Annotated in this window: 40 protein-coding genes and 1 pseudogene; 25 read left to right on the forward strand and 16 right to left on the reverse strand. The window is 40.6% G+C overall.

The window, feature by feature from the left end; all coding sequences use genetic code 11:
* From P20439_RS19000 to rpmH, 6 genes and pseudogenes are all read right to left on the reverse strand, one after another.
* Positions 1-120, reverse strand: a pseudogene (locus P20439_RS19000) (FMN-binding protein MioC); the annotation flags it as partial.
* Positions 121-1,063: 943 nt separating this feature from the next.
* A complete protein-coding gene (gene mnmE / locus P20439_RS11675) occupies positions 1,064-2,428 on the reverse strand; it encodes a tRNA uridine-5-carboxymethylaminomethyl(34) synthesis GTPase MnmE (RefSeq protein ID WP_008467041.1) in 1,365 nt (454 codons plus the stop codon).
* Positions 2,429-2,558: 130 nt separating this feature from the next.
* On the reverse strand, positions 2,559-4,196 hold the full coding sequence (gene yidC, locus P20439_RS11680; RefSeq protein ID WP_008467042.1) for a membrane protein insertase YidC: 1,638 nt from the start codon (positions 4,194-4,196) through the stop codon (positions 2,559-2,561).
* Positions 4,197-4,204: 8 nt separating this feature from the next.
* A complete protein-coding gene (gene yidD, locus P20439_RS11685; RefSeq protein ID WP_008467044.1) occupies positions 4,205-4,480 on the reverse strand; it encodes a membrane protein insertion efficiency factor YidD in 276 nt (91 codons plus the stop codon).
* Positions 4,481-4,606: 126 nt separating this feature from the next.
* Positions 4,607-5,032: a ribonuclease P protein component gene (rnpA, locus tag P20439_RS11690; RefSeq protein ID WP_008467046.1), complete on the reverse strand. Its 426-nt coding sequence runs from the start codon at positions 5,030-5,032 to the stop codon at positions 4,607-4,609.
* 7 nt (positions 5,033-5,039) lie between these two features.
* Complete coding sequence (gene rpmH, locus P20439_RS11695) at positions 5,040-5,174, reverse strand: 50S ribosomal protein L34 (RefSeq protein WP_008112968.1); 135 nt, start codon at positions 5,172-5,174, stop codon at positions 5,040-5,042.
* A 510-nt stretch (positions 5,175-5,684) separates the two neighbouring features.
* Here rpmH and dnaA point away from each other — a divergent pair.
* The 8 genes from dnaA (at position 5,685) to P20439_RS11735 (ending at position 17,066) form a co-directional block, all read left to right on the forward strand.
* Positions 5,685-7,073: a chromosomal replication initiator protein DnaA gene (gene dnaA, locus P20439_RS11700; RefSeq protein WP_008467048.1), complete on the forward strand. Its 1,389-nt coding sequence runs from the start codon at positions 5,685-5,687 to the stop codon at positions 7,071-7,073.
* Positions 7,074-7,086: 13 nt separating this feature from the next.
* Entirely contained in the window at positions 7,087-8,190 is a 1,104-nt protein-coding gene (dnaN, locus tag P20439_RS11705; protein WP_008112965.1) for a DNA polymerase III subunit beta, read from the forward strand.
* Positions 8,191-8,205: 15 nt separating this feature from the next.
* On the forward strand, positions 8,206-9,300 hold the full coding sequence (gene recF, locus P20439_RS11710) for a DNA replication/repair protein RecF (protein WP_008467050.1): 1,095 nt from the start codon (positions 8,206-8,208) through the stop codon (positions 9,298-9,300).
* A gap of 12 nt (positions 9,301-9,312) precedes the next feature.
* A complete protein-coding gene (gene gyrB / locus P20439_RS11715; protein WP_008467053.1) occupies positions 9,313-11,739 on the forward strand; it encodes a DNA topoisomerase (ATP-hydrolyzing) subunit B in 2,427 nt (808 codons plus the stop codon).
* A 140-nt stretch (positions 11,740-11,879) separates the two neighbouring features.
* Positions 11,880-12,782 (forward strand): glycine--tRNA ligase subunit alpha, encoded by a 903-nt coding sequence (gene glyQ / locus P20439_RS11720; RefSeq protein ID WP_008467055.1) that lies wholly within the window; start codon positions 11,880-11,882, stop codon positions 12,780-12,782.
* Between the two features lie 2 nt (positions 12,783-12,784).
* Positions 12,785-14,854 carry a glycine--tRNA ligase subunit beta gene (gene glyS / locus P20439_RS11725; RefSeq protein WP_008467058.1) on the forward strand — a complete coding sequence of 690 codons (2,070 nt, stop codon included), beginning with the start codon at positions 12,785-12,787 and terminating at the stop codon, positions 14,852-14,854.
* Between the two features lie 73 nt (positions 14,855-14,927).
* On the forward strand, positions 14,928-15,377 hold the full coding sequence (locus tag P20439_RS11730) for a hypothetical protein (RefSeq protein WP_008467060.1): 450 nt from the start codon (positions 14,928-14,930) through the stop codon (positions 15,375-15,377).
* 69 nt (positions 15,378-15,446) lie between these two features.
* The gene (locus P20439_RS11735; protein ID WP_008467062.1) at positions 15,447-17,066 is read left to right on the forward strand and encodes a P-loop NTPase fold protein; all 1,620 of its coding nucleotides are present in this window, start codon (positions 15,447-15,449) and stop codon (positions 17,064-17,066) included.
* Positions 17,067-17,150: 84 nt separating this feature from the next.
* Here the strand turns inward: P20439_RS11735 and tusA are convergent, their stop codons facing one another.
* From tusA to fadB, 3 genes are all read right to left on the reverse strand, one after another.
* A complete protein-coding gene (gene tusA, locus P20439_RS11740) occupies positions 17,151-17,390 on the reverse strand; it encodes a sulfurtransferase TusA (protein WP_008112953.1) in 240 nt (79 codons plus the stop codon).
* A gap of 249 nt (positions 17,391-17,639) precedes the next feature.
* Positions 17,640-18,809 (reverse strand): acetyl-CoA C-acyltransferase FadA, encoded by a 1,170-nt coding sequence (gene fadA / locus P20439_RS11745; protein WP_008112952.1) that lies wholly within the window; start codon positions 18,807-18,809, stop codon positions 17,640-17,642.
* 4 nt (positions 18,810-18,813) lie between these two features.
* Positions 18,814-20,973: a fatty acid oxidation complex subunit alpha FadB gene (gene fadB, locus P20439_RS11750; RefSeq protein ID WP_008467065.1), complete on the reverse strand. Its 2,160-nt coding sequence runs from the start codon at positions 20,971-20,973 to the stop codon at positions 18,814-18,816.
* Positions 20,974-21,277: 304 nt separating this feature from the next.
* On the opposite strand from fadB, the gene P20439_RS11755 reads away from it, so the two are divergent.
* From P20439_RS11755 to P20439_RS11795, 9 genes are all read left to right on the forward strand, one after another.
* A complete protein-coding gene (locus tag P20439_RS11755) occupies positions 21,278-23,164 on the forward strand; it encodes a lytic transglycosylase domain-containing protein (RefSeq protein WP_008467066.1) in 1,887 nt (628 codons plus the stop codon).
* Positions 23,165-23,281: 117 nt separating this feature from the next.
* The gene (pepQ, locus tag P20439_RS11760; RefSeq protein WP_008467068.1) at positions 23,282-24,604 is read left to right on the forward strand and encodes a Xaa-Pro dipeptidase; all 1,323 of its coding nucleotides are present in this window, start codon (positions 23,282-23,284) and stop codon (positions 24,602-24,604) included.
* Positions 24,605-24,684: 80 nt separating this feature from the next.
* Positions 24,685-25,299, forward strand: a complete 615-nt coding sequence (locus tag P20439_RS11765; RefSeq protein ID WP_008467070.1) for a YigZ family protein — start codon at positions 24,685-24,687, stop codon at positions 25,297-25,299.
* 94 nt (positions 25,300-25,393) lie between these two features.
* Positions 25,394-26,845, forward strand: a complete 1,452-nt coding sequence (locus P20439_RS11770; protein ID WP_008467072.1) for a TrkH family potassium uptake protein — start codon at positions 25,394-25,396, stop codon at positions 26,843-26,845.
* 24 nt (positions 26,846-26,869) lie between these two features.
* Positions 26,870-27,532, forward strand: coding sequence for a flagellar brake protein (locus P20439_RS11775; RefSeq protein WP_008467073.1), 663 nt, complete (start codon positions 26,870-26,872; stop codon positions 27,530-27,532).
* A 515-nt stretch (positions 27,533-28,047) separates the two neighbouring features.
* Positions 28,048-28,260 carry an EF-hand domain-containing protein gene (locus P20439_RS11780; RefSeq protein WP_008112941.1) on the forward strand — a complete coding sequence of 71 codons (213 nt, stop codon included), beginning with the start codon at positions 28,048-28,050 and terminating at the stop codon, positions 28,258-28,260.
* A gap of 69 nt (positions 28,261-28,329) precedes the next feature.
* Positions 28,330-28,542 (forward strand): EF-hand domain-containing protein, encoded by a 213-nt coding sequence (locus P20439_RS11785; RefSeq protein WP_008112939.1) that lies wholly within the window; start codon positions 28,330-28,332, stop codon positions 28,540-28,542.
* A 134-nt stretch (positions 28,543-28,676) separates the two neighbouring features.
* On the forward strand, positions 28,677-28,889 hold the full coding sequence (locus tag P20439_RS11790; protein WP_008112937.1) for an EF-hand domain-containing protein: 213 nt from the start codon (positions 28,677-28,679) through the stop codon (positions 28,887-28,889).
* Positions 28,890-28,953: 64 nt separating this feature from the next.
* Positions 28,954-29,169 (forward strand): EF-hand domain-containing protein, encoded by a 216-nt coding sequence (locus tag P20439_RS11795; RefSeq protein ID WP_008467075.1) that lies wholly within the window; start codon positions 28,954-28,956, stop codon positions 29,167-29,169.
* A gap of 87 nt (positions 29,170-29,256) precedes the next feature.
* Here the strand turns inward: P20439_RS11795 and trkA are convergent, their stop codons facing one another.
* The 4 genes from trkA to def all read right to left on the reverse strand — a co-directional run bounded on the left by trkA (position 29,257) and on the right by def (position 33,488).
* On the reverse strand, positions 29,257-30,633 hold the full coding sequence (gene trkA, locus P20439_RS11800) for a Trk system potassium transporter TrkA (RefSeq protein WP_008112933.1): 1,377 nt from the start codon (positions 30,631-30,633) through the stop codon (positions 29,257-29,259).
* 75 nt (positions 30,634-30,708) lie between these two features.
* Entirely contained in the window at positions 30,709-32,004 is a 1,296-nt protein-coding gene (rsmB, locus tag P20439_RS11805; protein ID WP_008467077.1) for a 16S rRNA (cytosine(967)-C(5))-methyltransferase RsmB, read from the reverse strand.
* Positions 31,997-32,950, reverse strand: coding sequence for a methionyl-tRNA formyltransferase (gene fmt, locus P20439_RS11810; protein WP_008467078.1), 954 nt, complete (start codon positions 32,948-32,950; stop codon positions 31,997-31,999). Before fmt ends, rsmB begins: the two co-directional genes overlap by 8 nt.
* Before the next feature lie 31 nt (positions 32,951-32,981).
* The gene (gene def / locus P20439_RS11815; RefSeq protein ID WP_008112927.1) at positions 32,982-33,488 is read right to left on the reverse strand and encodes a peptide deformylase; all 507 of its coding nucleotides are present in this window, start codon (positions 33,486-33,488) and stop codon (positions 32,982-32,984) included.
* A 119-nt stretch (positions 33,489-33,607) separates the two neighbouring features.
* Here def and P20439_RS11820 point away from each other — a divergent pair, with 119 nt between their 5' ends.
* From P20439_RS11820 to hemF, 6 genes are all read left to right on the forward strand, one after another.
* A complete protein-coding gene (locus P20439_RS11820; protein ID WP_008467081.1) occupies positions 33,608-34,729 on the forward strand; it encodes a LysM peptidoglycan-binding domain-containing protein in 1,122 nt (373 codons plus the stop codon).
* 28 nt (positions 34,730-34,757) lie between these two features.
* Complete coding sequence (gene dprA, locus P20439_RS11825; RefSeq protein WP_008467083.1) at positions 34,758-35,849, forward strand: DNA-processing protein DprA; 1,092 nt, start codon at positions 34,758-34,760, stop codon at positions 35,847-35,849.
* 1 nt (position 35,850) lies between these two features.
* Complete coding sequence (locus P20439_RS11830; RefSeq protein WP_008112921.1) at positions 35,851-36,324, forward strand: DUF494 family protein; 474 nt, start codon at positions 35,851-35,853, stop codon at positions 36,322-36,324.
* 126 nt (positions 36,325-36,450) lie between these two features.
* Positions 36,451-37,026, forward strand: coding sequence for a type I DNA topoisomerase (locus P20439_RS11835; RefSeq protein WP_008467085.1), 576 nt, complete (start codon positions 36,451-36,453; stop codon positions 37,024-37,026).
* A 23-nt stretch (positions 37,027-37,049) separates the two neighbouring features.
* Positions 37,050-37,613, forward strand: coding sequence for an L-threonylcarbamoyladenylate synthase (locus tag P20439_RS11840; RefSeq protein ID WP_008112915.1), 564 nt, complete (start codon positions 37,050-37,052; stop codon positions 37,611-37,613).
* Between the two features lie 2 nt (positions 37,614-37,615).
* Positions 37,616-38,533 (forward strand): oxygen-dependent coproporphyrinogen oxidase, encoded by a 918-nt coding sequence (gene hemF / locus P20439_RS11845; RefSeq protein ID WP_008112912.1) that lies wholly within the window; start codon positions 37,616-37,618, stop codon positions 38,531-38,533.
* Positions 38,534-38,579: 46 nt separating this feature from the next.
* On the opposite strand, the gene P20439_RS11850 is transcribed toward hemF, so the two are convergent.
* A complete protein-coding gene (locus P20439_RS11850; protein WP_008467087.1) occupies positions 38,580-40,184 on the reverse strand; it encodes a methyl-accepting chemotaxis protein in 1,605 nt (534 codons plus the stop codon).
* A gap of 102 nt (positions 40,185-40,286) precedes the next feature.
* On the reverse strand, positions 40,287-40,724 hold the full coding sequence (locus P20439_RS11855; protein WP_010392770.1) for a group II truncated hemoglobin: 438 nt from the start codon (positions 40,722-40,724) through the stop codon (positions 40,287-40,289).
* Positions 40,725-40,776: 52 nt separating this feature from the next.
* Here P20439_RS11855 and aroE point away from each other — a divergent pair, with 52 nt between their 5' ends.
* Together aroE and P20439_RS11865 are read left to right on the forward strand one after the other, a co-directional pair.
* The gene (gene aroE, locus P20439_RS11860) at positions 40,777-41,601 is read left to right on the forward strand and encodes a shikimate dehydrogenase (protein WP_008467091.1); all 825 of its coding nucleotides are present in this window, start codon (positions 40,777-40,779) and stop codon (positions 41,599-41,601) included.
* Positions 41,598-41,852, forward strand: a complete 255-nt coding sequence (locus P20439_RS11865) for a DUF1488 domain-containing protein (protein WP_008467093.1) — start codon at positions 41,598-41,600, stop codon at positions 41,850-41,852. The genes aroE and P20439_RS11865 overlap by 4 nt, the downstream gene beginning before the upstream one ends.
* Before the next feature lies 1 nt (position 41,853).
* On the opposite strand, the gene P20439_RS11870 is transcribed toward P20439_RS11865, so the two are convergent.
* Positions 41,854-42,393 carry a gamma carbonic anhydrase family protein gene (locus tag P20439_RS11870; RefSeq protein WP_008467096.1) on the reverse strand — a complete coding sequence of 180 codons (540 nt, stop codon included), beginning with the start codon at positions 42,391-42,393 and terminating at the stop codon, positions 41,854-41,856.
* Between the last annotated feature and the right edge of the window lie 178 nt (positions 42,394-42,571).

Below are 42,571 nucleotides of genomic sequence, written 5' to 3' on the forward strand. Positions count from 1 at the left end.
TTCAGGTTGATCATGTAGTTGGCTATTAATCCCTTGGTTGTTAAGCGCATCGCTTAGCTGCTCTGCAACGTACTCGGCGGATCCCATTTGACTACCAACGATAATATTTACTGAACTCATGAATATTGCTGATCACTATTAGTTTTAATTGCTGCCTATGATAGCCGAGTGAGTATAACAGTAAAGTTAAGAGTGTTATTTTGTATAACTATTTTTGTGGTAATTTAAGCCTCCGCGTGAATTATGGTTTTAAGTTGTTGATTATTAATGGTTTAACAAAACATCTTTAAATGTAATCTTCTGATCAAGTTGTTGATAAGGTTGGGGAAAGCTCTGCTTAACTAAGAAGTAATGTTACAAATAGTTTGCTAAGTTATTGATTTTATATTGAGTGTTAGCTAGCAGCTAGTACAAATTTATAAATAAACGTGTGTTGATCTTAGTGTGGATACAAAGCATGTTGATAACTTAAAATTGGGATCGAAAATAATTTTAAAAAATGATCTATTTTCTCAGATCGGCCTAAAAATCCATTTTTATTTTCTAAAAATCGCTATTTAGCCTATTAAACACAACGTATTATTTCTTTTTATCGCTTTTAACTCATTTTTAAGACAATAAAACCCGCAATTGTGGATAACTGATCTGCTAAAAAATAAATTACATCAATTTTAATTAAGAAATTAATTATATTTTGCTGGTGGAGTGGGCGATCAAATTTACTTTTTAGGTACGTTTTATTTTTATGGTTTGATAATTACCCATGTTCAAACATGGAAAACCAATGTTATAGGTGCTCTTTTAGAGGAAAGAAGCTTAATTTTTTACTATTAATCTAGGTAGTTTATCTGTTATTTGCTGTGATTATTGGCTTAGCCTACTATGGCTTAAATACATTTTTAAAGGCGAGTTGAGGCTAATATAGGTGCAGTTTAAGCTGTGTTTTTAGTCTGTTTGGTTTTTAAAATGGGTTATTAAAATACAGTTTGGCGAGTCGATATTAAAAATAGTAGGCCTTAAAAAGGGCACCTAGGTGCCCTTAATGATTAAATTATTAGTTCGACTATTTACCGATACAGAACGAGCTGAAAATTTTGCCAAGCAAATCATCAGAAGTAAATTCACCAGTTATTTCGTTGAGATACTGCTGTGTTAAACGCAGTTCTTCAGCGAGGATTTCACCGGCCACGTGCATTTCTAATTGTGTTTTACCCGTATCTAAGTGATAGGCTGCGTGTTCCAGTGCATCTAAGTGACGACGCCGCGCCATAAAGCCACCCTCTGTGGCACCATCAAAACCAATACAGGCTTTTAAGTGCTCACGCACAAGCTCTATGCCGTCAGCATTTTTAGCACTTAAACTGATGACCGGATATTGTTGCTCTTGATCCATACCAACCGTATCACCCGATAAATCGGCTTTATTTCTGATCACGGTCACGCCCATACCTTGGGGTAACTTAGCCATAAATTCAGGCCAAATAGCATGTGGATCAGTATCGGCTGTGTCGGTGCCATCAAGCATAAATAACACCCGATCGGCTTGGTTTATTTCATCCCAAGCACGTTCAATGCCTATTTGCTCTACCTTATCTGGGCTTTCTCGTAGGCCTGCGGTATCTATTATATGCAGTGGCATACCATCTATATGTATATGCTCACGTAATACGTCACGAGTGGTGCCGGCTATTTCAGTTACAATAGCCGCTTCTCGACCTGCTAATGCATTAAGTAAGCTTGATTTACCGGCATTAGGGCGACCAGCAATAACGACGCGCATACCTTCGCGCATTATGCTGCCTTGTTTGGCTTGATTGGTTACGGCATTAAGCTGCTCAATGATGGCATTTAAATCACCGCCCACTTTTCCGTCTGATAAAAAATCGATTTCTTCGTCAGGAAAATCAATAGCTGCTTCCACATACATACGTAAGTGAATGACTTTTTCAACTAAGGTTTCTATGTGCTTAGAGAATTGCCCTTGAAGTGACTGTAGAGCGCTTTTAGCGGCTTGCTCGCTAGTTGCATTAATTAAGTCGGCGATTGCTTCTGCTTGAGTTAAATCAAGCTTATCGTTCATAAACGCACGCTCAGAGAATTCCCCTGGTTTAGCTAAACGCACACCGTCTATTTTACTAATTTCTTTGAGTAGCATATCAAGAACAACAGGGCCGCCATGGCCTTGAAGTTCGAGTACATCTTCACCGGTAAATGAGTTTGGGCCAGCAAAGTAAATCGCAATACCTTGGTCAAGTTGCTGACCTGCAAGGGTGTTAAATGGCACATAGTCGGCATAACGAACTTTAGGGACTTTGCCTATTATTTTTTCAGCAACCTGTTTGGCTAGGGTTCCTGAAACGCGAATAATACCAACACCGCCTCGACCTGGGGCAGTGGCTTGTGCTGCAATTGTATCGTGATTGATCATGCGGTTTATTTGCCAACTTAAATAACGTAATGGCGGTATTGTAACCTATCAAATAGGCACTCGCGAATGCTGTTATAAAAAATAGGCAATAAAAAAGGCGACCTAAGTCGCCTTTATATAAGTAGGGAGTTTAATCGCCCCTTACTTTAATTCCTTTCTTTTCCATGCCACGGTAGATGATCAACATCTGGACAATAGAAATAAGGTTAGACACTAACCAGTAAAGTACTAAACCAGATGGGAACCATAAGAAGAACACAGAGAAGATAACCGGCATAAAGGTCATCATTTTTTGCTGCATTGGATCGGTAACCGTCATAGGTTGTAGTTTTTGCGTTATAAACATACTCGCACCAAATAAGATTGGTAATACGTAGTATGGGTCTTTCGCAGAAAGGTCAGTTAGCCAAAGTACAAATTCAGCGTGACGAAGTTCTGTAGACTCTAAGAATACATAGAACAAGGCTAAGAAGATTGGCATTTGCAGTAAAATAGGGAAACAGCCACCCATAGGGTTTACTTTTTCTTTACGGTACATTTCCATGGTCGCTTGGCCGAATTTTTGACGATCATCGCCATACTTTTCTTTTAGCGCTTTCATCTTAGGCTGTAATGCACGCATTTTAGCCATTGAGGTGTATTGTGCTTTAGTAAGTGGGTACATTAATGATTTAACGATAATAGTGATGGCTATAATTGCTACACCCCAGTTACCTAAAATGCTGTGTAACCATTTTAATAGTACAAATAACGGCTGAGAGATAAACCATAACCAACCGTAATCAACGGTTAAGTCTAGGTCAGTGTGAATCGCTTCAAGTTTATCTGACTCTTTAGGGCCCATGTAATAAGTTGCAGTAAGTACTTGCTCACTACCAGCTTGAACATTTACCGCTTCGTCTTTAACACCAATAATAGCTGCGTTACTTTTAGTGATTAAACTATAAAGTGTATTCGCTTGATCTTGCATTGGTACCCAAGCACTTACAAAGTAATGCTGAATAAATGCAACGTAACCACCTTGGGTATTAATGTTTAGGTTTTTATCGGCCATATCTGAAAAACTATACTTTTCGTATGGTTCCTCATCTGTACCGTATGCAGCCCCTAAATAGTTTTGATCAACCATGCTGCCTTTTTCTTGTACGGTACGCTTTATTTGTGTGTAAAGCTGTACTTGTACAGGCGCGCTGGTGGTGTTGTTAACTTTATATTCTAAGCCAACATCATACTGACCCTTTTTAAATACATAAGTCTTAGTAAAGCTTACACCGTTGCTGTCGGTAAATTGCAGTGGAACGCGAAGCTCATCACCTATTAAGGTGTAAGAGGTTTGCTCTGATTGGTAAGTAGGACGACCATTTGCAGATGCATCTGGGCCATTTAAACCTATTAAACCACTTTGTGAAAAGTATTGTTTACCATCAAACTCACCAAGTAGCATGTAAGGAACATCACTGCCTTTGGTTTCTTTATAATTAATTAAGTCTGTTTCAACAATGTCACCGCCTTTGGTGTCAATTTTAACTTTGAACACGTCAGTTGTAATATCAATGACTGAGCGTTTAGCTAAAGTAGTTGAAGCAGGTAAACCAGAGTCTGATGAAGCTGGAACATAATCATCTGATTCCGGTGAGTTTGCTTTTAGTGTTTGTGTAGTGGCACTAGGATCGGCTTTTGGCGTGTTGTAGTCATTATTCCATTCTTGAAATAATAAAAACGACACTAGCATTAGGCCGATGAATAAAAACGTGCGTTGCGATTCCATAACAGCTCTTATTTCTCGTGTTGGTGGTTAATACGGGTTAATTTTTCAGGAACGGGGTCGTCTCCACCTGAATGTAAAGGATGGCATTTTAATATGCGTTTAACTGCGAGCCAACTGCCTTTTACTGCACCATGCAAATTAATTGCTTGAATAGCGTAGCTAGAACAGGTTGGATTAAAACGACAATGCGGACCCAATAGCGGGCTAATCCACTTTTGATAACCGCGGATAAATAAAACTAAACAACGTGTTGGTAACGCAGCAAGTGGTTTAAGTAACCTCATGTTGTACATGCCCCTACGTTATGTTTAGTGAATAGATACCATGTATTTAAAGACTTACTTTAAGATTTTAAACGCATGATTAAAAGGTGAGCTAAAGATACCTTAATTAACCCTGTAATTCTATTGCTATTGAGTTTGTTTAGTCGATTTAGCTGATTTGTTTGGGCGTTTTTTAAATGGTGGCGGTTTAGGGGCACCGGGTTTGCAGCGTTCATTAATTTTACGCCACAACTTTGTTAGTTGTTTGGTTAATTCTTCATTGGACTGTTCATCAATGCCACTTTTTACCATCAACACAATATCTATATTATCGAGAGTATGTTGGTTTAAACGAAAACTTTCGCGAGCAAGACGTTTAATACGGTTTCGTTGACATGCCTTTTTTACACGTTTTTTAGCAACAGTAAGGCCTAACCTAGGTTTTGACTGGTCACTTGGTTTTGCTAATAAAGTAAAGAAAGGAGTTGCAGCCCGAGCGGGTTCATTAAATATGCGAGAGTAATGCGAGGGAGTTAACAGACGTAACTCCCTGCCAAAGCTAAAGTCTTCCACTTATAAATTAAGCAGAAAGAACTTTGCGGCCTTTAGCACGGCGACGAGCTAATACTTTACGGCCATTTACAGTTGCCATACGAGCACGGAAACCGTGTGTACGTTTGCGTTTTAAAACGCTAGGTTGAAAAGTTCTTTTCATAACAATCTCATCCGATCGGTTAAAGTTAAAACATCCTATGCAGGTCGCGATCCTGGCACAGGTGCCATTGCGAGCGCGAGATATTATAGATGAAGTGACGAAAAGTCAATCATAATAGAGCGCGTAAAGCATGTTTATTTGTGATCAACTTTCATGATCCGATAGGATCATCATAAATAAGAAGTTTTCCACAGCCCCTGTATAAAAAGTGAATAAAAGCATGGGAAAAGTAAATTAGATCATAAATTATAGTCGCGATCTGCTGCCAGTTTTGTTATGATCTCTAATCAGGCTTTAAAATAAAAAGCTATTTAAATCAGTCTGTTATTATATTTATACATCGATATCAACAATTTTATAAAAATCAATCTTTTACTTGTGGATAAAGTGCATTCATAATAGTCGGTCTTGGGCTGCTTATTGAGCCATTTAAACGCAATACAGGTGTGATTTTTGAATCATTATTGATGTGCGGGAATAAAAATAAATTATATCTCTGGGAGTTTTACTGTGTATCTGTCGGTTTGGCAAAGTTGTTTATATGTATTGCAAGATGAATTGCCTTCGCAGCAATTTAGTATGTGGGTCAGACCACTTCAAGCAGAAAGTACCGAAGATACCTTGACGATTTATGCGCCTAATCGTTTTGTACTTGATTGGGTAAGAGAAAAGTACCTAAATAGAATAAATGAGTTACTGGTTGAAATTTGTGGTGTAGAAGCCCCTGAATTACGCTTTGATGTAGGCAGCAAGCCGCTATTAAATGCACAAGCTGCGCCGGTAGTTGAAACACAATCAGCACCAAGTACGCAAGCAACGGCAAAACAACAACCACGAGAACAAAAGCCAGTTGTTGAGCCCGCTCCTAAATCGGGTTATAAATCAAACATTAAAGAAAACTATACCTTTGACAGTTTTGTTGAGGGTAAATCTAACCAATTAGCAAAAGCGGCTGCCACTCAGGTAGCAGATAATCCTGGCTCTGCATTTAACCCTGTTTTTATTTACGGTGGTACGGGCTTAGGTAAAACGCATTTATTACATGCGGTAGGCAACGGTATTATGGCCAATAAGCCAGATGCTAAAATTGTCTACATGCATTCAGAACGCTTTGTGCAAGACATGGTTAAAGCACTGCAAAATAATGCGATTGAAGAGTTTAAGCGTTATTACCGCAGTGTTGATGCACTCATGATTGATGACATTCAATTTTTTGCTAATAAAGAACGTTCACAAGAAGAATTCTTTCATACCTTTAATGCATTATTAGAAGGTAACCAGCAAATTATTTTAACCTCTGACCGTTATCCTAAAGAGATAGAAGGGGTTGAAGATCGCCTTAAATCTCGTTTTGGTTGGGGATTAACTATCGCGATTGAGCCGCCAGAGCTTGAAACACGCGTTGCCATTTTGATGAAAAAAGCTCAGCAAAGTAAAATTAATTTACCGCATGAAGTGGCATTTTTTATCGCTAAAAAATTACGTTCAAACGTACGTGAACTTGAAGGGGCTTTAAACCGTGTAATTGCTAATGCAAACTTTACCGGCCGCCCAATTTCTATCGACTTTGTAAAAGAAGCACTGCGTGATTTACTCGCACTGCAAGATAAACTAGTCACCATAGACAATATTCAACGTACGGTAGCAGAATACTATAGAATACGTGTGTCTGACTTACTGTCTAAGCGCCGCAGCCGCTCTATAGCAAGGCCGCGCCAAGTTGCCATGGCATTATCTAAAGAACTCACTAATCACAGCTTACCTGAGATTGGGGATGCTTTTGGTGGGCGTGACCATACAACAGTACTGCACGCGTGTCGCAAAGTTAAATCATTACGTGACGAAAGCCACGAGATTAAAGAAGATTACCAAAATTTAATAAGAACATTGTCATCTTAGGGCTGACTTTATTATGCAAATAACAATATCAAGAGAACAATTTTTAAAACCATTGGTGCAAGTATCGGGTGCCATAGAGCGTAAGCATACGTTACCTATTTTATCTAACGTATTACTCGTGGTAGAAAATGGCCAGCTTTCAATGACAGGGACCGACCTTGAAATTGAATTAGTGGCGAGTGTATTTGTGGGTGACGATGTTGCCGATACTAAACTCACATTACCGGCTAAAAAATTACTCGATATTTGTAAAAGTTTACCGGATGGGTCTGATCTTACTTTAAGCTTGCAAGACCATCAGCTACTTTTAACCAGTGGTAAAAGTCGTTTTTCACTGACCACTTTAGCTGCTGAAGACTTTCCTAATTTAGAGCAGTGGGATGGTGAGGTTGAGTTTCAACTAACGCGTTTAGAGTTGCGTAAATTACTTGAAAGCACACACTTTTCAATGGCAAACCAAGACGTGCGTTACTACTTAAACGGCATGTCGTTTGAAGTTGATAACAGCGACATAAAGACAGTTGCCACTGATGGGCACCGTTTAGCTATTGCTCAAAAACAACTAGGTCAGTCGTTAAATACACAGCGCCAATTAATTATACCGCGTAAAGGCGTGCAAGAAATTATGCGCCTAATGGTTGCTGATCAAGAGCTGGTCACTATTCAGTTTGGTGCTAACCACATTCGTATTATTGATATTGAATTTACCTTTACAAGTAAATTAGTTGATGGTCGATTCCCTGATTACCGTCGTGTTTTACCTCGCGGTGGCGACAAAGTTATTACAGCAAACAGAGAATGGTTACGTAATGCATTTCAACGCGTATCGATTTTATCGAACGAAAAGTTTCGTGGTGTGCGTTTAAATTTATCAAACGGTTTATTAAAAATTACAGCCAACAATCCAGAGCAAGAGCAAGCTGAAGAAGTGGTTGAAGTAATGTACGAGGGTGATGACCTAGAAATAGGCTTTAATGTGTCTTACGTATTAGATGTACTAAATACATTAAAAACCGAAGATGTATTATTTACGCTTGCCGATTCAAATAGCAGCGCACTTATAGAAGGTGCCGGCGATGAAGAAGCTATGTACGTTGTTATGCCAATGCGTTTATAAGATCATATATACATAATGAGCTTAAGTCATTTGAGCCTCAAATATTTTCGTAATATTGAGGCACTGACGCTAGAACCAGTTAACGGCGTTAATATAATTTATGGTGAAAACGGCAGCGGAAAAACCAGCCTTTTAGAGGCTATATATTACCTTTCTCACGGCAAATCTTTTCGAACTTCTAAACATAAAAGTATTATTGCACACCAGCAAGATCAGTTTGTTATTCATGGCCGCAAAGCGTTATACGATTTATCTATCCCAATAGGGATTAGTAAAACCCAAGCGGGTGAAACTAATTTAAAAATACAGGGTAAGGCGAGTCGAAAAGTATCTGAACTTGCTCAACTTATGCCAGTGCAAGTTATTACACCAGAAAGCTATTCGTTATTTTTTGGTGGCCCTAAAGAGCGCAGAAAATTTTTAGACTTAGGTTTGTTCCACGTGGAACATGAGTTTTTTTTCTTGTGGCAATCGTTTAATAAAGTGCTAAAACAGCGCAATGCCTTGTTGAAATCTAAGCCTAAGAATTATTTTGACCAAATCAAGTTTTGGGACAAAGAATTTGTTAGACTGGCTGAACAAATAAATAAATTAAGAATCGCGTATATAACTAGGTTTAAGCAGCAGTTTTTTGATAAAATGTGTGCAGAATTAACGCTAATACGCGATCTAGAAATTAGCTTTAATGCAGGCTGGAAAGAGAGCGAATCTCTTTCTGATGCGTTAGAGCAAAGCTTTGAGCGAGATGCTCGTCAAGGCTTTACTAGTAAAGGCCCTCATAAGGCTGATTTTAGTTTTAGTGTCGCTGGCAGCAGTGTTGAGAATGTATTCTCACGCGGGCAATTAAAGCTATTGTTGTATGCGTTAAAAGTAACGCAAAATAGTTTGATTGAGTCAGAGACAGATAAGCAATCTATATTGCTAATAGATGATTTACCTTCAGAGCTAAGCGAAGATACAAAAGAGAAAGTGGGTCAGTTATTGACTCATTGCAGTTCTCAAATATTTATTTCTTCAATTTTATCTGAAAGTATTTCTGCTGTGGTGGAACCCATGAAACGAGAACTAAAAATGTTCCACGTGAAACATGGCAACCTAATAACAAGATAAGTGGGATTAACCATGTCTGAGAATTATGATTCGTCGAGTATTAAAGTACTTAAAGGATTAGATGCAGTAAGAAAGCGTCCTGGTATGTATATAGGGGACACCGATGATGGTACGGGCTTACACCACATGGTGTTTGAGGTCGTTGATAACTCTATCGATGAGGCCTTAGCAGGTCACTGTGATGATATATTTGTCACTATTCACTTAGACGGTTCGGTATCTGTAAGAGATAACGGCCGTGGTATTCCTACTTCTATACATGAAGAAGAAGGTGTATCTGCAGCTGAAGTTATTATGACGGTATTACACGCCGGTGGTAAGTTTGATGATAACTCTTATAAAGTATCAGGTGGCTTACACGGTGTTGGTGTATCGGTAGTAAATGCATTATCAGAAAAGTTAAAACTAACCATTCGTCGTGAAGGTAAACTTCATGAGCAGTTTTACACTATGGGTGTGCCAGATGCACCACTAGCAACAATTGGTGACTCTGAAACAACCGGTACTGAATTACGTTTTTGGCCTAGCGGCGAAACGTTTACTAACCTTGATTTCCATTACGATATTTTAGCTAAGCGTTTACGCGAGTTATCGTTTTTGAACTCGGGCGTAAGTATCATTTTAAACGATGAGCGCGAAGAGAATAAAAGTGACCACTTTAAATACGAAGGTGGTATTAGAGCGTTCGTTGAATACTTAAACCGTAATAAAACACCTGTGCACAAAGGGGTGTTCCACTTTACTCATGAACGTGAAGAAGATGGTATTAGTGTAGAAGTATCAATGCAATGGAATGATGCATTCCAAGAAAACATTTACTGTTTCACTAATAACATTCCACAACGTGATGGTGGTACTCACTTAGCTGGTTTTAGATCTGCGCTAACACGTACGCTTAATAACTACATGGAAAAGGAAGGCTTTAACAAAAAAGCTAAAACAACCAGTAACGCAACGGGCGATGATGCACGTGAAGGCTTAACGGCTGTTGTTAGTGTTAAAGTGCCTGATCCTAAGTTCTCATCGCAAACAAAAGACAAGCTAGTATCTAGTGAAGTTAAGTCTGCGGTTGAGCAAGCCATGGCTGAAAAATTCACTGAGTTTTTATTAGAAAACCCAATGGATGCTAAAATTGTTGTTGGCAAAATTATTGATGCAGCACGCGCGCGTGAAGCAGCCCGTAAAGCACGTGAAATGACCCGTCGTAAAGGTGCTATGGATTTAGCTGGTTTACCGGGTAAATTAGCGGATTGCCAAGAAAAAGATCCAGCTCAATCTGAACTATACATAGTGGAGGGTGACTCAGCTGGCGGTTCAGCCAAGCAGGGTCGTAACCGTAAAAATCAAGCGATTCTTCCGCTTAAAGGTAAAATCTTAAACGTAGAAAAAGCACGTTTTGATAAAATGCTATCTTCGCAAGAAGTGGCAACGTTAATTACTGCACTAGGTTGTGGTATTGGCCGTGACGAATATAACCCTGAAAAACTACGTTACCACCGTATCATAATCATGACCGATGCCGACGTGGATGGTTCTCACATTCGTACCTTGCTACTAACATTCTTCTACCGTCAAATGCCGGAAATTGTTGAACGTGGTTACATTTATATTGCTCAGCCTCCACTTTATAAAGTGAAAAAAGGTAAGCAAGAGCGTTATATTAAAGATGATCCAGCATTAGTTGATTACCTTACATCGTTAGCGCTAAGCAATGCAGCATTGTATACCAGTGATAGCGCAGAGGCGGTTGATGGTGAAGCATTAGAATCGATTGTTCACGATTATCAAAACACGGTTAAAGTTATCGAGCGCTTAAAGCGTAAGTATCCGAATACAGTTATGAACCGTTTGATTTACCAAAGTGAACTGAAAAAAGAAGACCTTTCAGACGAAGCTAAGGTAATTGCTTGGACTAAAGAGCTGGTTGATGACTTAATTGAACGTGATGAAGATGCAACTATTTTCCATGCTGGAACTGAGCACGATACAGAGCGTAACCTGTATTATCCAGTTGTGAATATTCGTCAGCATGGTGTGGATAAAGCTCACGTACTTCATTATGACTTTATTACATCAAGAGACTACCAACGCATTGCTGTAACAGGTAAAAATATTGCTAATATCATCACAGAGGGTGCATATATCCAACGTGGTGAGAAAACAAAACCTGTTGATAACTTTGTGGATGCATTGGAATGGTTGATCGCAGAGTCTAAGCGTGGGATCTACATTCAACGCTATAAAGGACTGGGTGAAATGAACCCAAATCAGCTTTGGGAAACCACCATGGATCCAAGCGCACGCCGTATGTTGCAAGTAACAATTGAAGATGCTGTTGCAGCGGATCAATTATTTGCCACATTAATGGGCGATCAAGTTGAGCCGCGTCGTGAGTTTATTGAAACGAACGCACTGCGTGTGGTTAACTTAGACGTATAAAACATTATCGTAATCACAAAAAAGGAGCCTTAGGCTCCTTTTTTATTTTTTCAAACGCACAAACTGCTTAAAACCTGAGTGTGCACAAGGTATACTGAGGGTAATTTTCACGCTACTTCTCAGATAGTAAAAAGCCAAATATGCAAAAATATGACGTTAAAACCTTTCAAGGTTTGATCCTGGCTTTACAGGATTATTGGGCACAGCAAGGCTGTGTCATTATTCAACCACTTGACATGGAAGTGGGCGCAGGGACATTTCACCCACAAACATTTTTAAAATCAATTGGCCCAGAGCCAATGTCGAGCGCATACGTTCAACCGTGTCGTCGTCCTACCGATGGTCGTTACGGTGAAAACCCAAACCGCTTGCAACATTACTACCAATTCCAAGTTGTGTTAAAGCCATCACCAGACAATATTCAAGAGCTTTACCTAGGTTCTTTAGCTGCTGTAGGTATTGATACCCTAACTGACGAAGTTCGCTTTGTAGAAGATAACTGGGAATCACCTACATTAGGTGCGTGGGGACTAGGTTGGGAAATTTGGTTAAATGGCATGGAGGTAACGCAGTTTACCTACTTCCAGCAAGTTGGCGGTTTAGAATGCTCACCGGTAACGGGTGAAATTACTTACGGCCTAGAACGTTTAGCAATGTATATTCAAGGCGTAGATAGCATTTACGACCTAGTGTGGGCAGACGGCCCATTTGGGCGCGTAACTTACGGTGACGTGTTCCATCAAAATGAAGTTGAGCAATCAACCTATAGCTTTGAACATGCAAACGTAGCCGACTTATTTGAACAGTTTGATAAATGTGAAGCTGAGAGCCAAAAGCTAATTGAAGCAAGCCTACCATTACCAGCCTACGAGCAAGTAATGAAAGCATCGCACGCATTTAACTTATTAGACGCACGTCATGCTATTTCAGTAACTGAGCGTCAACGTTATATTTTACGCGTTCGTGCGTTATCAAAAGCGTGTGCACAAAGTTATTACGATGCACGTGAAGCACTTGGTTTCCCGCTGTGTAAGGATAAGTAAGCATGTCAGCAGAAAATTTATTAGTAGAAATTGGCACCGAAGAGTTGCCACCAAAAGCACTTCGTAAATTAGCCGAAGCCTTTGCTGCAAACTTAACAGCAGAATTAGAAAGCCTAGAACTAGGTCACCAAGGTGTGAGCTGGTATGCATCGCCTCGTCGTTTAGGTTTACAAGTAAAAGCACTTGACGCTAAACAACAAGACAAAGAAGTTGAAAAACGTGGCCCTGCAACTAAAGCCGCTTTTGATGCAGAGGGGAACCCAACTAAAGCAGCCATGGGTTGGGCTCGTGGTTGTGGGATTGAAGTAAAAGATGCGCAAACACTAGAAACAGATAAAGGCGCATGGTTATTGCACATTGCTAAAGTAGCAGGGCAAGAAACCAAAACGTTAATGACCGACGCTATAAGCAAAGCTCTCGCTAAGTTACCTATCCCTAAACCAATGCGTTGGGGTGCGAATAAAACACAATTTATTCGCCCAGTGCATACCGTGACTATTTTATTCGGTAGTGAACTGGTTGAAGGTGAAATTCTTGGTAAGCAAGTGAGTAATCAACTGCAAGGTCATCGTTTTCATCACCCAGAAAAAATTAGCATTAACCATGCTGATGATGTGTTTGATGTACTTAAATCAGCTTACGTTATTGCTGACTACGAACAGCGTAAAGCACAGATTCGCGCGCAAATAGAAGACGCAGCCAAAGCAGTTAATGCCGTTGTTGCAATGGATGAAGACTTACTTGAAGAAGTTACTTCATTGGTAGAATGGCCAGTAACGTTAACAGCCACATTTGAAGAAGCATTTTTAGATGTACCTGCTGAAGCGCTTATTTACACCATGAAAGACGATCAGAAATACTTCCCGTTATTAGATCAAGACGGCAAACTTTTAAATAAGTTTTTGTTTGTCTCTAACATCGAAAGTAAAGATCCTAGTGTAGTTATTTCTGGTAACGAAAAAGTAGTGCGCCCGCGTTTAGCCGATGCGCAGTTCTTCTTTGAAACCGATAAAAAGAAAACATTAGAAAGCCGACTTGAGTCGCTTGATAGCGTATTGTTTCAAAAGCAACTTGGTACGCTTAAAGACAAGTCACAGCGTATTAGTGAACTAGCTGGTTACATTGCAGAGCAACTTGGTGCCGACAAAGAGTTAGCAGCGCGTGCAGGCTTATTAAGTAAAACAGACTTAATGACCGAAATGGTAATGGAATTTACCGACGTACAAGGTGTAATGGGAATGCATTACGCGCGTCACGATGGTGAAGCAGAAGAAGTCGCAGTGGCACAGAACGAGCAATATATGCCACGTTTTGCAGGTGATAACTTACCAACTAATGTGATCAGTTGTGCAGTCGCCATTGCCGATAAGTTTGATACGCTGGTGGGTATTTTTGGCATAGGCCAAGCACCAAAAGGTGATAAAGACCCATTTGCACTTCGTCGTGCAGCCATTGGTGCATTACGTATCATGGTAGAAAAACAGCTACCACTTGATATTTTAGACCTGGTTGCTAAATCACAAACCTTGTTTGGTGAAAAGCTGACTAACCTAAATGTATCAACGGATGTGTTTGACTTTATGCTAGGGCGTTTCCGTGCTTGGTATCAAGACGAAGGCATTGAAGTAGATGTGATTCAAGCCGTACTGGCGCGTCGTCCAACGAAGCCTGTTGATTTCGATCGCCGAGTTAAAGCCGTAAGTCATTTCCGAACATTAGACGCCGCAGAATCGCTTGCAGCGGCTAATAAGCGTGTAAGTAATATTCTGGCTAAAAATAACATTACAACGCAAGGTGATGTTGATCAGAGCTTATTAAGTGATGAGGCAGAAAAAGTATTGGCTTCGCAAGTTGCAAAATTCGCCACTGATTTAGCACCACTGTACAGCGATGGAAACTACCAAGAGGCATTAAGCCAATTAGCAGGCATTCGTGACAGTGTTGATAACTTTTTTGACAATGTCATGGTAATGGCCGACGATGAAGCGGTTAAGCAAAACCGCCTTGCGCTTTTAAGCCAGCTTAGTGGACTATTTTTAGAAATTGCAGATATTTCTGTATTACAAAAATAACAGCTTATAGCTATTTAAAAAGCCAGCATTATGCTGGCTTTTTAGTATTCACTGTATACAAAGGATACAAATTATGATCTCCATAAAACGAATTTTAACGCTAGCAATGGCTGGTTTACTTACCGCCTGTACCAGCCAAATTTCGATTAACGATGTGTTGCCGCAGCAAGAATTGGATCGCAGTATTTATTTAAGAGGGGACTTCACATTATGGGATGCCGAACCTCAATATCAATTTAAACAAGTCGGTCCTGCGCTTTATCAAGCTCAAGTTAAATTTTCGACCCCAGGCAAAGTGTACGAATTTAAAATAGCGGATGCGGACTTTAGTGAAGGCTTTAACTGTGGCTACAGCGATTCACAGCCATCAGGGCAAAGCCTAACACTTGGCCAATCAACGCGCGCCGATTGCAGCACTATTTACAACTACTTTAGTTACACACCCGCAATCAAAGGGTTGTACATAGTCAGCATTGATTTTAGTGACTACGATAAGCCGCAAGTAACGATTACTAAGAAATAGCTGTCAGTTGGGAGCTGTCAGCTTTTAGCTGCCCGAGTGAAATTTTAGATTTGTGACAAGGATGTTATTGTGAAAACTAAGCAATGGACCGAAGAAATAAAAATTGATGGTATTACTTATCCTGCAGATCAGCTAAATAGAAAGCAAGATGCAGAACTGCTTACTAAAATCCTTGTTCGTCGTTCAAAAGCGAATAGAGAGAAGCCTAATAAATCTTCATATGTAATTAACGTTAATGCGGAATGGGGCGCTGGTAAAACTTATTTCGTAAAACGTTGGGCTGAAGACTTAAAACACGAGCATCCTGTCGTTTATATAGATGCTTGGTCAAATGATTTTATGGATTCACCTATTATTACCGTCCTTGCTGAAATACAAAAGCAACTTTTAGAAACAATTAATAAAAGCCATTTAACTCAAGCCAAAAGAAAAAGCTTTAAGAATATAGGTATATCTGTATTACCAAAAATCTTAGCAGCACTAGTTAAACGATATGGTGGCTTTGATATTGAAGAGTTATTTGTAGACAAAAACTCTGACACATGTACTTCGCCATCAACACAAAACAATAAATCATTAGATTTGTCAGCAGCCATGGAAGCGATGACAACACAAGCGTTTAAAGAGCATAGTGACTATAAGAAGGGAGTAAAAGAGCTAAAGGGCACCATTAAAGAGTTAGTCAAATACTCGATTGAAAAGCCAAAAGATGGCTTGCAAGCAACAGCTCGTGATTATCCCGCATTCATTTTTATTGATGAGTTAGACCGCTGCCGCCCAACTTATGCAGTAGAAATGCTAGAAGCAATAAAGCATATTTTCGATATAGAAGGGTTAGTAATAGTTGTTTCAACACATACAGAAGAACTGCAGCACACGATAAAAGCTTTATATGGAAACGATTTTAATGCTGATAACTATTTAAGGCGTTTCTTTGATACAAAGTACTATCTAGATGTTGGGATTTCTGCCAGTTTATTAGAAGCAAATTGTGATTTTACTGTATTAGATAATCACTATCTGGAACAAAAAAGCATTTTACTGTTTCCGCTTTTATCTCAAGGTGATGATTTAAAAAAGCAGTTATCATCTCTCATTGCTGAGATCTCCAATTGGCAAAACTTAGCACCTAGATCAGCTGTACAATTAACAAATAGATTACTTACAAGTATAGAATTAATAGTCGAAGAGAAAACAGTAGATATTTTAGTTTTAGTGATTTTACTTTGTTTATATATGTTCAATAAACCTCAATATGACTATATGTGCAGCATTTTTGATGAACAACGATTTGAAATAAATCCTAGGGTTACAGATTTAAAGCTTTCCTCCAAACAACTAAATTTACCTAAGTACCTAAAAGAAATGCTTTTTGCAGCAGAGAAGCTAGATGGTATAAATCAATTACTAAAACTAGAAAATTATGAGAAAGCAAGTTTGATGAATCTTAAAATCAACTTTTCAGATATTGATCTTTTAACTTATTTTCTGAGTTTTCAAAGCGTTTTAAACAGGGGCGATAAAGCTATAAAACCAGGCTATATGCATACGTTTGGTTATGATGGGAGGGGGGCTATACATGACTACCAGCTGTTAGAAGCACAAATGACATTCTTCGGATTAAGTAGTTTTACAGCGAATGATTACTTGAACCTAATTGGCTTAACGAGTAAATTTGCTGATAGCTGATAGCTGATAGCTGATAGCTGATAGCTGATAGCTGATAGCTGATAGCTGATAGCTGATAGCTGATAGCTGATAGCTGATAGCTGATTACAACCCTTTCTTCACCACATATCTATACGGTGATTCTTCAACTTCTTTAGCCACTAGCGTGTGATCCATAAAGGTACAAAAGCTGGGAATGTCGCGGGTGGTTGAAGGGTCGTCGGCAATAATAAGCAGTGTTTCACCATCGCTCATTTTACGAATAGCAGCGCGTACCATCATCACCGGCTCTGGGCAACGAAGGCCGATGGCATCTAATTGGTGATCGGGATTATCAAAGCTCATAAAAATTACCTGTAAAAATAGTCGCGGCTTGGTTAGGTCGGGTAGTTTAGCGCAAATAAAGCTGTTGGTTAACTATTTTACGTATAACAAAACAGCTCAACTTATTAATAGATAATCTGAAATAAGTTTAATGCACCCGATCACATTATTCATTTTAAACCTGCAAAAGCTGGTGGCATAAAAAAGGCGAACTAACTTGCGCTAGCTCGCCTTTTAATCACCAAGATGGTTTTACATATTCAATACTAATTAGTCTTGAACACGTTCAAATACAGTTGCAATGCCTTGGCCTAAACCAATACACATAGTTGCTAAACCGTATTTTGCGTTTTTGTCTTCCATTAAGTGAATAAGCGAGGTGCTAATACGTGAACCCGAACAGCCCAGAGGGTGACCAAGTGCGATAGCGCCGCCATTCAAGTTAACTTTTTCGTCAACTACATCAGCTAAGCCTAAGTCTTTAAGCACAGGTAGTGATTGTGCTGCGAATGCTTCGTTTAGCTCAGCTACGTCGATGTCATCAATGGTAATACCGGCTTGTGCCAATGCTTTTTTACTTGCAGGTACTGGGCCGTAACCCATGATTGATGGATCGCAACCGGCAACAGCCATAGCGCGAATACGTGCACGAATTGGTAAGCCCAGTTCTTTTGCTTTTTCTTCGCTCATTACTAACATGGCTGATGCGCCGTCAGAAAGTGCAGAAGATGTGCCCGCAGTAACAGAACCCGTAGCAGGGTTAAATACTGGACGTAGCTGCGATAAACCTTCAACCGTTGTTTCTGGACGAATTACTTCATCATCTTCAACAAGAATAAGTGAACCGTCAGCATCGTGACCTTCCATTGCTAAAATTTCGCGGCGGAAACGGCCTTCAACTGTTGCAGCATGTGCACGTTGATGCGAGCGGTAAGCAAATTCATCTTGTTGCTCACGGCTAATACCGTGAAGTGTTGCAAGGTACTCAGCGGTTAAACCCATAGAGCCAGATGCTTGTGCAATTGATGTAGCTAGGCCAGGGTGAAAGTCGTTACCGTGAGTCATAGGTACGTGACCCATGTGCTCAACACCACCAATTAGGTATGTGTCGCCAGCGCCAGTCATAATTGCGCGAGCAGCGTCATGCAATGCTTGCATTGATGAGCCACATAAACGGTTAACTGTGGTTGCTGGCACTGAATGTGGAATGCCCGCAAGTAGAGATGCGTTACGTGCAACGTTAAAGCCTTGCTCTAATGTTTGCTGTACACAGCCCCAATAAATATCGTCAATTGACGCAGGGTCAACTGCCGGATTACGTTCTAATAAGCCTTTCATTAAATGAGCGCTTAAGTCTTCCGCACGTTTGTGCTTGAATACGCCGCCCTTTGAGCGACCCATTGGTGTGCGGATACAATCTACAATTACTGGATTATTCATGATATTAACCTTCCACCTTATAGAAAACACGGCCTTCTTCAGCCCACTTGCGAGTTTGCTCTGATACTTGGTAAATCGCACCTAGGTGAGCGTATTTGTCAGCAGTTGCTACAAAGTTAGCTAAACCTGTTTGATCTAAGTAACGGAACGCGCCGCCTCTAAATGGAGGGAAACCAACACCGTATACAAGTGCCATATCAGCTTCTTGAGGAGAAGCAACAATGCCTTCTTGTAAACAAAGTAGCACTTCGTTGATCATTGGGATCATACAACGGTCAATGATTTCTTGTTTATCAAATTCTTTTGGTGCGTCTGTAATTGGTGCAAGTAGTTCAATCGCTGTTTGGTCATGTGATTTTTTAAGACGACCGCGACGATCTGTTTCGTACTTATAGAAACCTGCTTTGTTCTTTTGACCAAAACGTTTTTCGTTAGCAAAAACAGTCACTGGGTCTTTATCTGCACGTGCCATACGTTCAGGGAAACCGTCTGCCATTACGCCAGTACAATGGTAAGCCGTATCAATACCGACTACATCAAGTAGATACGCCGGGCCCATTGGCCAGCCAAATACGTTTTCCATTACTTTATCTACTTTTGCAAAGTTAGCGCCTTCAACCACTAATTTGCTAAAGCCAGCAAAGTAAGGGAATAAAACACGGTTTACAAAAAAGCCTGGGCAATCGTTAACAACAATCGGTGATTTACCTAGTTTAAGTGCGTAATCAACCACGGCATTAATCGTTTTATCTGAGGTTTTTGCACCACGGATAATTTCAACTAATGGCATTTTTGGTACTGGGTTGAAAAAGTGCATACCACAAAAGTTTTCTGGCTTTTCAAGCGCTTCTGCAAGTAGGTCAATACAAATAGTCGATGTGTTTGACGTCAGTACCGTGCCTTCTGGCATATTCTTTTCAAGATCAGCAAGTACGGCTTGCTTCACTTTAGGATTTTCTACTACGGCTTCAACAATGATGTTGGCGTTTTGTAGGTCTGCATCGTTAAGCGTTGGTTTGATTTTGCTAAGCGTTGCTAGCATTTTTTCCATCGGCATGTGGCCGCGCTTCACTTTTGCACCTAATAGTTTAGATGCTTCACCCATACCTAAATCTAGCGCATCCTGTTGGATGTCTTTCATTATGATTGGTGTGCCTTTATAAGCAGACTGGTATGCAATACCGCCACCCATAATACCTGCGCCTAATACTGCCGCTTGTTTAATTTCTACATCGCTGTGTTTAGCAAATTTACGTGCTTTACCTTTAATGTATTGGTCTGCTAAAAATATACCCGTTTGAGCAGCAGCTTCACTAGTACGTGCTAGTTTTGCAAAGTTGGCATTTTCAATTGCCATTGCTTCGGCGCGTAAGCTGTTTGCTGCGGCTTTAATAGTGCGAACAGCCATAACTGGAGCAGGATAGTGGCCTTTGGTTTTACCCATTACCATACCTTCTGCCATTGCAAAGCTCATGCCTTGCTCAACACGGTTTAATTTAAGCGGTTGTAATTTTACAGCGCGTTTTGCTTGCCAATCTAGCTTGCCAGCAATTGCTAATTCTAGTGTTGCTAAACTTGACTCTTGTAGTTTGTTGGCACTAACTACCGCGTCAAATGCACCTACTTTTAGGGCGTCAGCAGCGCGATTTTCGTTACCTGTGGTGATCCACATCATCGCGTTATCGGCACCAATAATGCGCGGAAGGCGCACTGTACCGCCAAAACCAGGCATTATGCCTAATTTAACTTCTGGTAAGCCCATTTTTGCTGAGTCACTTGCAACACGATAATCGGTAGCAAGTGCCCACTCACAGCCGCCGCCAAGCGCCAAGCCGTTTACAACACTTAGTGTTGGGAATGGTAAATCTTCAATTGCATCAAAAACGTCAGTTGCATTTTTGATCCACGTTACTAATTCTGCTTCAGGCTTAGTAAAAGTAGGTAAAAATTCGAAAATATCGGCACCAATAATAAAGTGGTCTTTATCACTGGTAAAAATCATGCCTTTAATATCAGTGTTAGCGGCTAATTCTTTTAATGCTGCCGCGCAATCTGAAAGAGTTTGTTGAGATAATGTGTTTACAGAACCTGTAGCACAAAACTTAAACTCGGCGATGTTTTCCTTCACGAAGCTAACTTCAAAGGAATCGCTTTTATATAACATTATTATTCTCCCTAGTTGATGAACTAAGACTGGTACGATGAGTTCATATTCAGACCAGTGTGCTTGCTTTAAATTAAAAATGCAACGAAAAATTTATCTTGGTTACAAACGTCTGGTTAAAATATAGCTGGTTTGGTGCTAAGGTGGGTTTGAAAGTTTTCTTTATTCATTTTATTGCGCTGTCTTGGTGTTTATAGCTTGGGTTTTATCAATGTAAATAGAGTTACAGTGCCTGCGCTGTTTTTTATTTACCCATAGCCTCACCCTTGTCAGCCTTGAAGGTTACTATGCCCTAAAGGACATTATGAAAAAATATTTATTAAGCGTAGCGGCAGCGACTCTGTTTTTCTCTTTTCCCTCTGCCAACGCAAATAGCGAACTTGATGCATTTTTAGATGCAGAAAAACAAGCGCGCTATGGCGATTACAATAGCTTTAAACAAGCGGTAGACTCATTGTCTCATCCGCTTAAGCCCTATGTAGAAAAAGCCTTTTGGCAGCGTTACCCCAGTTTAAAGCATCAAACAGAAATAGAAAATTTCCTCACTATTTATGAGCACACGCCATTAGAGTGGCCAGTACGAAAAGCATGGTTAAATTATTTAAAGCGCAGAAATAAAAAAGCAGCGTTTATTAAAAATTACCGTGAAACCTCCGATACTGAGCTCAGTTGTACCCACCTTACTTATCAGCTTGATTTAGGAGCGCCTAAAAAAGCAATACTCTCGCAGGTAACCGATATTTGGACGGTTGGCGAGTCGCAGCCCAGTGAATGTGACGGGCTTTTTAAGCGCTGGCGACAAAATGGTTATTTAACCCCAGATGTCGTGTGGCAGCGTGTCACTTTAGCGGCACAAGGGGGGTCTTATCGTTTATTGCCTTATTTAAAGACCTTATTGCCAGCCAAGGAGCGTTATTTAGCTGATTTATATTCCAAGGTAAGGCGCGACCCCAGTGCAGCTGCAGGCCTTTACCGCTATAAACGTAAAACAGCCAAAGAAGGGGAAATAGCGCTTTATGGTATTAAACGCTTAATTTGGCGTGATAAAGAGTTGGCCTTAAAAGCGTGGCAAAAAATTGAAGGCATGTTTAACTTCGCTGATGATGAAAAAGCAGACGTATATTATACCTTTGCGCTGTCGTTGGCGTCGAGCGGTCATAGTCAGGCGAGCTTTTATTTAAATAAAGTCCCTAAAGAGCGTCAAGATCGTAAATTAATGCAATGGCAGCTAGCCAATATGTTAAAAACGCAAGATTGGGAAGGCATTGCGGCATTTTTTACTGGCAAGCAAAACCTCAGTTTAGGGCAGCAGTATTGGCTAGCTTATAGTTATGACAAACGCGCAGAACATGAAAAAGCCAAGGCAATTTGGACTAAAGTAGCCGCTAACCGAGATTATTACGGCTTTTTAGCCGCCGCCCGTTTAGGGTTACCGGTTGATTTAAATGAGTTGCCGGTCAATGTAAATCAAGCTTTAGTAAGGAGAGTAAGTAATGCGCCAGGCTTTAAGCGTGCCAAGGCGTTGTATGAGCTTGAGCGATTTACTGCGGCTCGACGTGAGTGGAATTATTTAACTAATACCTCCGAAGATGATGAAAAACTGGCAGCATCAGTACTCGCGGCAGAGCTTGATTGGTTTGATAGTACAATATTTACACTAGCAAAAATAAAAGCATGGGATTATGTTGATTTGCGTTTTCCATTTGCGTTTCAAGACATGTTTGAGCGTTACAGTAAGCGTAGCAAAATAGATTTAACCTGGAGTATCGCCATTGCGCGCCGAGAAAGTTCATTTGCACCCGATGCCCGTTCTCATGCAAATGCGCGTGGGTTAATGCAGCTATTACCAAGCACCGCAAAATACATTAACAAAGGCGATGTATCTAGCCGTCGGTTGTATCAGCCAAAAACCAATATTCGACTTGGTACCCGTTATTTACAGTATTTAAAAAAGAAAAATCACGGTAATGAGGTATTGGCAACAGCATCTTATAATGCTGGGTATCATCGGATTAAACGTTGGTTACCAGAAGAAGCAATGCCTGCAGAGCTATGGGTTGAGCTTATTCCATATAGAGAAACTCGAGATTACGTAAAAAATGTATTTGCGTATCGGCAGGTTTATCATACTCGCCTTGGCCGAGAAGGTAATTTACTCGCGCCGCTATTAGAAATGACCATGGGCGGGTAGTAAAAATAAATCTACAACAGCAGAGGGATATTTACACAGTAACTATCCCTCTTTTTTGAGCGCTTTGTGTATAAGTGGTAGACTCAAAGTAAGTTAAATTTAACAGATGGGTTTATTATGGAAAAATTAGCCGTATTATACGCCGAACATATTGCAACATTGCAGCAGCGTACACGTACTATTTGTGAGCAAGAAGGGTTAGAAGGATTAGTCATTCATTCAGGCCAAGCTAAGCGCCAATTTTTAGATGATATGTATTACCCATTTAAAGTTAACCCTCATTTTAAAGCGTGGTTACCGGTTATTGATAATCCGCATTGCTGGATTGTGGTAAATGGCAGTGATAAGCCAAAGCTTATTTTTTATCGTCCAATTGATTTTTGGCATAAAGTACCTGATGAGCCAAGAGATTTTTGGGCTGAGTACTTCGATATTGAATTGTTGTTACAACCTGATCAGGTTGAAAAGCTACTTCCTTATGACAAAGCTAAATTTGCTTACATAGGTGAATACCTAGAAGTAGCACAAGCACTTGGTTTTAGCATTATGAATCCTGAGCCAGTAATTAACTACATTCATTATCACCGAGCTTATAAAACGCAATATGAACTTGAGTGTTTACGTAATGCGAACCGTATTGCAGTAGATGGCCACAAAGCGGCGCGTGATGCGTTTTTTAATGGTGGTAGCGAGTTTGATATTCAGCAAGCGTACTTAATGGCAACGCGTCAAAGCGAAAATGAAATGCCGTATGGCAACATTGTGGCCCTTAACGAAAATTGCGCTATTTTGCATTACACGCATTTTGAGCCAAAAGCACCGCAAACACATAACTCATTTTTAATTGATGCGGGCGCTAACTTTAATGGTTACGCTGCAGATATTACTCGTACCTACGACTTTAAAAAGCAAGGCGAGTTTGCTGATCTAGTTAAAGCAATGACGGCGCATCAAATTGAGTTAGGCAAAAGCTTAAAACCAGGTGTACTGTATGGCGAGCTGCATATTGATTGTCATAATCGTATTGCTCAGTTATTAAGTGATTTTGATATTGTTAAACTACCGGCTGCGGAAATTGTTGAGCGTCAAATTACCTCAACCTTCTTCCCTCATGGCTTAGGGCATCACTTAGGTGCACAGGTACATGATGTAGGTGGCTTTATGCGTGATGAAACTGGTGCACATCAGGCACCACCAGAAGGTCATCCATTTTTACGCTGCACTCGCTTAATTGAGAAAAACCAAGTGTTTACCATTGAGCCAGGTTTGTACTTTATTGACTCTTTGTTGGGTGATTTAGCACAAACAGACAATAAGCAGTTTATTAACTGGGAAAAAGTAGAAGCGTTTAAACCATTTGGCGGCATTCGTATTGAAGATAATATTATTGTTCACGAAGACAGCCTAGAGAATATGACGCGTGATTTATTGCTCGACTAATATTTAACTAATAAAAGTTTATATTATTCATGAAAGGGGCCTGTTGGCCCCATTTTTAATTTAACAGCCAAGTAAGCGCTATGTCAGAATATAAATACCCAGCCGACGATGTTTTTCATCAAGAAGAAGTTAAAAAAAGTACCTTTATTGTGCATATAGGCCACACGCCCGATTTAAACTCAGCCAAAGCCTTTATTAAAAATATTGAAGAAAAATACAGTGATGCACGCCATAATTGTTGGGCGCATGTTGCGGGCAATCCTGGCGGAAGCCATGTTTATGGTTTTTCTGACGATGGAGAGCCAAATGGCACCGCTGGTAAACCTATGCTCAACGTGCTGGTGGGCTCTGGCCTAGGTGAAGTAACTGCTGTGGTAACACGGTATTTTGGTGGGATAAAGCTTGGCACTGGTGGATTAGTTCGTGCTTATGGTGGCTCGCTTAATAATGCCTTAGCAAAATTACAAACCGTGGTAAAAGTACCCAGTATTGAGCTGGTTGGCTTTAGTGAATACAGTATGCAAGGCGCAATAGAGCAGCACTTAAAAACCAACTTTCAGGTACTTAATATTGAAAAGCAGTTTACGGCAAATATTGAGTGGAGTATTACTATTGATAGCCGCCAAGCACAACAAGCATGCAAAGATATTTTTGATTTAAGCCACGGCGCAGTTGAGTTAACAATCAAAGAGTAATAGTCTTACATCCATCCCATTTAATCAGTAAAGATTAAATTTTCGAGTCATACAGTAGTTATTTTAATTTACTAATAAAAAAGCGATACGCTCAATGCAATTTCGTACCATCATAAAAATTCTTGGCCAACTGGTCGCGCTATTTAGTATTACAATGGTGCCACCAGCACTCGTGTCTTTAATTTATAAAGATGGTGGAGGGGTGCCGTTTGTTTTAGCCTTTATATTTAGCGTTATTATTGGCTTAATGGCTTACTACCCAAATAGGCATGAGCATGGTGATTTAAAAGCACGGGAAGGCTTTTTAATAGTGGTTTTGTTTTGGCTGGTGCTAGGGGCATTTGCATCATTACCGCTGATATTTTTACAAGAACCCAACCTCTCTTTGGCCGATGCGGTGTTTGAAGCTTTCTCAGGCTTAACTACCACAGGGGCGACCGTATTAACTGGCATTGAGTACTTGCCTAAATCGGTATTATTTTATCGCCAACAATTACAGTGGTTTGGTGGAATGGGGATCATTGTATTAGCAGTAGCCATACTGCCAATGCTTGGCGTGGGTGGGATGCAGTTGTATCGCGCTGAAATTCCAGGCCCAGTAAAAGACTCCAAAATGACCCCGCGTATAGCCGACACCGCTAAACACCTTTGGTATATTTACGTATCTATTACACTTGCTTGTACCTTGGCGTATTGGAGCGCTGGCATGAACTGGTTTGACGCCATATGCCATGCCTTTTCTACGGTTGCTATTGGTGGTTTTTCTACTTATGACGCGTCTATGGGGCATTTTGATAGCCCTGTAATTAACTTTATTTGTGTGTTCTTTTTAATTATAGCCGCCATTAACTTTTCACTACATTATGCCGCTGTAGCGAGTCGTAATATTAGTGTGTACATTCGCGACCCTGAATTTAAAGTATTCTTGTGTATTCAGCTCGCGCTGGTGGTAATTTGCTTTACTGTGCTTTCGTCTCATGATGTTTATGCAAATGGTGATGAAACTCTCGATCAGGCGTTGTTTCAAGCGGTGTCTATTAGTAGTACTGCAGGGTTTGCCACAGATAACTTTTCAGCTTGGCCGTTGTTTTTACCTATTTTACTTATTTTTTCGAGCTTTATTGGCGGCTGTGCGGGTTCTACCGGTGGTGGTATGAAAGTTGTTCGTGTGTTTTTGTTGTACTTGCAAGGGGTGCGCGAGCTTAACCGCTTAGTCCATCCCCGAGCTATATATTCAATAAAACTCGGGCGTAAAGCCTTACCTGACAAAGTAGTTGAAGCGGTATGGGGCTTTTTCTCAGCTTATGCACTAGTCTTTATTATTATAATGTTAGCGTTAATGGGCACAGGGTTAGACAACATTACCGCATTCTCTGCGACAGCAGCCTGCCTTAATAATTTGGGCCCAGGTTTGGGTGACGTAGCCTCTCATTATGGTGCTATTAGTGATGCCGCTAAATGGATATTAACAGTAGCTATGGTATTCGGCCGGTTAGAGATATTTACATTATTAGTGCTATTTACCCCAACATTTTGGCGTGGATAAGGTTTTAAATATTAGGAAGGAACTATGCAAAAAACCAATTTGGAAAAGTTAAACCAAATCGTCACAGGTGGCATAGTCGATGTAGAAATACTCACGCCAACCAGTAGCCGACGTGTAAAAACGGAGTTTATTGGTTTATTAGAAAACAAATTTATTATTTTAAACTATCCCAGCGCTAAGCGACTCCCCATGGCAAGTGATTACTTGCGAGATGGGGTTATGGTGGTGGTAAGGGCGCTTATAGAGGGCAGTGGTGGGCACATCATTGCGTTTCGTCAGCAACTTATGTCTGTAGCCTCTCATCCAGCTAAATTGTTGTTTATTCAATACCCTTCACAAGTACAGTTGTTTGCGCTTCGCTCACAAGCACGCATACCCACATTGTTTCCTGCTAAGTTAAAATTAACCGAAGAGCAACCGCCCTTTGAAGGGGTGATAAAAGACATTTCGCTCACCGGTGTTATGTTTGATATTAAAACTACTCAAGAACTCGATGAGCTAAAAGATATGCGCTGTACGGTTGTATTTGATGGCGAGACTCAGCATGAGGGGCAAATCTGCAGTGTAAAAAAACATGCTAACGGTATCTGTTGCGGAATTCGATTATTTGCCAGTGAAGAGCAAATGAAAACACTAATGGGGGATCACTTCATTGACCCAAGCGCGCTTGAAGTTGAAATAGCTTAGGGTCTGTTATCAAGTTGAACAAGCTTCTAATATAAATATCAGCAGGCTCCTGCGATTTCATGATTTCGTCATTTTGCAACAAATAGCCTTGTGCGGCTGTTTGTTTTAAACGCTATGTAAAATTTATTTTTTAAACTATTTAAAAACAGTAACTTAAATCTATTTTTTAATTGTAGTTTTTTATTTATAACAAAATAAATCTAAACTCACCTTCCTTTTTGTTTAATTAATCCTCTTTTTTAGCGGTTGCTAATCGACTGTGTGGTGTTTTCCTTAAACTCAACTATTTGATTTTTAATGTTTTAATTTTATTGCCTCATCTACTGTTGCTAAAAAGCAACAAAATAACGAGTTGAATAGCGCCATTTTCAGCTAGATACAGGTTAATTTATTGAAAATTATGGTTTTTATATTGTTGGCATCGAAGTTGTAATAGTCAGGCTGTATTGAACGAAACGTGATTTAAAGTAAAACACTTAATCGCATAAAACATAAACTTTGAAGGAAGATTGATTATGAAAAGCATTAATAAAACTTTAGCACTTATCGCATTAGCTTCTTCATCAGCGGCTTTTGCAGCAAGCGACTTTGACACGCTAGACGTTGACGGCAACGGCGCAATCAGTCAAAGCGAAGCATCAGTAGATGCAAAGCTAATGAGCATGTTTTCTGAGCTTGATACTGACCAAAACGGTGAGTTATCAAAAGAAGAATTTTCTAAAGCATAATCTTAAGCAATTAACGTTTTGGGAGCTTAACCTCCCACATTATTTAAACGATTTTAAGGAATACTCATTATGAAAACATTACACAAAACATTCGCACTTATCGCATTGGCTTCTTCATCAGCTGCCTTCGCAGCAAGCGACTTCGACACGCTTGATACCGACGGTAACGGCGCTATTAGCCAAAGTGAAGCATCAGTTGATGCAAAGCTAATGAGCATGTTCTCAGAGCTTGATACAGACCAAAACGGTGAGCTATCAAAAGCAGAATTTTCTAAAGCATAAGCTAAGGCTAGGCATATTCTGAGTTGCCAAAGACAACCTAAGTAGGCAAGGGAGCCTATGAAAAAGAATGACAAGGACGGTAATAGCCTGACATTTCCAATAGCACAAAGCATTACATTTTGAAGGATTAAATTATGAAAACATTACACAAAACATTCGCACTTATCGCGCTAGCTTCTTCATCAGCAGCCTTTGCCGCTAGCGACTTTGACACACTTGATGCCGACGGTAATGGGGTTATTAGTCAAAGCGAAGCTGCTGTAAACGCTGATTTAACCGCCGCATTTACTGAGCTTGATACTGACGGCAATGGTGAGCTTTCTAAAGCTGAGTTTGCAAACTTTTAATTTTTAACTTTTTTCATTGCACAGGGATCTCAGAAAAGGATTTCCCTCTTTAAGGAGACTTATTATGAAAGCATTAAATACAACGCTAGCGATTTTAGTATTAGCGTCATCATCAGCGGCATACGCAGCAGTAGACTTTGCCTCTTTTGATAGTAATGGCGACGGTGTAATTAGCCAGCAGGAAGCTGCGTCTAATAAACAACTAATGAATATTTTTGATGACTTAGATACTGACGGAAATGGTGAACTTTCTAAAGAAGAGTTTGCAAAAGTACAATAAGTATTACCCCATCATACTCCACTAAAGCCGCTTAATAGTCAGCGGCTTTTTTTTGTGCTTGTTGATTACTTAACTCAAGCAGTTTGATTATAGAAAAATAGCGCTAACTTGGAATAACTTTTCAACCACGTTAATGTGCTTCTTATCAATTAAGAACATAATTACATGATCGCCTGATAGAATTATCGTATCGTCGTGGGCAATCAGTACATCGTCATTACGTACAATTGCACCTATTGTGGTACCTGCTGGCAATTTAATATCAGCAATCGCGCGACCCACTACTTTAGATGTATTTTCATCACCATGAGCCACTGCTTCTATGGCTTCTGCAGCCCCTTTACGCAATGAGTACACGTTTACAATATCACCACGGCGTACGTGTGTAAGTAACGCAGAAATAGTCGCTTGTTGTGGTGAAATGGCAATATCAATTTCGCCGCCTTGCACTAAATCAACATAGGCACCTCGTTGAATAAGCACCATGGTTTTTTGTGCCCCCATGCGTTTTGCTAGCATGGCCGACATTATATTTACTTCATCGTCGTTGGTAACGGCAATGAACACATCAACCTGTTCTATGTGTTCTTCTGAGAGCAGCTCCTGATCGGACGCATCACCACAAAATACCACGGTGTTGTCGAGCATTTCAGAGAGTTGCTCTGCGCGTTCTTTACTGCGTTCTAGTAATTTAACGCTGTGGTTTCTTTCTAGTGAACGGGCAAGGCCAGCACCAATGTTACCCCCACCGGCTATCATAATTTTTTTGTACGAGCGTTCCAGTTTTTGTAGCTCGTTCATTACCGCACGAATGTGTTTAGTAGCGGCAATAAAAAATACTTCATCGTCGGCTTCTATTACTGTGGTGCCTAATGGTTTTATTGCTTTGCCTTGACGGTAAATAGCTGCTACCCGGGTTTCAACATTAGGAATATGTTGTTTAAGTGTAGATAGGGCATAGCCTACCAATAAACCGCCATAGTAGGCTTTTACCGCCACTAAAGAGAGCATGCCGTCGGCAAATTGTAGCACTTGTAATGCACCGGGGTAATCTATTAAACGGCGAATATATTTAGTTACGAGTGCTTCTGGGGCTATGTAATGATCGACAGGTAAATCATCATTATGAAAGAGTTTTTCGCGGTATTTTAAATATTGCTCAGAGCGAATACGGGCTATTTTGGTTGGTGTATTAAAAATACTGTAGGCAACTTGGCATGCCACCATGTTCACTTCATCTGAGCTGGTCACCGCGATAATCATATCGGCATCCTCAGCCCCTGCGCGACTTAGCACGTCAGGGTGAGCGCCATGGCCTGCAACACCTTGTAAATCGTATTTATCTTGCAGTTCACGCAAGCGGTTACCGTCGATATCAACTACGGTTATTTCGTTTTGTTCACCCACTAAGTTTTCTGCGAGTGTGCCGCCAACTTGCCCAGCACCGAGTATGATTATTTTCATTATGTACCCGTATTATTAATACTAATTACATCAAAGTATTAGCTACCTCTAAATTGAAGTAGCTAAATGTATTGCCTAGGCTTTTTTAACCAATTTAGCGTAGTAAAAACCGTCGCTTTCACCAGGTAACAGCTGTAAACCCGGTGTGGTTTTGGTGTCCTCGCTGTGTAGAGGAATATGCTCTACATCGTCGTTATTAGCTAAAAATTTAGCAACTTGTTGTTGGTTTTCTTGTGGAAGTACCGAGCAAGTTGCATACACTAATGTGCCGCCTGGTTTTAATAATGGCCAAATGCTATCGAGTATATCGCCCTGTAAGGTCGATAAGTCGTTAATGTCAGATGCGCGACGTAACCATTTAATATCTGGGTGACGACGAATTACGCCGGTTGCAGAGCAGGGTACATCTAACAAAATACGATCAAACTGTTCTTCATCCCACCAAGTGTGAGGTTGCGATGCATCTCCACATTGTAAATCGGCGCCTAAACCTATGCGTTCTAAGTTTTGTTTAACACGCTCGAGGCGTGTGGCATCGCTATCAAGCGCAAGTACATCAGCATCGGCAAGCTCTAAAATATGGCAGGTTTTACCACCAGGCGCTGCACAGGCATCGAGTATTGCATCACCATTTTGTGGGTCGAGATAGCGAGCTGCAAGCTGCGCTGCTGCATCTTGTACTGAACAAGCGCCGGTATCAAACTCAGGAAGTGAAAACACATCTCGAGGCTTACTTAGCTTTATGCCATCAATAAAATCTGGGTTTAGGGTATGTTCGATATCGTTAGCAGTTAGCATCTCGCTATATTCTTGGGTGCTAAACTGCGATTGATTCACTCGCAGCCACATTGGTGCTTGCTGCTGGTTTGCTTCTAGTATGTCTTCCCAGTTATTTGGGTAGGCTTCTTTTACTTGCTTTATAAACCAGTTTGGGTGGTTATATAAACACACTGGAATCTGTTTGGCTTTTTCTTCAAGCTCAAGTTGTTGGCGCTGAAAGCTTCGTAAAATGGCATTAATAAGCCCTTTTAGACCAAGAGCGCGCAATTGTTGTAATGCATTAACGGTTTCGCTAATTGCAGCATGTGGCGGTACACGCATATGTTGTAGTTGGTAAATGCCCACATACAGCAAAAACTGAAAAATACGGCGCTTACCTTTAAGTGGTTGCTCAACTAAATGCTGGCAATAATTTTCTAGGCTAGGTAAGTAACGTAATACTCCGTAGCAAATTTGCTGCAGTAAGGCTTTATCTTTAGGTGATAGGCCTTGGCTAGCGAAAGGGAGTTCTTGATTAAGCGATGCGCCTTTATCAACCACGTTATATAAAGTTTCAGCGGCTAGCGCTCTGACATTGCTTACATTACTCATTATTTTCGCCTAATACGGTGCCAGGTGTAACCCAGTCGCTACGACCGTTTAAAAAATCATTAATTGCCATTGGCTTTTTGCCTTGTGGTTGTAATTCGCTAATAGATAAAGCGTGTTTACCACAAGCCACAACGATACCGTTCTTATCACTTGTTAGTACGGTGCCAGCTGCGCCTGATTGCTCTACAACATTTGCTTGGTATATTTTTACCGTGTTACCGCTCATTTGGGTAAAGCATACTGGCCATGGGTTAAAGGCACGAATGTTACGCTCAATTTGCTCGGCATCCATAGACCAATCAATGTTGGCCTCGTCTTTAGAGAGTTTTTTCGCGTAATTAGCATCTGCATCGTTTTGTGGTTCAGGGGTTATGTCACCTTTAGCCAAACGATTTATAGTGTTTATGAGAGCATCAGGCCCAAGCTCAGCAAGCTTAGCGTATAAGCTTGCACTGGTTTCAGCGCTATCGATAGGGCAATGGCTAATATGTAGCATATCGCCGGTATCTAGCCCTTCATCCATTTGCATTATAGTGACACCGGTTTGCTGATCACCTGCCCAAATAGCGCGTTGAATCGGCGCTGCACCACGCCAGCGTGGTAAAATAGAACCATGTACATTTAAACAGCCTAGACGTGGGGCATCTAAAATGGCTTTTGGCAAAATTAACCCGTAGGCAACCACAATCATGATATCGGCATTGAGGCTGTTTAATTCCTCAAGTGCTTCGTCTGTTTTGAGTGATTGAGGCTGAAAAACAGGGAGGTCATGTTCTAGTGCAAGCGCTTTTACTTCACTGGCTTTTAGTTTTTTTCCGCGACCCGCTGGACGATCTGGTTGACTGTAAACACCCACAATTTGGTGTTCACTATTAATGAGTGCTTGCAGATGGCGTGCAGCAAAGTCCGGAGTACCGGCAAATATAATGCGTAATGGTTGTGTCACTGAGTTTCCTAATTATTTACTAAGGTGCTTATTATTGCGCTGCAAACTTCGCTTCTTTTTCAAGCTTTTTACGAATGCGTTGGCGCTTTAATGGAGATAAATAATCAATAAATAATTTACCTTGAAGGTGATCAAGCTCATGCTGAATACAAATCGCTAATAACTCGTCGGCATCAAGAATAAACTCTTTACCTTCTTCGTTGAGTGCAGCCACGGTGACGGTTTCTGCGCGATCAACTTTTGCATACGAATGAGGAACTGATAAACAGCCTTCTTCACTCACGGTAGAGCCATCTTTTTTGATAATTTGTGGATTAATAAGCACCAGCGGTTCATCGCGCTCTTCTGATACATCGATCACCACAATGCGTTGGTGAATATCAACTTGCGTAGCAGCAAGCCCAATACCATTTTCATCGTACATAGTTTCTAGCATATCTTTGACGATTTCACGCACTTGGTCGTCAACAACTGTTACTTCTTTTGCGATTGTACGTAAACGTTCATCTGGAAATCTTAAAACTTCTAACCTAGCCATAGTTACCTTTTACACTTATGCTTAAATTTAGGGTATCGTATGTTCTTATTTTAGCCATTCACGTTCCCCTTTAACAGGTTTTGGTTAATAATAATGAAAAAACACTATGAGGAAGCTCAATGAAATCTCCATTAATTGCAATAATACTTGCATTAGGTGCTACTTTTCCTGTGCTAGCAGATATACTAACTATAAAAAAAGACGCGCCTAAACAATACGTTGTAAAAAAAGGTGACACGCTTTGGGATATCTCAGCTATATATTTGAACGAGCCATGGCTGTGGCCTGAGTTATGGCAAATGAACCCGCAAATAGAGAACCCTCATCTTATTTACCCGGGTGATGCGTTAGCATTAATTTACGATACGGACGGTAATCCGCGTTTAGTGATTAATAAAGCGTATCGAAAACTATCACCCATGGGGCGTATTACCCCTAAAGGGAAAGATGCCATTACTACCTTACCGCTTGCGGTGATTAAACCGTATTTGTCATTTGAACAAGCGATAAACAGCGATTCGATAAAAGAAAAACCTTATATCTTGGGTGCAAACGAAAATACCAAAACTCAAACTATCGATCATATTTTATATGTTAAAGGTAATTTAAAGCGCCATCAGGCTTATGCTATTTACCATAAAGGGGCGCCTTACACCGACCCTAAAACAGGTGAAGAACTTGCGAGTAGAGCATCTTATGTGGGTATGGCCCGTGCCTTTAGAGAAGGTGATGCAGCTAATGGCGAACCTGCATCAGTAAGAGTTGAATCAGTTAAACGCGAAATTAAACAAGGTGATTTTTTATTACCGGCTATGGAAGGGCAGATGCTGCCAGTGTATTTTAATATGCATCGTCCTACCCAGCCATTGCAGGGGCATGTAATTGCTTCACCCCGTGAAGTGAGAGAATTTAGCACGATGGATGTGGTGGTGCTAAACTTAGGCTCAGAGCAGCAAGTTGAGGTAGGTCATGTGCTGGATATTGAACGCCAGTCACCGACGGTTATTGATGGTGCCAGAGGTCCGCGTTATACCGAAGACTCGAGTCGTTTGGAAAAATTAATATCGGCTACCAACGAGTTACTTGGTTCAGAAAGCAATGAAGATAGCATTGCGTGGAAAATGCCAGCAGAAAAAGTTGGTGAAATGATTATTTTTAAAGTGTATGACAAAGTTAGTTATGCGCTAATCACTAAAAATCAGTACCCAATTCGCATTGGAGATTTAGCAGTTATTCATTAAGTAGCGAGTCGGTGTTCTAGGAGGGAACATGGAACAATCGTCTGGCAAGCTAAATCATTGGCTTGCCTTTTACTTATGCAAAGGGCTAGGGATTAAAACGCTCTTAGCCCTGTCTAAACAACACAGCCTAGCATCGCTGTTTTCTTTACCACACGCTGAGCTGGTAAACATTGGTTTAACGGCTCACCAGGCTAGCAATTTACTTAATACTAATTGGCAGCAAGTTGCACATTATGAGCAGTTGATCAGCCAACAAAACATTATTGTTATTAGTATTTTTGACAACACTTATCCTGAACATCTAAAGCAGATTGCCAGTGCCCCGTTATTACTTTTTTGTAAAGGGGATACCAGCTTGCTAGCTTCGCCGCAAATTGCCATTGTTGGCAGCCGAAACGCAACCACCACAGGGCTTGAAATTGCTGCTGAGTTTGCACATCAGCTAACGCTTGCTGGCATAACTGTAACCTCAGGTATGGCGCGAGGCATTGACGGTGCAGCTCACAAAGGTGCATTAGCGGGAAATGGCAAAACCATTGCCGTGTTAGGTACTGGCGTTGATATTTACTATCCTAAACGACACAAATTGCTCACCGAGCAAGTATTAACAACGGGCTTATTGGTGAGTGAGTTTTTGCCAGGTACGGCTGCCAATGCGCATAATTTTCCACGACGTAATCGTATTATTTCAGGGCTATCACTTGGGGTGCTGATAGTGGAAGCCGAAATTAAAAGTGGCTCATTAATTACCGTACGTTATGCGCTTGAACAAAATAAAGAGGTTTTTGCGGTACCCGGTTCAATAAAGAACCCGCTGGCACAAGCTAGTCACTTTTTAATTAAGCAGGGTGCCAAGCTGGTGGAAAACGTCGCGGATATTCTTGATGAGATGAACTTTTCATACCCTTCTGGTCTAAACTATAAAGAGTTAACCAATACAACACCCTCAGAATGCGAGGTGCTTAACAGTATTGGTTTTGAGGTGACCAGTGTGGACGACATTATGCGTCGAGTGCAGTGGCCAATTGATAAAGTACAAGCGCGATTGCTTGATTTAGAGTTAGACGATCAAATAGAGCGAGTATTAGACGGCTATATTAAATTAAGCGCTGGAGGATAATATGTTTGATATTCTCATGTATTTATTCGAAAACTACGTTCATAGCGAAAGTGATGTATTTGTTGAGCAAAGTAAGCTTACCGATGAGTTACTCCGCGCTGGATTTAATAAACCCGAAATTAACAAAGCCATTGACTGGCTAGATCAACTTGCCGCATTACAATACAGCAATGAATCACCTTATTTATTGGCCACAGAGCAGCACGCAGTGCGAATTTTTACTGAGAGCGAGTGCCAAGTTCTCGATACCCAATGCCGTGGCTTTTTAATGTTTGTTGAACAAACTGGCGTCATTAATAGCACCACTCGTGAAATGGTGATGGACCGTTTAGCGGCGCTTGATAACTCAGCTATTACTTTGGAAGATTTAAAATGGTTAATTCTGATGGTGTTATTTAATGCCCCTGATTCTCAGCATGCGTATGAGCAAATGGAAGATCTTATTTTTGATGAGCCCAGTGAAGTGTTACATTAACAGGTTAACGAATAATCATTATTGCGTGTTTTATTATTTTCAGCGTTAACAAACCGACTGCCATAGCTTGTATCTTTAAGGGTTTTGGGTATATTAGGCGAAAATTCACCAACCACTAGGATTTACATGAGTAAAATCGATCATTCACTTTTTTCGGCTAATCAACATGCCTTAGAAAAAGAATATGAGATATGCCCGCAATGTGGTTCAGAACTCGTCATTCGTAATAGTAAATCTGGGCCTTTTTTAGGCTGCGCTAGTTACCCTAAGTGCGATTTTATTCGTCCGCTTGCTCATCATGATAGCAATGAAATCAAAATACTTGAGGACAGCGAGTGTCCAGAGTGTAGCAAGCCGCTGGTGGTGAAAAATGGCCGCTACGGTATGTTTATTGGCTGTACCGGTTACCCTGAATGTCATTATATTGCCAGTGAGCATGACGATACCCCAAGTGAAGAGCCTGTGATTGGTTGCCCTAAATGTAAAAAGGGGCACTTGGTTTCACGCAGTAATAAGTTCGGAAAAGTATTTTATTCCTGCGACTGTTACCCAAGCTGTAAATATACGCTTAATCATAAACCTGTAGCTCACGCGTGTCCTGTATGTGACTGGCCAGTTGTTACTGAGAAAAAAACCGCGAGTGGCGCTGTGTTACAATGTCCACAAAAAAGCTGTATGCATAAGTTTGCTGCCACTGAATAACGTAAATATCTCTGGAGACAATTTTGTCTGACCTTTCTTCTTTATCTGCTGCAATAACAAGCTTAGAAAACGGCGATGTTATTTTATACCCAACCGAAGCTGTTTATGGTTTAGGTTGCGATCCTGACAATCAACAGGCGGTGGAACGTTTACTTGATATTAAACAACGCCCAGTTGAAAAAGGGCTTATTTTAATTGCTGACAATTACGGGCAATTATTAAAGTACGTGGATGACGCTAAGTTGCCCATGGACAAACGCGCTGATATTTTTTCAAGTTGGCCTGGTGCTATTACCTGGGTTATGCCTGCTGCTAAAACCACGCCTAAGTGGTTAACTGGGCAATTTGATACTATTGCAGTGAGAGTAACTAACCATCCTACAGTTAAACGCTTATGCCAAGAGTTTGGTAAACCATTGGTATCAACAAGTGCTAATTTAACTGGTCAAGCAACGGTAACAAGCATTGTTGAAGCGCAGCAGCAGTTTGCAGAGCAGGTTAGTTTTTATGTTGATGAACCATTAGGCGGTAATACTCAACCAAGTACCATTAAAGATGCCACGACAGGCAATATATTCAGAGGTTAACTATGCAAAGCGAATTATTAAAACAAGTAAAAGCCTACTTTATGGCTTTGCAAGATTCCATTTGCCAAGGCTTAGAAGCAGCAGATGGGAAAGCACAATTTGTTGAAGACAGCTGGCAGCGAGAAGAGGGCGGCGGTGGTCGTACTCGCGTTATCACCAATGGTAATGTGATTGAGCAAGGGGGAGTTAATTACTCTCATGTATTTGGTGCCTCTATGCCGGGCTCTGCCACTGCACATAGACCTGAGCTTGCCGGACGCAGTTTTCATGCGTGTGGTGTATCATTAGTGATTCACCCTAAAAACCCACATATACCAACAAGCCATGCCAATGTACGCTTTTTTATTGCCGAAAAAGAAGGTGAAGAACCGATTTGGTGGTTTGGTGGTGGTTTTGATTTAACCCCGTTTTACCCTGTACTTGAAGATGTAGTGCATTGGCACCAAGTTGCGCACGACGTTTGTCAGCCTTTTGGCGATGACGTATATCCAAAATATAAAAAATGGTGTGACGAATACTTTTATTTAAAACATCGTGATGAAACTCGCGGCGTAGGCGGCTTATTTTTTGACGATTTAAATGAGTTAGGTTTTGAGCAAAGCTTTGCATTTATGCAATCGGTAGGGAATGGCTTTTTAGATGCTTATGTTCCTATTATTGAACGTCGTAAAAACGATGAGTACACCGAACAACAACGCGACTTCCAATTATATCGCCGTGGTCGTTATGTTGAGTTTAATTTAGTTTGGGATCGTGGCACATTGTTTGGTTTACAAAGCGGTGGCCGTACGGAATCTATTTTAATGTCTATGCCACCTTTAGCCCGTTGGGAGTATAACTATACCCCAGCCGAAGACAGCGCAGAGGCATTGCTATATAAAGATTTCTTAAAGCCTCGAGATTGGTTAGCACTAGGCTAAGAATGATATGCCAGTCAATAAACTACTGATTGACTGGCTTTTAAAATTATTGCTTAAGTTTAAAGCTGCGTACCTGCTCATCTAGCGAGCGAGCTAAATTGAGTAACTCTTCACTGACTTTTTGATTTTCATCCGCATCCACTAACGATTGCTCTGCATTATCGCTAATGCCAACGACGCTTCTATTTATTTCTTCGGCGGCTAGATTTTGCTGCTCTGTTGCATCGGCTATTTGTATATTTAGCTCATTTATTTCATTCATTTGCCCTGAAATATCTTTTAAAGCCTGTGCAACTTGTTGTACTTGTTGCGCTCTTTCGTCTGCCTCTGCACAGGACTCACCCATGGTTTTAACTGTTTGCGCTGCTTCTGATTGCAACTTATCTATAGTACGGCGTATTTCATCGGTAGAGGCATGAGTTCGGGTTGCTAAAGTTCGTACTTCATCAGCAACAACGGCAAATCCTCGGCCTGCTTCACCTGCACGGGCAGCTTCAATGGCAGCATTAAGTGCTAATAGGTTTGTTTGTTCAGCAATACTGCTGATCACCTCAAGTACTTTGCCCACTTCAAGCGTTTGCTCTTGCAGTTGTCTCACTTGATCTGCCGCTTGGCGTACATCTTCAGCTAGTTGATTTATACTGAGTTCGGTTTGCTCTGCAACCTGCATGCTTTGCTGTGCTAGTTCATTACTGTTCTCAGATTTTTCTTGAGCAAAATGAGTGGTGTTTCTTACTTCATTGGATGAGCTTTCTAGCTCATTAATTGCTGCGGCCACCGAGTCGGTACTTTTCTTTTGTTCTAAAATAGCGCGCTCAGTAGTATCGGCCGAGGTATAAATTTTCTCTGCTGAATGAATAAGCACTTTTGAAGAGTGAGATACCTGAGCAATGTTATCTTTAAACGTAGCAATCATTTGGTTAAAACTGGTGGCAAGCCAGCCGAGTTCATCTTCGGCGTTATCTTCAATGCGTAAGGTTAAATCTTTATTGGTAGTAGCTAAGTGCATTGCATGGCCGAGCTTTTTAAGGCGCACTATAAATATTTTTCTAAACACTATACCTAGCAGCACAAAGGCAATAATAAAAATAGTAGAAAGTAGGCTGGTGGTTATTAAGGTGTTGTAAGTTACCTCGCTATCAATATCGGCTAGGGAATAGCTAATTTTTACCACGCCCAGCACATCGCCTTCTTGCGCTTGATGGCAGCCTAAACAGTTAGTGCCTTTATAATCCGTGCTAGCATACATAGGGCGTAGGTAGGTCATACTGCGGCTATCAGTGTTTTGCTCTATAAATAAGCTTTCTTTACCCTGCAGTGCTTCGCGTTCGTTGTTATTACTCGCTGTTTGGTTTTTATTTCCGGCCCCATACAGTTTATTAACTATATCGGAGCGAATAATATGGGCATCTTCTATATTAGGGTGTTTGCGTAGCTTTTGGCTCAATAATTCTCGATTAGCCATAGTGCCCGTTAGCATCATGGTGTTTATTGAATCAAAATAGTTATCGGCAAGCAGCTTAATATTTTCTGCCACCGTATCTTGGGCGAGCGTGCGCTGCTGGCTAGCACTACTAAAAATACTCGCTATTAATACAATAATGCCGGTTAAGGCTAACAAAGCATAAATTTTATGTTGGATAGATTTCACACGCGCCACGCTTTTCTAATTATTTGATAGGGTATTATCTATATTTTAGAAAAGCGGGTTTTGACTTAGCGCAAATAATCCCCAATTAAAGAATGAGGTAGGTTAATGCTGGTTAATCATATGGCTGGCTAGTTGGGCCAGTGACTGACGTAAGCCCTCGCGTAACACGGGGTTATCAATTTCTATATCTAAGGTTTTATTCATGCAATACATCCACTGATCGCGTAGGTCTTGATCAATAGGGAACGGCATATGACGTTTACGCAGCATCGGGTGGCCATGCTTTTCAACAAATAGGTCAGGCCCACCAAGCCAACCGGATAAAAACTCAAAAAATACTTGGCGAATTCTGTCTAATGGTTGAGGATGCATATCATATAATGGTTTAGCGTATTCATCGCTGGCCATTATGTCGTAGAATCTATTAGCAATTGCACGCGTGGGGGCTTCTCCACCAATGATTTCATACGGGGTTTTATCTGGCGTAGGTGCTTGCGTAGTTGTAGACGGCTTTGATCTTGAAAAGAGTCTTTTAATCATAATTTTATCATCGTTAATAGGCAGTACTAAAACTGCGAAGAGGTTGTTTAAAATGGACAAATATGCGGTTTTTGGAAATCCAATCAAACATTCAAAATCTCCCATTATTCACCAGCAGTTTGCAAAGTCATTGGGAGAGCAAATCGACTATCGCGCAATTTTAGCACCTATCGATGGATTTGAAAAAACAGTCGCTGCTTTTTTTGAGCAAGGGGGAAAAGGTGCCAATGTCACTGTGCCTTTTAAAGAGCAGGCTTTTGCTTTAGCCGATGAACTCACTCCAGTTGCTAAACTGGCAGGCGCAGTGAACACCCTTAAAAAGTGCGATGATGGCAGTTTACTCGGTGATAACACCGATGGCATTGGTTTTGTTAACGACTTACTGGCCAATAAAATAACGATAACAGGTAAGCGCTTGTTGATCATTGGTGCGGGTGGCGCTGCTCGAGGAGTTATCTTACCTTTACTAGAGCAGCATCCCGCAGAGATAGTTATTGTTAATCGCACGGCACACAAAGCTCAAACATTGGCAAAGCTCTTTACTGGGCACGGCAATGTTTCGGGGTATGGTTTTGACGACCTTCCTGAAGTTGATTATCACTTGGTTATAAATTCAACCTCGAGCAGTATGAATAACGAGTTACCTGCACTAAATTCTAAGTATTTAAGCGCATGTGAAATGGCTTATGATATGTTTTACGCCACGCAAAATACGCTATTCATGAATTGGGTCAGCGAACACAACAAAACAGCTAAGCTGTTAGATGGTAGTGGCATGCTAGTAGGCCAAGCCGCACAAGCTTATTATGTATGGCGAAATAAAATGCCTGAGATTGTTCCTGTTATTACTGCACTAAAGCAGGGAGTGCTTAAATGAATCAAGCAATACAGTTTATAGATCGACTCGAATTTAGAGAGCCAACTCATCAATTAGTTTTTTTTGCACAAGTAAATGGCATGCTAGTTGAGTGTGTGATTGCTGTCAGTAGTTTAAATTTAGCCGATGAGAGTCATGCAACGCGTTATTTTGAGCAATACCGTTTTGATTATGAAGAACGTGCCGAGCAGCTCATTGAAGATGAATGCTATAACTCGGCAGGTCAAATAGAAGTGAGTTTAGTTAGTTAAATTAACTAGCGTCTTCAGCTAAGTATTCATCTTTTAGCTGCACGTAATTATCAGCAGACACTTTTAAAAAGCTCAGCTCTTGTTCTGTTAATGGGCGAGCTTGTTTTGCTGGACTACCTACATATAAATAACCAGACTCTAAACGCTTATTAGGAGGTACTAAAGCACCGCCACCAATAATTACCTCATCTTCTACAATCACATTATCCATAATAATAGCGCCCATACCCACGAGTATACGATTACCTAATACGCAGCCATGTAGCATTACCTTATGACCAACGGTTACATCATCACCAATAATAAGTGGGTAGCCGTCTGGATTATTTTTTGTTGCTCTTGATAAGTGTAAAACACTGCCATCTTGTATATTAGTACGCTGACCAATACGAATATGGTTAACATCACCACGGGCAGCAACTAACGGCCATACACTGCTATCATCACCTATAGTGATATCACCGACTAATACAGACGACTCGTCTACATAAACAGATTTATTAAACGCAGGAGTGATTCCTTTATAAGAACGTATTGCCATATATGCACCTTTAAATTAAACATATTAAGAGTATCAGTGTAACAGTAGCGCTTATTTTAGTGCCAGCAAAGCCTGGTTTGATTATAAAACTACCAGTTTCACCTGCTTTCGCTCAGATACTAACCGAACAGTGTGTTTTTTTAGTTTTTCTTTAAAAAAGTACTTGCGTAAAAATCTG

The organism is Pseudoalteromonas sp. BSi20439, from assembly GCF_000241165.1.
Lineage (GTDB): Bacteria > Pseudomonadota > Gammaproteobacteria > Enterobacterales > Alteromonadaceae > Pseudoalteromonas.

What these genes read in the sequence shown, in the direction of transcription:
- mnmE (WP_008467041.1), bottom strand. Translation starts at nt 2,428, where the DNA reads ATGATCAATCACGATACAATTGCAGCACAAGCCACTGCCCCAGGTCGA.
- yidC (WP_008467042.1), bottom strand. Translation starts at nt 4,196, where the DNA reads ATGGAATCGCAACGCACGTTTTTATTCATCGGCCTAATGCTAGTGTCG.
- yidD (WP_008467044.1), bottom strand. Translation starts at nt 4,480, where the DNA reads ATGAGGTTACTTAAACCACTTGCTGCGTTACCAACACGTTGTTTAGTT.
- rpmH (WP_008112968.1), bottom strand. Translation starts at nt 5,174, where the DNA reads ATGAAAAGAACTTTTCAACCTAGCGTTTTAAAACGCAAACGTACACAC.
- dnaN (WP_008112965.1), top strand. Translation starts at nt 7,087, where the DNA reads ATGCAAATAACAATATCAAGAGAACAATTTTTAAAACCATTGGTGCAA.
- recF (WP_008467050.1), top strand. Translation starts at nt 8,206, where the DNA reads ATGAGCTTAAGTCATTTGAGCCTCAAATATTTTCGTAATATTGAGGCA.
- gyrB (WP_008467053.1), top strand. Translation starts at nt 9,313, where the DNA reads ATGTCTGAGAATTATGATTCGTCGAGTATTAAAGTACTTAAAGGATTA.
- glyQ (WP_008467055.1), top strand. Translation starts at nt 11,880, where the DNA reads ATGCAAAAATATGACGTTAAAACCTTTCAAGGTTTGATCCTGGCTTTA.
- glyS (WP_008467058.1), top strand. Translation starts at nt 12,785, where the DNA reads ATGTCAGCAGAAAATTTATTAGTAGAAATTGGCACCGAAGAGTTGCCA.
- P20439_RS11730 (WP_008467060.1), top strand. Translation starts at nt 14,928, where the DNA reads ATGATCTCCATAAAACGAATTTTAACGCTAGCAATGGCTGGTTTACTT.
- tusA (WP_008112953.1), bottom strand. Translation starts at nt 17,390, where the DNA reads ATGAGCTTTGATAATCCCGATCACCAATTAGATGCCATCGGCCTTCGT.
- fadA (WP_008112952.1), bottom strand. Translation starts at nt 18,809, where the DNA reads ATGAATAATCCAGTAATTGTAGATTGTATCCGCACACCAATGGGTCGC.
- fadB (WP_008467065.1), bottom strand. Translation starts at nt 20,973, where the DNA reads ATGTTATATAAAAGCGATTCCTTTGAAGTTAGCTTCGTGAAGGAAAAC.
- P20439_RS11755 (WP_008467066.1), top strand. Translation starts at nt 21,278, where the DNA reads ATGAAAAAATATTTATTAAGCGTAGCGGCAGCGACTCTGTTTTTCTCT.
- pepQ (WP_008467068.1), top strand. Translation starts at nt 23,282, where the DNA reads ATGGAAAAATTAGCCGTATTATACGCCGAACATATTGCAACATTGCAG.
- P20439_RS11765 (WP_008467070.1), top strand. Translation starts at nt 24,685, where the DNA reads ATGTCAGAATATAAATACCCAGCCGACGATGTTTTTCATCAAGAAGAA.
- P20439_RS11770 (WP_008467072.1), top strand. Translation starts at nt 25,394, where the DNA reads ATGCAATTTCGTACCATCATAAAAATTCTTGGCCAACTGGTCGCGCTA.
- P20439_RS11775 (WP_008467073.1), top strand. Translation starts at nt 26,870, where the DNA reads ATGCAAAAAACCAATTTGGAAAAGTTAAACCAAATCGTCACAGGTGGC.
- P20439_RS11780 (WP_008112941.1), top strand. Translation starts at nt 28,048, where the DNA reads ATGAAAAGCATTAATAAAACTTTAGCACTTATCGCATTAGCTTCTTCA.
- P20439_RS11785 (WP_008112939.1), top strand. Translation starts at nt 28,330, where the DNA reads ATGAAAACATTACACAAAACATTCGCACTTATCGCATTGGCTTCTTCA.
- P20439_RS11790 (WP_008112937.1), top strand. Translation starts at nt 28,677, where the DNA reads ATGAAAACATTACACAAAACATTCGCACTTATCGCGCTAGCTTCTTCA.
- P20439_RS11795 (WP_008467075.1), top strand. Translation starts at nt 28,954, where the DNA reads ATGAAAGCATTAAATACAACGCTAGCGATTTTAGTATTAGCGTCATCA.
- trkA (WP_008112933.1), bottom strand. Translation starts at nt 30,633, where the DNA reads ATGAAAATAATCATACTCGGTGCTGGGCAAGTTGGCGGCACACTCGCA.
- rsmB (WP_008467077.1), bottom strand. Translation starts at nt 32,004, where the DNA reads ATGAGTAATGTAAGCAATGTCAGAGCGCTAGCCGCTGAAACTTTATAT.
- def (WP_008112927.1), bottom strand. Translation starts at nt 33,488, where the DNA reads ATGGCTAGGTTAGAAGTTTTAAGATTTCCAGATGAACGTTTACGTACA.
- P20439_RS11820 (WP_008467081.1), top strand. Translation starts at nt 33,608, where the DNA reads ATGAAATCTCCATTAATTGCAATAATACTTGCATTAGGTGCTACTTTT.
- dprA (WP_008467083.1), top strand. Translation starts at nt 34,758, where the DNA reads ATGGAACAATCGTCTGGCAAGCTAAATCATTGGCTTGCCTTTTACTTA.
- P20439_RS11830 (WP_008112921.1), top strand. Translation starts at nt 35,851, where the DNA reads ATGTTTGATATTCTCATGTATTTATTCGAAAACTACGTTCATAGCGAA.
- P20439_RS11835 (WP_008467085.1), top strand. Translation starts at nt 36,451, where the DNA reads ATGAGTAAAATCGATCATTCACTTTTTTCGGCTAATCAACATGCCTTA.
- hemF (WP_008112912.1), top strand. Translation starts at nt 37,616, where the DNA reads ATGCAAAGCGAATTATTAAAACAAGTAAAAGCCTACTTTATGGCTTTG.
- P20439_RS11855 (WP_010392770.1), bottom strand. Translation starts at nt 40,724, where the DNA reads ATGATTAAAAGACTCTTTTCAAGATCAAAGCCGTCTACAACTACGCAA.
- aroE (WP_008467091.1), top strand. Translation starts at nt 40,777, where the DNA reads ATGGACAAATATGCGGTTTTTGGAAATCCAATCAAACATTCAAAATCT.
- P20439_RS11865 (WP_008467093.1), top strand. Translation starts at nt 41,598, where the DNA reads ATGAATCAAGCAATACAGTTTATAGATCGACTCGAATTTAGAGAGCCA.
- P20439_RS11870 (WP_008467096.1), bottom strand. Translation starts at nt 42,393, where the DNA reads ATGGCAATACGTTCTTATAAAGGAATCACTCCTGCGTTTAATAAATCT.